This is a genomic window from Streptomyces sp. BoleA5, from assembly GCF_000373665.1.
GTDB lineage: Bacteria > Actinomycetota > Actinomycetes > Streptomycetales > Streptomycetaceae > Actinacidiphila.
Genome location: NZ_KB892109.1, coordinates 56,560 through 105,431 on the forward strand (window position 1 = coordinate 56,560; position 48,872 = coordinate 105,431).

Consider the following 48,872-nt stretch of genomic DNA (forward strand, 5'->3'; position numbering starts at 1 on the left):
CCCGGCAGCATGCGTACCGCCAGGTGCCCCGCGGCGGCCGCCCACCCGGTCAGGCCACGGGGGTTGAGCAGCACGAGGTCCAGCCGGCCGCTGTCGGGTCGCGCCGCGGGCAGCAGCGGCAGGCCGCCCTGGAGGACGCCGACGTTGCCGACGAGCACCATCCGGGCCCGGCGGTGCAGCTCCGGGCCGCCGTCCAGACGCATCGCCAGATGCATGCGGGGGTCGGTGAGATGCCCGGCACCGGACACGACATACGCGCTCCAGCCCAGGCGCGCCTTGAGGCGGTCGGAGGCGTCACGGACCATGGCGGCGTCGAAGCCGGCGCCGGCCATGACGGTGAAGCAGGTCGCGGGCAGCCCGTCGCCGTGCACCCGCCCCGCGTCGATGCGGGTGGTCCGCCCCGCGAGTGCCCGCTCAAGGGCCGCCGCCGGGTCCAGGGGCAGGCGGAGGTTGCGGGCCAGCAGGTTGCCGGTGCCGCACGGGACGATGGCCAGGGCGGTGTCCGTGCCCAGCAGGGGCTCGGCGCAGGCGCGGACGGTGCCGTCGCCGCCGCAGGCCACGACGAGCGGCGCGCGGTGTCGCGCCGCCAGCGTCCCGAGTTCGCCGCTGGGCCGCTCCGCCGTGGTGAGGGTCCACCGCTGGTCGGTGTAGCCGTGGCGGTCCAGGACGGCGCGGACGGCCTCGGCCAGTTCTTCGGGGCAGGCGTGCGGGTGCCGTACGACGACGGCCCGGCGCCCCCCGGCGGCGTCACGGGGACGGGGGCCGGGCGGCCCTTCGCGCGCTCCGCGGTGCGGCGGCAGGGCGCGGGCCAGCACGAACAGGGTGCAGGCGCCGTTGAGGAGACCGCCGACGACGTCACTGGGGTGGTGCATCCCCGCGTACAGCCGCGACACGGCCACCGCCGCCGGGAGGCACAGCAGCAGCGCGACCGCGGGCAGCCGCCAGGGGCGGCGCGGGCCGCGGGCCGCGAGCACGGCCAGGCCCCCGTACAGGGCGAGCGCGGCCCCCGAGTGCCCGGAGGGGAAGCTCGAGGTCGGCGGCGCCTGCTCCAGGTGCGGCACGTCCGGGCGGAGCCGTTCCACGCACAGGGTGACGAGGACGAAGACGGCCGACTGCGCCGCCACCGCACCGGCCAGGAAGTACGCCGCGGCGCGCCGAGGACCGCGCGGCGGCACGAGCAGCGCCACCACGCAGAGAAGCGTCACGGCGATCACACCCTGTGTGCCCGCGACCAGGGACAGCCCCTGCGAGACCGCGTCACCCGCGGCGGTGCGGTGCCCGGACAGGTACCGGGCGAGGCCGTCCTCCGCCGACACCGGCCACCGGCCCGCCCACGGGCCGGTCACCAGCGCGCCGAGCGCGACCAGCAGCGCCCACAGCAGGGGCAACGTCAGCAACCACCGCGCTCGTGAGGGGACTGCTGCGCCATCGATCCTCATGGCTGCCGTCTTACCCGTCCGGCGCGGGTGACGCGTGTCCGGCGGTAACGGTCGCCCGGCCGCTCGCAGCGCCTCAGCTGTCGCCGTCGGCGAACTGATGATCCGTCAGCGCCCGGAACCCCTCCCTCCGCACGTCGTCGCGGCCCGACCGCCGGAGCCCCCGTCTGCGCGTCATGGCCTCCAGGTCCAGCTGGAGCGGAGACGGCGGCACGGTCAGGACCGGGCACGACGCGTGCGCGAGGCAGTGGCCGGCGACCGGGGAGCGCCACGGGCCCGGCCCGCGCCTGGCGTTCAGTACCTGCTCCCCCAGCTCCCCTGCCCGGTCCGGGCTTTCACGGAGGCCGGGCGGCTCCTCGATACCGAAGGCGCGCTGCCGGCTATCGAGATCGACAGTCCGTCCGTCAGCCATCGGTGAGCCACCGTCATGTTCAGCACTCGTCCACCGGTGACGGTGCCGACCAGGGCCCAATAGCGTTCCAGGCGGGGGTCGAAGCCGGATGACCTGGACACCAGCCCGTACAGGAACGCGCGGAAGGCGGGGGTGTCCGACTCGCGCCGGGCCCGTGCGTGGGCGGACACGAAGGCGTTCACCGCGTCCCCGGCGCCGGGCGGCAGGCCCCGGGCGAGAGCGGCGGTCGTCAGGGCGGCGGCTTCGTCGATCTCCCCGTAGAAGGCCGGGGCGTCCCTCATCTCTTCGTCGTGGTCCTGGGTCCAGCGGGTGAAGCTGGGCGTGGAGATGAGCAGATGGAGCTCGGCGTAGGCCAGGACCGTGGCGGGATCGGGGTCCCGCGGCGGGTCGGGGGACAGCATGGCGATCATGATGTCGAGCCGGCGCCTGGGCATCGTCGCGGGCAGCTCGCGATGCCAGTGGTCGGTGAGGGTGCGATGCGCCTGCGGGAGACGCTGCACGCGGGAGAGGATCTCCAGACGCCGGAGCCGTTCGTCGCTCGGGCAGTCGTCGAGGGACTCGAGCGTGGCCTGGCGCCACCGCAGCTCGGTCAGTCGCTCCTGCACCGTCTCCAGCTCTGTTGTCACCAGTTCACCGAAGGAGCGCTCACCGGTGACCATCTGTGTGATGGTCGCGATCGGGGTGTCCAGCGCCCTCAGGCGCCTGATGAGACGGATCCGCTCCCACGCCTCGGGACCGAAGCGCCGATGACCGCCGGTGCTGCGGGCTGCCACGGGCAGCAGGCCGCTGTCGGAGTAGTAGCGGAGGGTCTTCACCGGGACCCCCGTCCCGGCCGCGAGTTCGCCGATGCTCCACGTGTCTTGCGTCACAGGCTCTTGAACCTCCAGCGCACGGGAGGTCCTAGCGTACTGATCACTGACCGCGCCGGTCGCACCGTTTCCCCGCCGCTCAGGCCTCGTTCGGGCCTGCCCGGCCTCGTGCGGTCTCGTGCGGCCCCGTCCGACCCCGTCCGATCCCGTCCGACCGAGAACGGTGGATACGCATGTCCCTGGCCATGACAGCACGGCGTCCGAACCGAAGAGACCGGCTCCGTGCGGTGTTCTTCACCTTGCTCTGCGCGGTGGCACTGCTCGCGGCCACCGCCGTACCGGCGACCGGCGCGCGGCCCGGTTCCCCGTCCTCCTCGGGGGAGGGCGGCGCCGTCGTACGTACCGACCGCGGCCTGATACGCGGCGTGCCACACGGCGCGTACACCACCTTCGACGGTGTTCCCTACGCTGCCCCGCCGACCGGGGCGCTGCGCTGGCGTGCCCCGGTGCCGGCCGCGGCATGGCGTGGTGTCCGGGACGCGACGGCGCCGGGACGACCCTGCGTGCAGATGCCGGCACCGGGCGCGGCCACGGCCCTCGGGTCGGAGGACTGCCTCTACCTCAACGTCACGATGCCGACGCCGGAGCCGGGCGGGCGGAAGCAGCCCGTGCTGGTGTGGCTGCACGGCGGTGCGTTCCTGGGCGGTGCCGGCAGCGACTACAGCGCCGAACGACTCGCGGTGCGGGGTGACACGGTCGTCGTCACGGTCAACTACCGCTTGGGCGTGTTCGGTTACTTCGGCCACCCCGGGCTGGGCTCCGCCCCGCCGTTCGGACTGGCGGACCAGCAGGCCGCGCTGCGCTGGGTGCGGGCGAACGCGGAGCGCTTCGGCGGCGATCCGGGCCGGGTCACGTTGTTCGGTGAGTCCGCGGGCGCGCTCGGCATCTGTGCGCACCTCACCTCGCCGACGGCCGCCGGACTCTTCCAGCGGGCCGTGCTCCAGAGCGGTTCCTGCCTCATGTCCTTCCCCCGCGGCGCTCTCGGACCCGGAACACCGGTGTACGAGCCGTTCGCCTCACAGCGCGAGGTCCAGACGGCCGGTGCTGAGGCCGCCCGGCAACTCGGCTGCACAGCCGGCGGCCCGGACGAGGTGCTGGCGTGCCTGCGCGGGCAGAGCACGGATCGCCTCGCCACCGCGCAACTGATGCAGTCCTTCAACCGGCCCGCCTACGGCAATGCGTTGCTGCCGACGGCGCCGGACCAGGCGTTGGCCTCGGGGCGCTTCCATCGCGTTCCGGTCGTCCAGGGCAGCAACCGCGACGAGATGCGGATGTTCGTCGGCCTGTCGCTCGCCGCGTTCCCGATCCGCACCGAGGACGACTACCGCGCCCGTCTGGTGGAAGCCTTCGGCCCCGCGGCCCCGGCCGTCGAGGCGCGCTATCCGGCGGCGGGGCACCCGACGCCCGCACTGGCCTGGGCCGCGGTGCTGACCGACCGGTCCCTCGCCTGCACCACGCTGGCGGCCGACCGGGCCATCGCCGCCCGCGCCCCCGGTCTCCCCCTCTACGGCTACGAGTTCAGCGATGCGGACGCTCCCGTCCTCGCCGGTCTGCCGGCGAACCTGGGCTTCCCGTACGGCGCGGCGCACGGCTTCGAGATGCCGTTCCTGTTCCCCTCCCTCCTCACCGAACAACCGCTGACCGAGGCCCAGCGCGCCCTGTCGGACCGGATGGTCGGCTACTGGACGGCCTTCGCGCGTACCGGCGACCCGAACACCGCCGACGCTCCGCGCTGGCCCGTCCTGCGCCCTTCGCCGGCTCTCGGGCGATCGGCGTGGTCGGTGCAGTCGCTGGCTCCCGGACCGGGCGGAATCCGCCCCGTTGACGCGTATGCCGCGCACCACTGCGCCTTCTGGGACCGCCTGCCCCGGTGAGCCTCCCGCCGCGCGGACCTCGCCGCGCGGATGCGGCCGGGGGCCACCACCGGTCGCGGCCGGCCCGCCCCCCGACCCCGTCCCGTACCCGTGGCGCACCTTCCCGGCCGGAGCTGACGACCGTCCCTGGTGCGCCACGCGTGCAGCTTGTCCGGGTGCATCATGAGCCACAGCCGATGCGGCCCACCTCTCCATCCACACGGTCACCTGGGCGATCCGCGTCGCCGTGTTCGTCGTCCCGGTGGTCGCCTTCGCCCTCACCAAGCGGATCTGCCCGGGTCTGCAGCGGCGCGACCGGGACATGCTCCTGCACGGCGCGGAGACGGGGCTGACGTCCAGGTGGCCGGACCTCCGTACGCTGCTCCACGCCGCGCTGTCCGGCAGCGGTTAGGGCAGCCACTCGCCCGTGTACTTCTCCCTGCGCACGCGGGCGGAGCCGAGGTGGTCCAGGCAGATCCGGCCGGCCACGCGGACCAGCCAGGCCGTGGCGGACTTGATGCCGGCGCGTGCCGACGGGGACATCGCGTACCAGCGGGCGTAGGTCTCCTGGACGACGTCCTCGGCGTCGTGCGTCGAGCCGACCATCCGGAAGGCCAGCGCCATCAGCATGGGCCGGTCCTTCAGCGTCGGATTCGAGCGGGCGCTCAGTCGCCCCGGGTCCTTGCCTCGCATGAGCCGTTCCTCTGGCCGAGGAGACACCTGTGCGGCGGCGCAGGGCCTCCATAAGTGTCTTCGGTTCCATCGTGCGGGCAGTGGCGGAACCCGGCGAGCCGTCGCTGCGGGACGGCTCAGACGGCGGTCCGGCCCGCCTCTCCCAGCCGCTCGCGGGTGGTACGTCCCCGCAGCGCACGTCGTTCGCTCTCCGTGGTGCCGCCCCAGACGCCTTCCATCGGGCCGGCCCCCAGCGCCCACTCCAGGCACCGGGATGTGACGGGGCACCGCCCGCACACGGCCTTGGCCTCGCTGATCTGCACCATCCCCAGCCCGCTGCCGCTGATGGGGAAGAACAGTTCCGGGTCTTCCTCACTGCAGGCGGCGGCGTCGCGCCAATTCATGGAAGCCTCCTCCAAAGTGGTCACAGCCGTTTCCCGGTGGCGCCGGCACTCGCCGGACGAATTCCCGCGAGTGCCATGCCCAAAGGCTATGGACGAAGGCGCCGCCCCGTCCAAGACGCATATTGGAAGGCATCGATAGATGCAGCCTATGGTCGTAATCCGGACGTCCTGCGGCGGCACCCGTATGCCGCAAGCGCCGCCGAACCTCGACGCGGAAGGTCGACCTGTGACCGAGCAGGAAACAGCCTCGGTGTCGACGTCGTGGCGGCGCATCGACGCCTGGCTGGCCGCGCACTCCGCCTCCACCCCCGTACTGCTCAACCCCCCGGCCGCCCGCGACGAAGTCGCCGCCGCTGAACAAGCGTTGGGGGTGAGGCTCCCCGGCGACCTGGTCGAGTCACTGTGCTGCCACAACGGAGTGACGGGCTGGGCCGCACTGCTGCCGGAAGGCCAGTCCCCGCTGGCCGTCGCGGCGATCGTGGACCACTGGCGTATGTGCATGCAGGTGGCGTCGGACGCGGACGGCCTGACGGTGCCCCCTTGGGAGGACGAGCCCTGGTGGCACCCGCTCTGGGTGCCCTGGGCCGTGGGAGCGGACGGAACCGCGCAGGTCCTCGATCTGCGTCCGGGCCCCGGTCACAGCCGCCTCGGCTGGGCGGGTCACGGCGGAAGCGGCGACTTCTCCGACGCGGTGCCGAGCCTGGCCCTGTACCTGCACGAAGTGGCCGAAGCCCTGCACCACGGCGGTGGCGTGCGGGGGATGCCCCCCTTCCTGACGTCCGACGGCGGCCTGTGGTGGGACGAAGCCGCCGACCACCCGGTCGCCCCGGACGGCGGCCCGCTCCGGGCGGCCCCCCTTGGGTCGGGCTGACGGCGGGCCTCACGGCCCGCCCGCCCCCGATCGTCTCGGCGTGGCCGCCGGTCAGGTGGAGTACAGGCTCTCGATGTTGTCGTGCAGCTGGCCGGCCAGCGGCGGCGCCGTATACGTGTCGGTCATGACCTCGATGTAGCAGCCGGTGCCGGCCTTCCCCGCGGCGTCCATCGCCCGGTCGAGCTCGGCGAGGGTGGAGACACGGGCGGTGAACCAGTCCTCGCAGCCCAGGGCCTTGGGCAGGTCGGAGTACCGCCAGTCGGCCAGGTCGTTGTAGGCGATGTCCGGGTGCTTACAGAGCAGGCGCTCGATCAGGTAGCCGTGGTTGTTCAGGACGAACACCACCGGCCGCAGCCCGTACCGCCCGAACTGGCTGATCTCCTGCGCGGTGAGCTGGTGGGAACCCTCCCCCGTGATCAGGACGACGCGCCGGCCGTCCTTCGCCGCGACGGCCGCGCCGACCGCGGCGGGGGTGGCCCAGCCGATGGAGCCCCACAGCGTCTGGTTGTGGAACGTCGCGCCGCTGGGCAGCTTGGCGAACGCCAGACCCATCGAGACCGTGCCGGTCTCGGCGACCAGGATGTCGTCGGGCCTGAGGAAGTCCTCCCAGCGGGGATAGAGGTTCTCGGCGGTGATCGAGTCGCCGGCGCTCCCGCCCGCCAGGGCCATACGGGTCACCTCGACCGGGATGTGCGGCCACTGCCTGCGCGGCAGCGTCCCGGTCAGCGCGGCGAGGAGGTCCTTCATCTCCACGCTCTGGTAGGTCATGCCGTCGACGCTCACGTGGTGGTGGCGGATGTCGATCGTGCGACCCGGGTCGAGGTGCGCGGTGAACGCACCGCTATTGAAGTCGTGCATCAGCGCACCGATCAGCACGACGACGTCGCTGCCCTCGACGAAGCGGCGGACGCCCTCGTTCATGAGCTTGCCGTCGTACATGCCGCAGTACGCGGGCTGTTCCTCGTTCAGGACGCCCTTGTCGGCCATCATCGTGGCGAAGGGCATCCCCGTTGCGTCCAGGAACCGCTGGACCTCGTCCGCGAGGCCCGAGCGGGCGATCAGCCGCGGAACATCAGCACGATCACGCCCAGGACCACGCCGAGGAAGACCGCGGCGACGCCGTGGCCGGCCCGGTGGGCCCGCACGCCCGGAAGGTGACGGTCCAGCGCGTACCGGCCGGGCCCGACGACGGCCAGCACGACCGCCAGCGCGGCGATGATGAGTTCGTACTCCACCCCTGACGGGGCGAAGAACCCGCCGCCCCACTTCAGGGCGACGGCGTTGACCATGACGCCGACCACCGCCGCCCCGGCGAGCGAGGTCAGCAGCCCGAGGGCCAGGCCCACGCCCCCGAGCACCTCGCTGAGCCCGGCCATCACGGCCATCGCCTTGCCCGCCGGGTAGCCCGCGGAGGTGAAGACGCGTCCGGCGCCGTCGAGGCCCACCCCGGAGAACCAGCCGAACAGCTTCTGCGCTCCGTGGCTCGCCATCGTCAGCCCGAGCGCCAGCCGCAGGAGCAGCAGCGCGGCGTCGTGGACGTAGGGCGGAACGCCGCGCTCGGCGACGGCGTGGGAGCTGGAGCGGGACAGGGTGCCGAGGGGGGAAGCGGACATGTCTGAGGCCCTTCGTGGGAATGCCGTGTGCGGCCTGCGAGCCGGACGTCGCGCCGGGCGGCTCACCCCGCACGGCCGATCACGCCAGCAGCGTGACGCGCCGCGGGGCCGTCCGGCGCGCGGCACGCCGGACGTTAGGTCCATGGGGGTCGGATGCCGTGCCACCGATGGCCCCGTCCCGGTTCTGGCAGGATCGCCGGGTGGCCTCTCTGTTCCTGATGGTCGGCCTGCCCGGGGCGGGCAAGACCACTGTGGCCCGGCGGCTCGCCGCCGAACACGCCGCCCTGCGACTGACGCCGGACGAGTGGATGATCCCGCTGTTCGGCGCGCCGGAGGCGGACGGCAGGCGCGACGTCCTGGAAGGGCTGCTGCTGCGGCTCGCGCTGGAGGCGCTGGCGCTCGGGACGAACGCGGTCCTGGACTTCGGGTGCTGGTCGCGTGACGAGAGGTCGGCCGTCCGCCACCTGGCCGAGTCCGCGGGCGGGTCCTGTCGGCTCGTGTACGTGCCGGTGGACCACCAGACCCAGTCGGCCCGCGTCGCCCGTCGCCAGGCCGCCACGCCGGAGCGGACGTTCCCGATGAGCGAGGCGGACCTGCTCCGCTGGCGGGCGCTGTTCGAGGAGCCCGACGCCGCCGAGCTCGCCGGAGGGGACGTGGGCGGCCCTCCCCGCGGGTGGCCGGGCTGGCGGGAGTGGGCCGAGGACCGGTGGCCGTCACTGGGGTGACGGATGCCCGTGCCGCGGCGGGAGATCTTTGACCCGGCAAGTATTGAGTGCGTACACTCCATCCCTGACTTCGACATTGCTAGCCAGGCACATGCCGAGACGCCCTGCCCACAGGAGGAGTTGACGTTGGCTTTCCCGTTCGACCCGGAACTGGCCCCGCGGATGACCAGGCTCGCCCTGGCGGACGCGTACGCGGAGGTCGAGCGCATGCGGACGGAAGCGGCGCGGATGGAGGCCGATCCCTACACCTCACCGGTCCCGGTCGGCTTCCGCGAGGTCACCGTCCCGGGCCCGCCGGACGCTCCGGACGTCCGCGTGCACATCCACCGCCCCGCGGACCACGACGGGAAGCTGCCCGCCCTGCTCTACCTGCACGGCGGCGGCTTCGTCATCGGCCTCGTGGACTTCTTCCGCAACGAGACGACCCGCATCGCCGCCGAGGTGGGCGCCGTCGTGGTGTCGGTCGACTACCGCCTCGCACCCGAACACCCCTACCCGGCGGCCCTGGAGGACTGCTACGCCGCCCTGCGCTGGCTGGCGGAGCACGCCGGCGAGCTCGGGGTCGACCCGGACCGGATCGGTGTCGCCGGGGAGAGCGCCGGCGGGAACCTGGCGGCGGCGGTGGCCCTGTACGCACGCGACCACGGCGGCCCCGCGCTGAGCATGCAGTACCTCGGCGTGCCCATCCTGGACGACCGCCTCGCCACCCCTTCCATGCGGGCCTTCGCCGACACCCCCGGTTTCAACCGTCGCAACGCGCAGCGCAGCTGGGACCACTACCTCGGCGGCACGGGCCTCCGCGGCGGCGGAGGCGTCAGCCCGTACGCCGCCCCGGCCAGGGCGGAGGACCTCGCCGGACTGCCGCCCACCTACCTCGCGGCCGCCGGGCTCGACCCGCTGCGCGACGAGGCCCTCGCCTACGCCCAGCGGCTGATCACCGCCGGTGTGCCGACCGAGATGCACCACTTCCCCGGCGCCTTCCACGGCGCGGCGCAACTGGCCCCGCGGGCCGAGGTGAGCCGGCGCATGATCGCCGAACAGCTCGACGCCCTCCGCCGCGGCCTGCGCGCCGGCGAAGCCGACAGCGCCGCCTGATCGTCCGAGGAGACGCGAGGCCTGCGCCGTTCGGGTGGCGGCCGCCCCGCGGCGGCGTACGGCGTGGGCGAGTCGGGCGGCGTGGAGCCCGGGGCGGTACGGCAGGCGGTTAGCCTGAGCCGGCCAGAAGCCCGGTCGGCGTCGGGAGCAGCACGTGGCGAGGCTGGGAACGGGGAAGTGGACGGGAGGACGCGGCCGTCTGCTGCCGGTCGTCCTGCTGTGCTCCGCCGTACTGGTCGACCTCCTCACCCCACGCACCGTCAGCGCCGCCGCCCTCTACGCGGCCGCGACCCTGGCGGCCGCTTCCCTGCTGTCGCTGCGCGGCACGATCCTCACCGGGGTGAGCGCGTTCCTCCTCGACTGGGCCATGTTCCGGTACTTCGGCTACCGGGAGAGCGCGGTCGTCTTCAGTGAGCTGTTCATGGTCGCGACAGTGACCGCGGTCGCGGCCTTCCTCAACCGGCTCCTGTACCACCGCAAGAAGCGGTTCGAGTCGGTTCGCGACATCGCCTCCGCCGTCCAGCGCGCCGTCCTGCCCACGCCGCCGGAACGGATCGGCCCGCTGCGCTTCGCCGCGCGCTACGAGGCCGCCCAGACGGACGCGCAGATCGGCGGGGACCTCTACGCCGTGGTCGACACCCCGTTCGGCGTCCGTTGCGTCGTCGGCGACGTACGCGGCAAGGGGATGGGGGCGGTCAGGGCCGTCTCCGTGGCCATCGGCACCTTCTGCGAGGCGGCACTGCAGGAGCCCAGCCTGACCGGTCTCGTGCGGCGACTGGAACGGGCCCTCACCCTCGAGGCCCGGCAGTCGGGGGGCCCGGCCGAACTCGAGGGGTTCGTCACGGGGGTGCTCGCGGAGTTCCCCCGGCGGGGAAACGAGGTCCGGCTCCTCAACCGCGGGCACCCGCCGCCGCTGCTCCTCGTGGGCGACACCGTGCGGTACGTCGAGCCCTCGCGCCCGGGCCTGCCGCTGGGCCTCGGCGCCCTCGGCGACGGACCGGAGTGCGTCGACACGGTGCCGTTCCCCGAAGGGGCCGATCTGCTGCTCTACACGGACGGCCTCACCGAGGCCCGCGACGCGTCGGGGGCCTTCTACGACCCCGTCGCCGGATGCACGGGCCGCCGCCACCCCGGCCCGGACGCCCTCCTGGACGCCGTGCTCGCCGACCACCACCGGCACAGCGGCGGCCGGCGAACCGACGACACGGCGCTCCTCGCCGTCACGCACGCATCCGAGGACGACAGGATTCCGGACGCCTGAGATGGCTGCCTCTGGCGAGCGGAGTCGAGGGGGCCATGGAACACGTCGCCGCCGAACGGCAGGACAGGGGAGTTCACCGGCACGACCCCAGGGCCTGCCTGGCCGTTCCGCCGGGCCTCCGGCAGTCGTTGCCCCCGGGCGCGCGGGCGTTCGCCCGCGACCCGGGCCACTACGACGTCCAGGCGCCGCGACGCGTCGGGGAACTCAAGCCCACCGCACTCCCCCGGCCCGGCCCGCGGCGTCGGCCGGGTTCGGACTCCGCCTCTGTGCTGCCGGGGCGAGCAGGAGCACGGGCGTGTCCGAGGTCGACGTGACCACGGACGACGGCGGCCCCTTCGACCTCGGCGATGTCAACAGCCTCCGCCTGGACGAGATCCTGCCGCACCCCGGCGGGCTGTACACACGAGCTCCGTTTCACCGCGGCGACGATCCGGGTGACCTCTGCGCCGATCTCGTGGCCGACTGGGATCCGGATCCCGGTGCGGACTGACGCGGACGGACGCGGGACCGTCTGGCTCGGCGTGGGAGCCCGGACAGAAGTCACCTGCCGACGCGGGATCACTCCGTGAGCGCGGAGCCCTCGCGGTCCGCCGCCCGTCCGGCGATCACACCTCCGCGTCCGCCGCCGGCGCCGACGTGGCGAGGCCCAGCGCCGCGCGTGCCTTGACCGCCGCGTCGACGTCGCCCGACAGGTCCTCGGCGGCCTCGTAGTGGTCGTAGTACGTGTCCGCGTCCTTGGCCTTCGCGGCCTTGGCCCAGAGCGGGCGGGCCGCGGCGATCTCCGCGTCGATCGCGGCCACGTGCTGCCTCACTTCGGCGGGCCACTCGTGCGCACGCAGGATGCGTGCCTCCTCGTCGAGGGCGGCCGTGACGTTCCCGGCCCACTGCTTGTAGGCGGCAAGATCGTCCTCGACGTACTCCGCCTCCGGGGCCTCCGCCTTGGCGTCGTCGAAGGTGTTGACCGCCTTCAGGTAGGCGACCTGGTGCTCGTCGAGCGTGGTCTCGTCCTGCCGCAACGAGCCCTTGAGGGGGCCCTCGTCCTTGCCGAACAGGCAGCTCACCTGGCGGTCGCCCCACACCCAGCTCTCGCTGCTCGGCGCGAGGTAGTACACCTCGACATCCTTCGGGAACGCCCAGGTGTCCATGGCGTACGCACTGGTCAGTCTCCAGCAGCGGCTCTCGGCCACCTCCGAGATCGAGTCCTCGCCGGGGTAGCCGCCCCCGGGAAGCTCGAAGACGCCGAACACCTCGGCGGTGTGCGTCCGCGCGCACGGCGCGACGGCCGTCCTCGCGATCCGGTCCACCAGATCGTCATGAGGTGTGTCGACGCAGTCGCCCTTGTGGAGGGCGAAGGAGCCGCCGCCGCGCGACCCCGCGGAGGAACCGTCCTCCGCGCCCTCGCCGGACTGGAACGCGCCGCCGGCCGCCATCACGGCCAGGTACAGCGTGCCCAGGGCGGAGAGCACCAGACCGGTGACGGCGAGGCCCTTGCCGCGGTCGCCCGTCCTCTTGATGCGGGACAGCGCGACGGCGCCCAGTACGACGCCGACCACGGGAAGCCCGCACAACAGCCCGGCCACCAGGGCCGCCACGGCGAATCCGTCCAGCGCCGGCCGCGGGGGTGCGGGCGGCGGCGCGGGGTACGGCGAGTCCACGGAGAAGTGCTCCTCAGAGGGTTTCGGGCGAACGGCTGCGCGAATATATCCGATCGTCGTGAACGGACGTCCTGTACCGCGGGGGCCGGGGATGCCAGCATGATCCGGTCGATCGGGAACCACACACGGGGGTTGATGTGTTCCACCACGTACGGCGGCACGCCCTGGCGGCCTGCGCCGCGTCCGTCCTCGCGCTGAGCGGCTGCACGGCAGGCTCCACGCCGCACTCCACACCGGACTCCCCCGCTCTCGAACGGCGGGGAACAGCGGCGGCTACGGCGTCCGCCCGCTCCGCCGCGCCCTGGCACGACCCGTCGGAGGACCTGGCCGACGCCGTGGTGTGGCTGTCGACGGGACGCCGCAGCGGCGCACTGGCACAGGCCCTGCCCGCGAAGCCCGCGGGCGGGACGGTCTACGTGGCGACGCAGTGCCAGGGCGAGGGCACGCTCACGGTGGACGCGGGCCGCTACGGCGCGACCACGGAACACTGCTCCGACCGGCCGGACGGCCGCCTCAACGGCGCCGCGACGCCGACCCGCGAGGCCGCCACCCGCCTGAAGGTGACGGCGAGCCCCGGCGTCACCTGGGCGGTGGCGGTCGGCTGGGACCGCCACGCCCCGCGGCCGCCGCAGTGACGGCCCCGCCGCAGGCTGCCGCGGGGCCGGGACGGCTTTCGAGGACGGTCACCGTGATCGGCGGGCGGTCCCGCAGCGCGAGGAACTCGTCGGCCAAGTCCACGACGCGTCAGGCGCAGGGCACGTATCCGTCCTTCCGGCCGTCGCCGGCGGACGCGGTGAGACGGACGGCGAGGAGGCGGCTCGCGGAGTTCACCTTCACCTCCAGCGACGTCACGGCCGACATGCGGTCGTCGCGGTAGGGGTAGGTGACGGTCCAGGTCTCACCCATGCCGTCGTCGGCGCGATCCACCGCGGGCCGCTTCGTGTCGGCGGTGGGATAGTGCGCGGCCACATAGCGTCCGGCGCTCCGTTCGGCGGCCGCCTCGTCGCGGACGGGCCCGGCGGACCCCGGGATCGGCCGGCCGGCGGCCGCCGCCTCGGTGCGGGGTCCCATCGACACGTCGAGTTCGAACCTGTCCGCATCGGGCCAGCGTATGGAGGCGACGCCGTTCGGTTCCAGGTCGGCCCACACCTCCTCGTTCACACCGTCCACTCCGCACGGCGTGTTGTCCGAGACGCGGCCGATCCTGACGTCGTCGCCCAGCGCCTTGCGGATCGCCTGCCCGATCACCGCCTGCTGTTCCGTCGACGCCTGCCTGCTCGGCTCGGCGTGGTCGACCACGCGCACGTCGACGACGGTCGACAGCACGCAGGCGACGGCGAAGAATCCCGCCCCGGTCACGGCCAGGAGCCCGCGGTGCCGCCTCGGCCAGGGCGACAGCCCCGAAGCGCCGAGGCGCAGGGACAGGAACCCGGCGCCCACGCCCACGACGGCGCCCGTGACGTTGGTGACGAAGTCACTGGTGTCGCAGTAGCGGCCGATGACCGGCAGGCACGCCTGGACGGTCTCGATACCGCCGGCCAGGAGGACGGACAGCAGTACAGGCTGCAGGGGACGCCGGGCCGCGCGCACTCCGAAGAATCCCATCGGCACGAAGAGCGCGACGTTCATCCATCCCTGGGTCGTCCCGAACGACTCCAACACGTCCTTGCTCACCGTGCACTTGACCGCTCCTGTGCCCACGGGTCTCAGCCAGAGGGTCAGGAACAGCGTGGCCGTCGTCGTGGCCGCCCAGGCCGCATAGGTCCACGGCCGGTCGGACCGGCCGCGCAGGGCGGACGCGACCACCCCCAGCACCGCGGCGGAGACGAGGGCGACGAGAAGGAGGTACAACACGTGCCCTCCGAAGACGAGAGCGATCAATGACGTGCCTTTCGAGCGTGCGGAGACCAGCCGACGGCGCGCGGTTCGCGACGCGTCGGCGATCACCCTGGCTCCCGCACGTCATGGGTCCTGGCTCAACTCATGACCAAGCTGTAACAGGCCGCCCCTGCCGGTCAGAAGATCACCACGACGTGCTCGCCCCCGGGCTCCGGCCCAAAGCTCGGGCCCCGCGGCCGGAGGCCGTCCTCTAAGGCGGCGGTGCGGTCGGCGTCGCCGCCGGAGAACCCAGCGCGTCCAGCAGATCGTCGAAGAGTTCCTCCACGAAGGTCTCCTCCGAGCGCAGCAACTCCTCGATCCGGGACTGCGACGCCGCGGCCGCGAAGCCCGCCGCCGCGGCCCAGGCGAGTGCCCCCGCGGCGTCGGAAGGGACCTGCGCGTCGAGTTCCGCGCGTGTACGGCCGACTGCCTCGTGGAACTCGGGTGTGTCCACCCAGTAGATCACCTCGTCCACGTCCTCGGGTTCCTCGGTGAGGAAGGGCGCGGCGACGTGCAGGTTGAGCCATGCCTGCCAACGTCGCCCATCGGTGCCCAGCCCCGTCACCAGAGCGAGGCTGCTCTCCGACACCTGCGCGACGCAGGCCGGTGCGCCGGTCCATTCGACGAGGGCGGGCAGATCGTCGTCCTCCCATATCTCGTTGCCGAACTGGAGGGTCTGCCAACCGCCTTCTCGCGGCCACCACGTATGAACGGCGTCCTTCTGCTCCTGGTCGACGCCGTCGAACACGGGTGCTTCCAGCAGCGGCCGGTTGCTGCGGGCAAAGACCAGGTGCCCCGAGAATCCCACGGGAACTCCTCCTTGACGAGGTTGCCCGCACTCTATGGGCGGCCACTGACACGGCAGGGCGGCCGCGTCCCCGAGCGGCAGGCGGGCGACGCCGGCCCGACGGCATGTTGCCGAACCGGACAAACCAGTCATGGATCTGTCGGGCGCGCTGAACGACGTGTTCTCGCTGGACGGCAGAGCCTGTTGTCCGACTACCACCGCCTCTGCGCGGCCCATCGATTCGCGCCGTCGGCATCACCGTCGCCATCGGTCTTCCGGCTTTCCTGCTGGCAAGTTCAACCATCTGTTCCCGACCTGTGCGGACTTCAGCGACAGCGGCGGCAACACACCACGCGACTGCGCCCCGGGACCGCCCTACCGCCTGTGCCGAGGCGGACGGACGCACGGCGAACCACCGCGGCGCTCGTCGTCACATGCGGGAAACATGCGCGGGGTGATCCGCCAGTAAGGTCCCCGCATGCTGTTTTTCCACTTCACGCGGCCGGGGCTGTGGCCGCTGATTTCGGCAGACGCGGAGATCAGGGCGACCTGGCCGGAGGGGCTGGACGACGTACCGGAGCTGGCGAGGGCAGTGCACCTGACCACCGACCCGAGCCCGGGGTCGCTGCCCGGGCCCTTCCGCGACCGCACGGTGCGGATCACGGTGGAGGTTCCGGCGCCCGAGGCGCGGCGGTGGCACGCCTGGGCGGGTACGAGGCTGCCGGCAGGGTCCGCGGAGACGCTTGCGGCGACCCGCTTCGACGGGCGGCCGGACGAGTGGTTCGTGCTGGAGCGGGCGATCCCGTCGGCCGAGTGGGTGTCGGTGATCGACCTGGGCGTGATGCAGCCGCTCTGGCCGCGTGCGTGACCGCGCGGGCGCCACCGGCACGGACGCTCGTCACCAGGTCGTCGGGCCGGCTCCGCGCCACTCGACGAGGTCGCTGTCGTACAGGTCGCCCAGGCGCATGCGGAGCCCGGCGCGGCGGACGAGCGCGAGGACGTCGCGGGGGCTGTAGGCGAGGCCGAGGATCCTGCCGTCGCACCGCACGCGGCGGCCGCCACTGCCCGACGGCGGGTAGACGATCACTCGGCATGGCACCCGCCCAGCCTGGCCCCGCCACGGCGGCGCCGCATCCTGGCGGAGTAGCCGAACGCGCGCCGCGCTCCCGCAGGGCTTACCAATGAAGGGACATCAGAGGGCCGGAGAGAGTGGCTGGGCATGCGCGTTGTCGTGGATCTCACCCGTTGCCAAGGCTATGCACAGTGCGTGTTCCTTGCGCCGGACGTGTTCCAACTGCACGGCGAGGAGGCACTGCTGTACGACCCGGCGGTTCCGGAAGAGCAGTACGAACGCGTGCGCCAGGCGGCCGCCGCGTGCCCCGTGCAGGCGATCCTGGTCGGCGAGGAGGTGAGCGCCGGTGTCCGCTGAACTGAAGGATGGCCGGATCGTCGTCGTCGGTGCGTCCCTGGCCGGTCTGCGGGCCGCGGAGGCGCTGCGCGAGAAGGGCTTCACCGGTTCGCTCACCGTCGTGGGCGACGAGCCCCACCCGCCGTACGACCGGCCGCCGCTGTCCAAGCACGTCCTGCTCGGCAACGCGTCGGCGTACTCCACCGGGCTGCCGATGCGCCGTGATCCGGAGGCGGAGTGGCGGCTGGGGGTGCCTGCCACCGGACTGGACCCGGTCGGCAAGCGCGTCCTGCTGGGCGACGGTTCGTCGCTGCCGTTCGACCGGCTGCTGATCGCGACCGGGACACGGGCGAGGCCCTGGCCCGTTCCCGAGGAGGCGGCCCTCGACGGAGTGTTCACGCTGCGCACCAGCGACGACGCGGCGCGCCTGGCCGAGCGGCTGTCGGCCGGGCCGCGCCGGGTGCTGGTGATCGGCGCGGGCTTCACCGGTTCGGAGATCGCGTCGGTCTGCCGCGAGCGCGGACTGGAGGTCACGGTCACCGAACGCGGCCCCGCCCCGCTGGTGGGCGCGCTCGGCGGGACGCTGTCGAAGCTCGCGGCCGCCATGCAGCGGGCACACGGTGTGGACCTGCGCTGCGGCGTGACCGTCACCTCGCTGCGCGGCAACGGCAGGTTCACCGGCGCGGACCTGTCGGACGGCACCCGCGTCGACGCGGACGTGTGCGTCGTCGCCATGGGCGCCGTACGCAACGTGGAGTGGCTGGCGGATTCGGGGCTGGCCGCGGATCCGCGCGGGATCGCCTGCGACGCCGGGTGCCGGGCGTTCGACATGTACGGGATCGTCACGGACGACGTCTTTGTGGCCGGTGACGTCTCGCGCTTCCCGCACCCGCTGTACGAGTACCAGTTGCTCTCCCTCGAACACTGGCGCAACGCGGTGGACCAGGCCGAGGTGGCCGCGCACAACATGATCAGCCCGGGGCCGCTGCGGCGACCGCACCTCTCGGTCCCGACGTTCTGGTCGAGCCAGTTCGGCCACAACATCAAGTCGGTGGGCGTGCCCACCTTCTCCGACGAGGTGGTCATCGCCCAGGGTTCGCTGGAGGCGCGCCGGCTGGTGATGGTCTACGGCTACCGCGGCCGGGTGACCGCGGCGGTCACGGTCAACATGGCCAAGTCGCTGGAGTACTACGAGCGCCTCATCGAGTCCGCGGCCCCCTTCCCGCCTCCGCCGGGGGCGGCGGACCGGCGTGCGGCGGCCGAGGTCCCCCTCCCGTCCGACGTGCCGGACCCGAGCAGGCTCTCGCACGGTCCCACCGTCGCGCTCACCGGGTACCTGCCGGACCGGCGGCTGGTCCTGGCGAAGCCCACCGGGTGACCTGCCCCCGCCCATCCACGAGGAGCCACCACGCATGACCGCCGAGACCCTGCTGGAACGGATCACCGACTACGCCAGCCGCCCCGACCCCTACCCCCTCTACGCGGAGCTCCGCGAGGCCGGGCCCATGGTGCGGCAGACCGACGGCAGCTACCTGGTCGGCACCTTCCACGAGATCGCGGGCCTGCTCCACGACCCGAGGCTCAGCGCCGACCCCCGCAACCGCACCACCCCGGCCCCCGCGGCGCCGGAGGAGACCCAGCACCTGCCGTTCCTGCGGCTCGACGACCCCGAGCACCACCGCCTGCGCACGCTGGCGATGCGCCCGTTCGGCCCTCCGCACAGCCCCGGGCGGGTCGACGCCATGCGGGGCGAGATCACCCGGATCACCGCGGAGCTGGTCGACGGGCTGCGGGGCCGCGACCACGTCGACATCGTCGACGACCTCGCCTATCCCCTGCCGGTCACGGTCATCTGCCGGCTGCTGGGGGTCCCGCGCGAGGACGAGCCCCGGTTCCGGGAGTGGACGGACCTGCTCGTCGCCTCCGCCGACATCAGCCCGGGCGAGGACACGGCCGCGCGGGCCGAGGCGGGCCGCACGGCCCGGATGGAGATGGGGGCGTACCTGCTCGGTCTGGCCGAGCAGCGCCGCGGCCGGCCCACCGGCGACCTGCTCTCGGACTTCGTCAACGAACCGGATCCGGAGCTGCGGCTCACCGAGGAGGAACTGGCGATGACCGCCATCCTGCTCCTCATCGCGGGGCACGAGACCACGGTCAACCTGATCACCAACGGCGTGCTGACACTGCTGCGCCACCCCGACACGCTGGAACGGCTCCGCCGTGGACCGGAGCTGCTGCCGGAGACGGTGGAGGAACTGCTGCGGTACGAGCCGCCGGTGCACCTGCGCGAGCGCATCCCGCTCGCCGACGTGGAGATCGCGGGGACCGTCGTCCCGAAGGGGACGTCCGTGATCCTCGCTCTCGCCTCGGGCAGCCGCGACCCGCTGCGGTTCCAGGACCCCGACCGGTTCGACCCCGCCCGCAAGGACAACGAGCACTTCGGCTTCGGCAGCGGCATCCATCTCTGCTACGGCGCGCCGCTGGCACGCATCGAGGCGCAGGCGGCGCTCGGCGCGCTCCTCCCCGGCCTCGGCACGGCGACCCTGCTGCAGGACCCGCCGCCCTACCGGAGCAACGCCATGCTGCGCGGGCCCCGCCACCTTCTCGTCGGGTTCTGAGGCCCGAAGCCGCGCTCCGGCCCCCCGGGCGCCTCACTCCGCGGTGGTGCGGTGGCGGGCGCGGAAGGCGGCGGCCTTGACGCGGTTGCCGCAGGTCCGCATCGCGCACCACTCGCGGCGGCGGCCCCGGGAGTGGTCGAGGTACACCTGGGTGCACTCGGGGCGGGCGCACTCGCGCAGCAGTGTCCCCTCGTCGCCGCCGATGATCTCGACGGCCTCGCGGGCGAGGGCGGCCAGGCCCTGTGCCGCGGAACCGGAGCGGCTGGTGCCGTCGGGGGCGAGCTGGGTCACGACGGGGGTCTGTGCCGCGTGGCGGTTGACCGTCGCGACCGCTCCCGCGGGCAGGGCCGCGCCGTCGAGCCGCGCCTCGACCAGGGCGTAGATCGACTCCCGCAGCTCCAAAGCCGCCGCGAGGTCCGACGCGTCGGCACCGGGCTCGCTGTCGAGCATCCGGGACTCGACGAACCAGGAGTCGAGGAGCCCGGGCGTGGCGAGCTTTTCCGTGGGCACCGCGTTGCGTCGTGCGCGCAGCGTGCCCAGGAAGTCGAGGGCGAGCGTCCCGCAGGGAAAGGCATGGTTCACATCACCATCCTAACCGGTGACCTGCGATACGTCACTGGCTTGACAGGTGATTTCCATCCGTGCCAGGGTCGTCACCGTTCAGAACGGTTACTTTTTGATTGTGGGGGACGCCGCAATGGCTGTCGTACGTTTTCATCTGACCTCCTCGCTCAGCCCGGCCGAGGCGCTGGCGGTGCTCACCGACTTCGGTCCCGCACGGGCCCGGAACTGGCCCACCATCGACGCCGAGCACCTCACGGTCCACGCCATCGGCGACACCTGGGCCGAGGTGACGGAGGGCACCGCGTCCGCGTGGGAGCGGGCACGCTACGACTGGGACGCCGAGAGGGGAAGGGTCGTCATCGCCACGCACGACTCGAAGGTCTTCGGTCCCGGCGGCGGATGGGTCTTCCAGCTGACCGCCGAGGGGGACGGCACCCGGGTGGACGTGGAACTCACCCGCACGCCCGGCACACTCAAGGGCAAGGTGCTCGCGACGCTGCTGCCCGTCGCCGCCGGGTCCCTGCGCAAGTCCTACCGGGTGCCCTTCAAGGCCGTCTGACCCGCCGGGGCCGGCGCCCGCGCGCCGGCCCCGGACGCATGGCCCCCGCGGGGCCCTGTGGCCCGAATCCGCCCCTCGAACTCACTGTCGAGATCCGGCTACCGTCCGTACACTGACGGGTTGCAGGCATGCGGGCAGTGCTGACGGGGGGAGCCGCCATGTCCGAGCAACCGCACGGGGCCGCGTACGGATACGGCTACGGATTCGCCGTTCCGCCCATGCCCTCCACCCCGCCGCCGGCGCCGCCGGACGGGCTGCGGGCCGCGGCGGTCGGGCTGCTCAACCTCAGCGGCCTCGGCCTCGGTTACGCCCTGACCCGGCGCTGGGCGCTCATGGCCGCGTGCTGGTTCGCGACCGGCATCCTGCTGCTGGTGGCGCTGCCCGCGGACCCGGACGGCGTGCCCATGGGCCTGGTCGTGGCGTACCTGGTCCTCCTCCTGGCCGCGGCCGTCCACGGCGCCGTGGTCGGCCTGCGCACCCGGCTGGTGTGGCCCACCGGCTCCCTCCTGGCCATCGCCCTCGGCCTGGTGCTGCTGGCGGTGCCCGCCGGCGGTGTCGTGCTGTACGACATGGCCCGCGACGAGGCCAACGAGCAGGCACTCCTCGACCGGCTCGACCAGGCCGACCGGCTGGTGCGGGCGGGCGGGAGCAGACCCTTCGGCGTGGCCGAATCCGACTACCGCAAGGCCCTGCGCGAGTACCGGGACATCAGATCCGGCCACCCGGACTCCCGGGCCGCCGCCCGGGTGCCCGACCGGCTGAAGACCTACTACACGACCGTCGGCGCCGCCTACGAGCAGCAGGACTACTGCACGGCGATACCGGCGCTGGCGTACCTGCGCACGGTGCCCGCCACCATGGGCAGGCAGGCACTCGGCACGCTCGCCGCATGGCCCGACGACCGCCTGGCCACCTCCCTCTACGAGTGCGGTGCGCAGCGGCTCGGCGGCGGGGACGCCGACTGGACGGGGAATTTCGGAGACCTCCTGGGCACCTTCCCCGACTCGGAGCAGGCCGCGAAGGTGGCACCCGCCGTCGACTCGGCCGTGGACAAGGCCGCCAAGGGCGTACGGGGCTCGGATCCCTGCACCGCCGTCGACCGGCTGCGCACCCTCGGCACCCAGGCCGGGGGCCTGAACGCCGGGACCGGGGACGCCGCCGAGGCCGTCGCCGCCTCCGCCGCCCGGGCCGGCAGGAGCGCCGACTCGGGGGTGTACGCCTGCGGGGTCGACCAGTACAAGGAGGGCGACTTCGGCGAGGCGCGGGAGACGATGAACAAGTACGTCGCCGACAACAAGAACGCCGGGAACCGGGCACTGGCCAAGAAGTTCGCCATCGCGGCGGAGGTCGCGGACGAGATCCCCTCGGCGGGCAAGCGGCTGCCCACACTGGCCTCCGGCGGCAGCATCCCGGTCACGATCAAGAACGACAGCCCCAACCCGATCACGGTGCTCTACACCGGGCCGGTGACCGGCAGCCTGACCCTCAAGGCCTGCCGCGGCTGCACCTCCTACTCCCTCCTGACGCCCTCGCCGGCAGGCTTCAAGCCCTGCCAGGACAGCGGCAGGAACTACCCCCAGCGCACCATCCGGCTGCCCGTCGGCACCACGTACTTCCTGCACAAGTCGACGTCGTCCGACGGGTCGACCCCGGCGTCGGACACGGCGAAGCTCCAGTCCGGCTACCTCTACACCGAGTGCGCCTACACGACGAGGTCCCTCGGCTTCTGACCGCCGCCGCGCGCCCGTCCGGCGCCGTCGTCAGTCCGAACCGCCGCCCCCTCCGCCGCAGCCGAAGCCGCCGCCGGAGTAGTCGGCGGAGTGGTCGGCGCCGTGGCCGCCGTGGCCCGCGCCGCCGTCGGAGCCGTAACCCGGCCCGTCCTCGGGGTAGTCGGCACGCCAGCGCAGGAACTCGTACCGGCCGAACGGGAACAGGCCCTCGTCCGCCGCCGCTCCCCTGCCGGTCAGGCCGGCCTCGGTCGTGAACGCCGGGACGAGCGCGGTCAGGGCGGGGTCGCCGTGGAGGGCGACCGCGAGCAGGATGTCCTCCTCCGCGAGTCCCGCGCGGTGCTCGGGCATCGGTGTGTTCCGCCGCAGGTCGGCGACGTACCGGCGGGCGGCCCGGGTCGGGCTGGCGCGCACCAGGCGCAGCAGCCCCGCCCCGGCCAGCTCCGCCCGCATCCGCGACAGCGCCCTGCGGACGACCGCGCGGCCGAGCAGTTCCCTGATCCCCGCCGGCCGGTACAGCCCGACGCGTACCGCCTTCTCCAGCGGATGGCGGTGCGGCGGCGGGTCCGCCTGTTCCGGGGAGGGCTCCCGGCGCAGGGTGCCCGGCCGGCCGGACTCCACGGCGCCGCGCAGGTGCAGCGCCACCACGGCCACCGTCAGGGCGGCCCTGGGGCCGCCGCGCAGCATCGCGATCTCGTGCGGTTCCAGGCGGACCGCCGTTGCCTCGTCCATGTCCTCTCCCCCCCCGTGCCCTGCCGGGTACGTGCCCACCGCCGGGGGTGGTCGAAGCCTTCCCGGCCGGGGTTCAGAGGAGGATTTGAGTGTGCCGTAGGGGGCGTACGCCCGATGGTGCAGGTGCGTCCGGCCCGCTCAGGGCCGGCCGGAGCCGGTCAGACGGGCGCCGAGCGTGGCGGCGAAGTCCTCGGCGCGGGACAACTGCACGCGCAGCTCCTCGATCTTGCGGGCGGCGTCCTGTTCGTAGGCGCGCACACGCTCCAGCAGCACCTGGCGGTCGTCGTCGTGGGGCGGGTCCGCGGCGTCGAGGCGGTCGATGGCGTCGAGCAGGTCGCGCATCTGGTCCAGGGTGAAGCCGAGCGGCTTCATCCGGCGGATCACCATGAGCCGGGCGACGTCGGTCTCGGTGTAGAGGCGGAACCCGCCTTGGGAGCGGGCGGACGGCGTGACCAGGCCGGTCTCCTCGTAGTGCCGGATGGTGCGCAGGGACAGCTCGGTCCGCGCGGCGACCTCGCCGATCTGCATGTGCCTGCCGTCCACGTCCGTGGCCCTGCCCCTTCTCCGCCGGCCGGTGCCGACCGTCCGCTTCCTCACCGATCCCTACTCTAACGTTAGGGTAGAGTTCCCGGTGCGGGCCCGGCGGGTCCGCACGCTGCCGTGTCGGGGCCGACGACGCCCCCGGCGGAGAACTCGAACCGTGCGGGAGACATGCGCCGCCGTCTGCCCGCCCTGACGGTCCGGTGAGGCGAGTGCGGTCACGCGTACCTGCCGCACATCCGTGGTCCCGGCCGCCCGCGGGTGCCGTCCCGGCCCCCGTGCCCTTCCCGTACTCCCCCACCACCCACGGGGGCGTGCCCGAGCACGACAGGTTCCCCTTTCCCGTGTCCTCTTCCGCCGCCGCCGCGCCCTCCCCGGCCGCCCGACTGCGTGCCCTGCGTCCCGACTGGCTCGCCGACCCGAAGGTGTGGCGCACCGAGGTGCTGGCCGGCCTGGTGGTCGCCCTCGCGCTGATCCCCGAGGCCATCTCGTTCTCGATCATCGCCGGTGTCGACCCGGCGATCGGGCTGTTCGCCTCCTTCACCATGGCGGTGACCATCTCCGTCGTCGGCGGACGCCGCGCCATGATCTCGGCCGCGACCGGGGCCGTGGCTCTGGTCATCGGGCCCCTCAACCGTGAGCACGGACTCGGCTACCTCGTCGCCGCCGTCATCCTTGCCGGGGTCTTCCAGATCATTCTTGGCGCGCTCGGGGTCGCCAAGCTCATGCGCTTCGTGCCGCGCTCGGTCATGGTCGGCTTCGTCAACGCCCTCGCCATTCTGATCTTCGTGGCCCAGGTCCCGGAGATGCACGACGTGCCGTGGGCGGTCTACCCGCTCATCGCGGGGGGCCTGGCGCTCATGGTGTTCTTCCCGAAGGTCACCAAGGTCATCCCGGCGCCGCTGGTGTCCATCGTGACCCTGACCGTCGTCACGCTCGCCGCCGGGATCGCGGTGCCGACCGTGGGCGACAAGGGCGCGCTGCCGTCCTCGCTGCCGGTGCCCGGCCTGCCGGACGTGCCGTTCACCATGGACACCCTCACCACCATCGCCCCCTACGCGCTGGCGATGGCGCTGGTCGGGCTGATGGAGTCGCTGATGACGGCCAAGCTCGTCGACGACATCACCGACACCCGCTCCTCCAAGACCCGCGAGTCCATCGGACAGGGCATCGCCAACATCGTCACGGGGTTCTTCGGCGGCATGGGTGGCTGCGCCATGATCGGCCAGACGATGATCAACGTGAAGGTCTCCGGAGCCCGCACCCGGCTGTCCACCTTCCTCGCCGGCGCGTTCCTGATGGTGCTGTGCGTCGTCTTCGGCCCGGTCGTCTCCGACATCCCGATGGCCGCGCTGGTCGCGGTGATGGTCATGGTCTCCTTCGCGACGTTCGACTGGCACTCCGTCGCACCGAGGACGCTGCGGCGGATGCCGGCCGGGGAGATCGCCGTCATGGCCGTCACCGTCGCGGTCGTGGTGGCCACCTCCAACCTGGCGATCGGCGTGGTCGTCGGCTCCCTGACCGCGATGGTCGTCTTCGCCAGGAGGGTCGCCCACCTCGCGGACGTCACGGCCGTCGTCGACCCCGACGGGACGACCGTCGTCTACTCCGTGACCGGAGAGCTCTTCTTCGCCTCCTCCAACGACCTGGTCGGCCGGTTCCGCTACGCCACCGACCCGGACCGGGTCGTCATCGACCTGTCCGCCGCGCACATCTGGGACGCCTCCTCCGTCGCCGCTCTGGACACCGTCGAGACGAAGTACGCCCAGCGCGGCAAGGCGGTCGAGATCGTCGGCCTCGACCAGCCCAGCGCCGCCCTCCACGGCAGGCTCACCGGCGAACTCACCGGCCACTGAAGGCGGCCGGCTGTTTCGGTGGATACGGGGAGGGACCGCCGGGGCCGATGATACGCGGGTAAGGAAATGTGCCGGGGGAATTGCCTTGGGGCCGTTCCCTACGGCAGGCTGTCGCTCCAGTCAGGCCCTGTCCTCGGCACCTCCGTACGTACTCGCTTACGGGGCAACGGAGTTGGCGGCAGGGGCACGATCGTGTCCGGGAGGTCACCGAACGGGCCACGCTGGAAGGAAACCGTGTGAGCCGGATCTCGGTCCGGGGGATCGCGGTGGCTTCGGCCACGGCGGTCACCTCCGTGGGCGCCGTCGTCGGTGTCGCCACAAGCAGCCAGGCGAGCGTGCAGCCCGTCGCCGCCACCGACTCCACCGTCCTCGCGGACATACCCGCCGGTCAGCAGGTCCAGCAGGCGTCCCTGACCCAGCAGGTGAAGGCGCAGTCCGACGCCGCCGACACCGGCACCAGGAAGGCCGCCGAGCAGGCCGCCCGCAAGCAGGCCGCCAAGGACGCCACCGCCCGCAAGGCCGCGGAAGCGAAGGCCGAAGCCGACCGCAAGGCCAAGGCGGCCGCCAAGGCCGCGCTGGTCGTGAAGGCCTCGTACACCGTCGCCGAGGTCCAGGCCATGGCGCAGGCGATCATCGGTGACGCGTCGCAGTACCAGTGCTTCTCCAACATCGTCACCCATGAGAGCGGCTGGAACTACACCGCGACGAACTCCTCCTCGGGTGCCTACGGCCTCGTCCAGGCCCTGCCCGGCTCCAAGATGGCCTCCGCCGGAGCCGACTGGCGCACCAACCCCGGCACCCAGGTCAAGTGGGGCCTGAAGTACATGGACAGCCGCTACGGCAGCCCCTGCGGCGCCTGGTCGTTCTGGCAGGCCAACCACTGGTACTAGCACCGGCCCTTCGGGCGGCCGGTCAGCGGGGCGGGAAGGCGGTCAGGGCGTCCGGCGTGCGCACACCGGTCATCGCCGCATGGCTTGCGCGAGGTCCGTGACCGACACGAGCTGCCGCCCGGTGAGACGGCGCACGTCCCAGATGAGTTCGGCGACACCGGCGGTTGCGGCGTTCGCGGTCGGTGACGCGTCGGGCCCGGGCAGCGCCACGCCGGTCATGGCCTCCAGGTCGTCGCAGGGCACGTCGAGGACCTGGCAGAAGTCGGCGAGGAGCTCGCCGGTCAGCGCCACGGTGCCGCTGCCCACGTGTCCGTAGGTCGCCGCCGACCAGTAGCGGCCCGTGACCTGGAGAAACGTCTGGGCCGTCGCCGTCAAGCCGAGGTTGCGGTTCCGTACCAGGCGCATGAGCAGGGCGCGAGCCGCCGCAGCGCGGGCGGGGTGGGTGGTTCGGACAGGTCGACGGCGCTCGAACCCGGCCGCTGCCGGTGCGCGGCCAGCCGGTGAAGCGCCACGGCGCAACCCTCGTCAGCCGTCATCGCCGCGGGGCTCGCGGCGAGGGCCGGTCCGGGACCGGCGGGAGGTCGGGTTCCACGCGCCCAGTGTGGGGCCGCCGCACCGCGCGGGGAAGAAGGGGGCGGCCCCTCACGATCCCGGCGCGTGCGCGCCGGGATCGTGAGGGGCCGCGGCGGTCAGCGCAGGGACTCGGGCAGGTCCTCGCGGTGGACGATGCCCAGGCGCTGGGTGGCCCGGGTCAGGGCGACGTACAGGTCGCTGGTCCCGAACGCCGAGGGTTCCACGACCAAGACGTGGTCGAACTCGAGCCCCTTGGCCTCGCGGGGGCCGAGCAGCACCACGGGCCGGGTGAGGTCGGGCTCGGCACCGGCCGTGACGCCGTCGAGCGCGGCGGCGATCTCCTCGTGCAGCGCACGCGGCGCGATCACCGCCAGCCGCCCCTCATCGGGGGTCAGTTCCTCGACGGCTCGGGCCACCGCGCCGGCCAGATCCGTACCGGCGTGCCGCGTCCACGGCTTCTCGCCGGTGGAACGCACCGAGCGGGGCGGCTCGAAGGCCGGGTCCTCGGCGCGCACGACCTGTGCGGCCAGGTCCATGACCTCCGCGGGCGTGCGGTAGTTGACGCCCAGCCGCACGTGCTCGAAGCGGTCGCCGACGTACGGAGCGAGGATCTTCTCCCAGGAGCCGACGCCCGCCTCCTCGGAGGTCTGCGCCGGATCGCCGACGAGGGTCAGCGAGCGGGTCGGCGAGCGGCGCATCAGCAGGCGCCACGCCATCGGCGACAGCTCCTGCGCCTCGTCGACGATGATGTGACCGAACGCCCAGGTCCGGTCGGCGGCGGCCCGCTCGGCCGCGCTGCGGTGGTCGGCCTCCTCCTGCCGGTCGGCCATCCGCTCGGCGTCGATGATGTCGTGGGCCGCCAGGACCTCGGACTCCCCGTCCTCGAACTCGAAGGACTCCGAACCGCGCGAGACCTCCAGGACGCCCTGCGCGTAGGCGATCTGCTCCTGGCGCTCGGCCTCGGCGGCGGCCCGTGCGGCGCTGTCGTCGACGCCGAGCAGTTCGGCCGCCTCGTCCAGCAGCGGCACGTCGGCCGGGGTCCACTCGCCGTCGCCGGGGGCGCGGCGGATCGCCTCGGCGTCCCCGTCCGGCAGGTACGCCGGCTCGGCCAGGTAGCCGGCGAGGAATTCCTGCGGGGTGAGCATGGGCCACAGCTCCGCGACGGCCGCCCGCACCTCATGACTGGCGGCGACGCCCTTGCCGAGCTGCGCGAGGTCGTCCGGGCCGAGGAAGTTGGGTCCGCCGTACGGGTCCGCGCCGATGCGGTCGGCGAGCTGCGCGGTGAGGGCGTCGATGACGTGGAACGCGAAGTAGGGCCGGGCCAGGTTGTGCGGCAGGCGCGTCTCGCGGGCGGCCTCACGGGCCTGGTAGGCGATCTCCCAGTCCAGGACGAGTTCGCCGTCGTCGTGGCGGATGACCACCGGCGCCCCGGGCTCGGGCAGCGCCTGGCGGTCGCGCACGGCGAGGGCGAGCGCCTCGGCCATGCCCGCGGCGCCCTTGACGGCCGCCGCGCGCGGGGTGTCGGTGCCGCGGGCGTGGACGCCGGGGAAGAGCTCGGCCTGCGTGGCGAGCATGACGCCGGTCTCACCGAGGGCGGGCAGCACCTCGCCGATGTAGCGCAGGAAGGCCGGGTTGGGACCCACGATCAGAACCGCCCGCTTGGCCAGCAGCTCACGGTGCTCGTACAGCAGGAAGGCCGCCCGGTGCAGCGCGACCGCGGTCTTGCCGGTGCCGGGGCCGCCCTCGACGACGAGGACGCCGCGGTGCGGGGCGCGGATGATGCGGTCCTGGTCGGCCTGGATGGTCCGCACGATGTCGGCCATGCGGCCGGTGCGGGCCGAGTTGAGGGTGGCCAGCAGCACGGCGTCGCCGGTGCGGTCCTCGAAGCCGCTGCGGTCGTCGTCCTCGAGGTCGAGGATCTCGTCGTGCAGTTCGGTGACCCGGCGGCCCTCGGTGCTGATGTGCCTGCGCCGGCGCAGACCCATGGGGGTGTGCCCGGTGGCGAGGTAGAACGGCCGGGCGACCGGTGCGCGCCAGTCGATCAGGAGCGGGGTGTGGTCGGTGTCGTCCTCACGGATCCCGATGCGGCCGATGTGGTGCGCGGCGCCGCCGGTGAGGTCGATACGGCCGAAGCACAGCGAGCCGTCGACCGCGTTGAGGGCGGCCAGCAGCCCGGACCGCTCGGCGACGAGGACGTCGCGCTCGAGACGGGCCTGCATCCCACTGCCCACCGGGGACAGCGCGTCGTCGACGTGCCGGGCGGCGACACCGCGCAGCGTGTCGACCCGCTCGTAGAGCCGGTCGATGAATTCCTGCTCCTTCTGCAATTCGACTCTTTCGCGAGTTGACACATTCGCTCCCTGTCGGATACGCTGTTACCAGTGGCCCCCGGTGAGGGGCCGTTTCTGTGCGCGCACAGAAACACTCAATATACGTGAGGAAATCCCCGTACCGCAATTGCGGTACGGGGATTTCGTGCGTTCGGGGCGGAGCCTGGGCCTCGGCGCTCTGACGTTGCCGGGACGCTCCCGCGGCGGGCTCCGACGCCGGCGCGCAAAAGAAAGGGAAAGGAGGTCGTCCACCCCAATCCGTTCCCAACGTATAGCGCACCGGGGGGCTTGCGGCAAGGCCCCGCGGGTGCCGCAGAATCGCCCGCCGTGACCGGAATTCGGGGCATGGGGAGGCGCGAAGTGCTTGTGCTGTTGTCGGTATACGGATCATTGGGGTCCGTCGAGCCGCTGGTGGCGGCCGTGGGGACGGCCTTGATCGCGGGAGCGGTCGGGCGCGGCACGACAGGAGGTGCCTGACACCATGGCCGACCACCACCTCGCCGCCCTGGCCTATCTGTCCTGGAACCCGTCCGCACCCGCGGACGTCCTGCTGCGGCTGCTCAAACACGACGACCCGGCGATCAGGCGGAACGTCGTCCAGCGCAGAGGGCTGCCCGTGGAGGTGGTCGACGCGATCCTCGCGGACCCCGACCGGTCGCTGCGGATGGATTTCGCGACGAGCGAGAACGCGGACCCCGCCCAGCGGGGCCGCCTCCTCGACGATCCCTCGCCGAGGGTGATCCTGGTCATGGCGGTGGGCCCGACGCCGTACAGAAAGCGCGTGGAGCCCCTGCCCGATTGGGCGTACGAACGTCTCCTCGCCCACCCGGACGGCCGGATCCGCCGCGAGACCGTCACCTCGCACGCCGTGCCCGCCCACCTGCTGGCCGGACTGGCGGACCATGCGGACGGCCCGCTGCGCAAGGCGGCCTGCCGCGCGTGGGACACACTCACCGACGACGCCAGGGAGGCACTGCTCCACGACGAGGACCTCGACGTGCGACGCGCCGCGGCCCTGCAGGTCTGCCGCCAGGACACCGAACGCACCGCCTGGCTCGTGGAGAGCCTCGCGAACTCCTGGCACCGGGAAACGGTACTGCGCCACGGCATGCTGGGCCGCGAGCTCGCCGAACGCCTCGTCGCCGAGGACGACCCGGGGGCCGTCGCCGCCAACCCCTGCCTCCCGCCGGACCTCGTCCGGCGGCTGGCCGACCACCCGGATCCACGCGTGCGTCTGGCCGTCTCCGCCAGGCCGGAACTGACGGAGCGGGAGCGCGCGGCCATCGACTACACCGTGGGCCCCGAGGACCGCCTGGGCGTGCTGGACTGGGTGTGGGACGCCCGGAACGACCCGGAGGTCCTGCGGCGGTGCGCGACCTCCGCGCACACATGGCTGCGCCGCAGCGCCGCCGTGTGCCCCGGCCTGGAGCCCGACCTCGTCGAACTGCTCTCCCGGGACGAGGACTTCGCCGTGCGGCTCCTGCTGTGCGAGTTCCACCCGGAGCCGCCGCCGGAACTACTGCTGGACCTGTACCTCCACGGCAGCCACCGGGCGGTGATGATGCTGGCCGCCCACCCTCGGTTCCCCGCCGCCGGCCTCGCGGCGCGCTTCGCGGACTCGACGGACCCCGAGGAACGCCGTCTCGCGCTGACCGACCCGGACCTGCCCGCGGAGACCCTGGCGGAGTTCACCCGCGACCCGGCACGGCGACGGGCGGCGGCCCGCCATCCGCGGGTTCCCGTACCGCTGCTCCGCGAACTGCTCGACGACCCCGAGACGGCCTGTGCGGCCGCCGGCAACCCGAGTCTGCCGGCGCGGGACATGCACCGGCTCCTCGACGGGGCGGGAGTTCCCGCCTAGCCGCACAACGCCCTTGGCGACCGGGCGGTACGCCCGGTCGCCAAGGGGGACTGCACTGCGGCTGCCTGGAAGGCGGAGCTAGTTCGAACCTCGCTTCACCTGGCGGAGCAGGACGAATCCCGCGATCGCCAGGACCGCTCCGAGGCCGGCCGGCCACAGGTTGGTCCCGGTGTCGGCCAGCCCGCCGTTGATCGCCTGCTGACCGGCCTGTCCCGCGGGGCTCGGGGCGAACGCGCCGGGGGCGGGCGTCTGCTGGACCGGCGCCGCCGACTGCTGCTCCTGCTGTCCGCCCTGCTCGCCGTGGTGCTCGTGGCCGCCGGCGGGCGGGGTGGCCGTGTCGTCCTGGTCCGCCGGAGGCGTGGAGTCGGCCTTGGGCGTCACCGTGACGGGGGTGTCGGGGGTGTCGCCGCCTCCGTTCTGGCCGTCGTCCGGGGTGTCCGCGGGGGGCTGCTCGTCACCGGGGTTGTCGTTGCCCCCGTTGCCGGGCTCCTCCCCGCCGGGGTTGTCGTTGCCCCCGTTGCCGGGGTTGTCATTCCCGCCGTCGCCGGGCTCCTCCGCTCCGTCCTCCCCGGGGCCGCAGGTGCGGCCCTGGTTGATGCAGTCGGCGACCTCCTGCATCAGGTCCTCGTCGAAGATGTTGATGAAGTCGCCGTGGTCGGTGACCGGCTTGTGCAGGTTCTCGGGGAAGGAGTCCACGGCGAACAACGGCACCGTCTTGCCGCCGTCCTGGACGCTCGGCGCCTTGACGTCGTACACGATGCGCTGGACCAGCTGCGGGATGGCCTTGAAGCCCTGCGGGCAGTTGCCGCCCGCGTCGGCGAACGCGACGTGGGTGCGGTGGTTGGCGCTGTCGACGTTCTGGCCGTCCCAGCAGCTCTGGAAGCGGAAGGTGCGGACCACGTCGCTGCCGTCGGGGCAGAGCGGGTACCTGTCCTTCAGCTGCCGGTCCTCAAGTCCTGTGCAGCTCCAGGAGGCGTTGGCGTTGGCCGGCCCGTTGACGAACGCCTTCGCGTCGCCCGTGATGATGCGCAGCAGCCGCGGCATGGGCGTGACCTTGCTGACGGGGTTGCCGACGAACGTGAGCGTGACCTGCTTGGGGGTCACGATCTTGCCGGCGTTGCCCTCGGTGCCGCCGCCGGGCGCCTGGGCGTCCCGCTCCACGGTGCCGTCCTGCACGCGCAGCACGGGCCAGTAGTACGACGACCTGTCGCCCTGGTCCTTGCAGCTCGTCTCGGCCTTGGCGAGATCGTCGATCGTGGCGAGTCCGTTGTTGGACTGGTTGCCGACGTAGTCGTGGAAGTGGTGGGCACCGTTGGTCACTCCGGGGGCGACGATGATGTTGTCGGAGTTGAACAGACCGCCCGCGTTGACACCGCATTCGGAGGAGAACGTGCCGGAAGAGGCGTCCGACGGCTGCGGGCCGCGCGGCGCGTTCGGGTTGACGCTCATGATGTCGGCGAAGTCCGCCACGACGGGGCCGTTGCCGCCCTGCCCGCCGCCTGGCTGTGCGCCGCCCTGGTCGCCCTGTCCGGCCTGGCCGTTCTGGCCGCCGTCACCCGTGGACGGCTGCGGGCTGCCCTGCTGGCCCTCCCCTCCCTCCTGACCCTGCTGGCCTTCCTGGCCCTGCTGACCCTCCTCGGCGCTGGTGGAGCGGACCGCCGTGCACCCCGCGAGGCCCTCGACACCCTGCGGGGGGTCCCCCACGCGGTCGATGGCCTGCAGGATGCGCGCGATGGTCGCGGCGCGCTTGTCCTTCAGCGGGCCCAGGATCGCGTTGTCCACGAAGCCGGGGTCCTGCTGCTGGGCTGCCGACGTCTCCTTGAGCCTCTGGTAGGCCTCGGCTGTCTGCTGGTCCAGCAGCGCGAGTTCCTTGTCGACGTCCCCCTTCGCCTGCTCGGGCACGGAGGTCAGCGCCGTGCCGACGTCGGGGCAGTCGACGGTGTACGCCTGGCCCACGGGGGCCGCCTGGGCCGATTCCCCCTCGGTCGCCGAGGCGAACACGTTCGCCGTGACCAGGACTCCACCTCCCAGCATCAGGGCGACGGCTACAAAGCTGCCGCTCCGTGTGCCGGTAGCACGTCTGCGCGAATTGCGTACCAAGGAAACCCTCCTGCGCGCCTGATGATTGGCGGCCTGAACACGACAAGCCATCGACACATACGGACGCCACCCCGGGAGTGTTCAACCGCCCCGGAAATTCACAGGAGTTACGGGTCAGGACCACGGCCGCCCAGGCCGGGGCCCGGTGGCCGCACGCCACCGGGCCCGGCCGGCGCGAACCCCTCACCAGGTGTGGGCCACGTCGACCACCACGCGGTCCGGCAGCTGGAACACGCGGAACGGCAGCCGGGCCCGGACCCCCAGGCCCACCTGCGTGTCGCCCTCGAAGCTCGAGGCGAACCTGGCGTCCCGGAAGGTCCGGTAGCCCGTCAGGTCGACGCCCGGCAGCGTCCGGCCCGCCCGTCCCGGGTAGGTCGCGGCGCCGGTCTCCGGGTCGTACGAGGGGGCGGCCACCCGGATCTCGATGATCGCCCCGCCGGAGACGGGTATGACCCGGCCCGAGCCGTCCTGGTGGACGGCGTCGACGTACTGCACGGTGTAGCCGATGGCGTCCGTGCCGGCGGTGGGCACGTCGAACACCACGCGGTCGTAGCAGTCGTGCCTGCCGGTCCTGATGTCCCTCAGCGCCCCGAGGTCGGCGTCCGTCGCGGACTTCGGGAGGCTGCCCCAGCCCGTCGGGCACGCCGCCGCGGGCGCCGTGGCCACCGTGGGCGCCGCGGTCACGGCGGGCGCCGCCACGGCCACCCCCGCCACCGCCATCACCAGGGCTGCCGGCACCAGCCCGAATCGCTTCTCACGCATCGTTCCCCCTTGCATCGCGGCTCCTGCTTCCTTGCCATGTACGACATGCCGGTCAAGGATTTGGTTGTGCGGGGCGCCCCGGAACGGGCTCTTCTGCCCGGACTTGCCGCGCCGGCCGCCGGGAGATCCGGATGCCGTCCGCCGACGGCGGTGGCAGGGTGATCCCATGCCCTTCCTGCGCTGCCGGATCGTCCGGCGGGTCGACGACGAGCCCCGGCCCGTTCACGGACACCCACGACCGGCAGTGGGTCTTCGTCGAGAAGTCGGCCGTCGTCTCCGAAGCGCATCTGTCCTCCGGCTCCCGCTACCCGGTCGACGCGGGCATCCTTTGCGACACCCTGAACGGCGACGCCGAGGACACCCCGGGCACGGTGAGGATCTCCCTCTCGCCCTGGGGGCCGGCATCCGTCGAAGGCCACACCGAGTTCGACGTGCGACCCGGCCAGTTGTCCGCGACCGCGGTGTCCGCCGCGCCGCCGTCGCCCTGACGGCCCCGCGTCAGCCGCCGGTACGGGGGAACCCCGTCTCCAGGACGTCTGTGACCGCGGCCAGGGTGGCGTCCGACGGGGAGCGCAGGCACACGTCGACGCGCACCTCGAAGGGCTTGCCGTACGCGGCCGAGCGGCCCTGGCCCCAGGCGAGGATCTCGGTGTCGCCCCGCAGTGTCCGGCAGCCCTTGCCGGCCGGCACAGGCTCGCCCATGGTGAGGGGCGCCGCGAGGCCCGCCTTGCCTGTCACGACCGGCCGGAACGCCATCAGCACCCCGTTCCGTTCGAGTTCCTTCACCGGTTCGCAGTCGGGCAGCACCTCGTCGGCCAGGGCCGGGCAGGAGCCGCGTGGCGGCCGGCTGAGGGGCTGCGAGGCGACGAAGGCCGTGGCCTTGGCGCCCTCGCCGACGGACAGGCTGTGCCAGCCCCGCGGCACGCGCAGGGTCAGGGCGGTCTCGTCCAGGAGGCGGACCGTGACGAGGGCCTGAGTGGATTGCGGCGAGGGCGTCGCGGCGGGCAGGACGTGCCGCCGCTCCGGGGCGGCGGCCGGGGACCGGGCGTCGCCCGCCGGCCGCAGCCCCGGCACGAGGGCCACGCAGGCGACGGCCGCGGCCACCGCCGTGACCGCGCCGGCGGCTGTGGCGCGGCGCCGCCTGCGGCGCCGCACGCGCCGCCGGATCTGCGTCATGCGGTCGGTGGGGGTGGCGGGCCGCGGCACCCCGTCGCGCAGGAGGCGGCGCAGCACCTGTTCCGTGTCGTGCCACTGCTCGTCAGGCGCGGCGCGCATGTTCGTCACTTCCCTCCACCCGCCGGGACGTCTGCGCGTCGGCCGGCGCCCTGCGTACGTGCACCTGGGGATTCTCCCCGCCGGTTGCGCGCCGGGGAGAATCCCTCACCCCTGTTCCAACCAGGTGGGGCGCCGTTCGGTTGCCCCCGGAACACCGGCCCTTCACCCGGCCCCCTCCCCCGAGCGGGACGATGGTTCCGCCTACGCCGCCCCGGGGGTCGGCGAACCCCGTTTGCCGGCCTGCGGTCCCCATCGCGCGGCGCGTAGTCTTGCCAGATGGTGCAGAGCAGTGCCGCGGACGTCGTCGGCTACCTCTCCGAGGTCCCGGAGGAACGCCGGCGGGCGCCGGCCAGGCTGCGCGAGCTGTGCCGGGCGGAGCTGACGGGGTTCGACGAGGTGATGGCGTACGGCATGCCCGCCTACGAGCGCGCGGGAGCGGCAGAGATCGCCTTCGCGAGCCAGAAGCGGTACATCTCCTTCTACGTCATGCGCGGCGACGTCCGCGCCGCCTTCGAGGACGGCCTCGCCGGACGGGACGTGGGCAGCAGCTGTCTTCGGTTCCGCACGCCCGAGAGCATGGACGTCGACCTGCTGCGCGATCTGCTGAGGGCCACCGCGGCCGTTCCCGGGGGGAGCACGACCGGTGAGTGACGACGACCGCCGCTGGGCGTGGGGGTGGCACGGGCCCCTCAACATCGCGGCGATGCATCTGAGCGGTGTGCTCCTCGTGGTGGGCTGCTCCGCGCTGCTCTCCGCGAGCGGTCCGGACCTCTCCTACGGTCAGACCTTCGTGCTGCTGCTGTGGCTCGTGACCGTCCACATCCTCGTGCAGATCCCGGTCGGCGCCGTGGCCTCGCGCTGGGCGGCCCGGGGCCGTGCCCGCGGGGCGGGCACCGTCGCCGTCGCCGCCGCGGGAGCGCTCACCTGGGTGCTCGGTCTGCTCGCCGGCTTCGGCTCCGGGATCGCGCCGCCGTTCCTGTGGTGGCAGACCTGGGCGAGTCTGTGCGTGTCCCTGGGCGCCTACGTCTGGCTCTGCACTCTGCGCCGTTCAACCGTCGGCCGCCTGGCCGGCCGCGTCAGGTCGTGGGCCGGGTTCGCCGACCTGTGGCTGATGCTGCGTCTGCACCGCGGCCGGTGAGCACCGCCCCGCCGGCCGGGGTGACGGGTGGCGGGGCGGTGCGCTCGGGCCCTGGTCATTCCTCGGTGGGCCCCAGGTCGGGGGTGTCGCGCAGGTCGACCGTCGCGCGGGCGGTCGCGTGGAGTTCGAGGACGACGAGTTCGTTCGTGCCGGGCCGCAGGACCGGGCCGGGCACGTAGAGGCGGCGCTGGGGGCCGCGCGACCAGTGGCGGCCGAGAGCGAAGCCGTTGACCCAGGCGTTGCCCTTGGTCCAGCCGGTCAGGTCCAGGTACGTGTCGGCGGGTCCCTCGGCCTCGAACTCCCCGCGGTGGAACGTGGGCCCCACGGGCTGCGGGCCGCCGGTGGTGAAGGTCAGGCCCGACAGGTCGTCCAGGGGCAGGGGTGTGCTGCTCCAGCCGGTCAGTTCGGTGCCGTTCGCGGTGACGGCTCCGGTGAGGCCCTTGCGGTCGTGGATGCCCTGCCCGTAGTTGACGCGGCCCTGGTTCTCGACGAGGACGGTCAGCCTCGCCCCGCCGTCGGGCACGGTGACGGCGAGGGCGGCCTCGTGCTGTTCGCGTTCGAGGACTCCGGCGGCGCCGCCGTCGAGGAAGACCTGCGCCCGGTCCGCGATCCCGGCGAAGTGCAGCAGGGTGGGGCCGGGTTCGCGCAGCTCGGTCTCGTACAGCACAAAGCCGAAGTCCTGGCCGAGTTCCTCCATGGTCAGCGGGCGCGGCCCGGTGACCGCCTCGCCGAGACGGCCGGCGGAGCCGAGCAGCGGGGTGTTCCCGGTGAGCCGGACGCCGAGCAGGTTGAGCTTCTTGGACGGCTCCGGCAGGGGCTCGTCGGGGACGGTGGTGTGCCGGGCGAGGACGTCGCGGAAGGCGAGGTACTTGGGGGTGATGTCGCCGGCCTCGTCCAGGGGCGCGTCGTAGTCGTAGGAGGTGATGGTGGGGCGGTAGGTGTGCTTGTCGTTGGCGCCGTTGGTGAAGCCGAAGTTGGTGCCGCCGTGGAACATGTACAGGTTGACGCTGGCACCGGCCGACAGCAGTTCGTCGAGGTCGGCGGCGGCCGACCCGGCGTCGCGGACGACGTGCACGCCGCCCCAGCGGTCGAACCAGCCGTTCCAGAACTCGGTGCACATCAGCGGCCCGTCGCCCTGCTGCTCGCGCAGCGCGGCCAGGCCCTGTGCGGGGCGGCTGCCGAAGTTGACGGTGCCGAGCACCCCGGGGATGCTGCCGCGGGCCAGGTCGGCGGGCTGGTCGCAGGTGAACAGGGGGACGTCCACGCCGCCCTGCCGCAGCCGCTGCTGAAGGTGTGTCAGGTAGGCGGGGTCCTCCCCGTAGGCGCCGTACTCGTTCTCGACCTGCACCGCCAGGACGGGTCCTCCGTTGGTGGCCAGGTAGGGGACGACCAGCGGCAGCAGCCGCTCCAGGTAGTCGTCGACCGCCTCCAGGTAGCGGGGGTCGGCGGTGCGCAGCCGGATGCCGGGGGTCGCGAGCAGCCAGGACGGCAGTCCGCCGCCCTCCCACTCGGCGCAGATGTAGGGGCCGGGACGCAGCAGTACGTGCAGGCCCTCCTCCTGGGCGAGTTCCAGGAAGGCGGGCAGGTCCAGGCCGTCGTCGCCGCGGAAGGTCCGCGGCCGCGGCTGGTGGAGGTTCCACGGCACGTAGGTGTCGACGGTGTTGAGTCCGAGCAGTCGTGCCTTGCGCAGCCGGTCGCGCCACTGACCGGGGTGGACGCGGAAGTAGTGCAGGCCACCGGAGATGATGCGGAACGGCTCGCCGCCGAGGCGGAATTCGTTCCCTTCGATCCGCAGTGCGGGCATGGGCCGTGCTCCTCCAGTGGAGTGGGTTTCTGGTGCGTGCGGTGCGGTCACGGGGTGTGCGCCGATGCGGGGCGGGGATCCCCGTGACGGGATGTTTGCGTTGCCATGGCGGGGTAAGGGGTGGGGGGAGGTGCCCTCGGTCGGGGGTGCCGTCAGCGGCTCCGCGGCGGAGGGGCCGCGGTGCTGCCGCGCACGACCAGACTGGTGGGCACCAGCGTGGTGCCCCGCTCCGCCTCGTCGTTGCGGATCTGCCGCAGCACACCGTCGACGCAGCGCCGGCCGACCTCGGCGAAGTCCTGGTGGATCGTCGTCAGCGGCGGCATGTACGAGGCGGCCTCGGGGATGTCGTCGAAGCCCACGACGCTGACGTCCTCCGGCACCCGCCGGCCGTGCTCGCTCAGCGCGCGCAGCAGCCCGAGGGCCATCTGGTCGTTGGCGACGAACACCGCCGTGCAGCCGGGGTCCGCGGCGATCCGCAGCCCCGCCGCGTAGCCGGACTCCGCGGACCAGTCGCCCCGCAGCAGCGGCGGCACCTCGCGCCCGGCCGCCTCCAGCGCCGCCCGCCAGGCACCCACCCGGCGCTCGGCGGCGAACGACTCCTTCGGCCCCGCGATGTGCCGCACCGTGCCGTGGCCGAGGCCCAGCAGGTGCTCCACCGCGGCCCGGGCACCACTGGCCTGGTCGGTGTCGACCACGCAGTAGCGGTCGCCGGCGTCGGAGTCCACCACGACCACGGGCGCGGTCGGCGGCAGCGCCACCGTCATCGCGTCCAGCAGATGGACCTCCATGATCATGACGACGCCGTCCACGGCCAGCTCACCGAGCCGGGTGAACGCCCCCTGGACCCCGTCCCGCGTGGGCGCGGTCACCGGCAGCAGCGTCGTGGCGTAGCCTTCGCGGGCCGCGGAGGAGGCCACGGCCTCCAGGGTGCGCATGTTGCCCGTGCTGGAGAGGTTGAACAGGATGACGCCGATCGTGCGGAACTCGCCCCGCTTGAGGGCGCGGGCCGCGCTGTTGGGCCGGTAGCCGAGCTCCTTCATCGCCACCAGCACCTGCTGCCGGGTCTCCTCCAGCACCCCGGGGAAGCCGTTGGAGACCCGGGAGACGGTCTGCGCCGAGACGCCCGCCAGCTTGGCGACGTCGGCCATCGACGCACCGCGCCGCCGCCGCTGCGCGCCCGCCGCCGAGCTCTGTCCGGTCCCGTCCACGTGCGTCGTACACCTCATACGTTTCACAGCCGTTGGTGGTCAGAATTCTAGGGGGACCAAGCCCCGCGGACCGGCGGTCCGCGGGCCCCCGGGCCGGCGCCGCCGCCCCCGCCGAGGGGAGCGGCACACGCCGGCCGAAGGACGCGACGAAAGCTCAGCCGCCGACGCTGAAGCCCTGGTCCTTGCCGTACTTGACCGAGGCGTCCTGCCACGTGCCGAGGGCGTCGGACAGCGGAGTGGAGGACACGTAGGCCTTGCCGACGGTGTCGTTGAAGACCGAGTTGGCGTACACCTGGTACGGCAGGTACGACCAGCCCTTGACGACGTTCCCGGCCGACTTCGCGAAGATCTCGTTGGCCTTCTGGCCACCGAAGTAGGGGAACTCGGTGTCCAGGAACGCCTGCGAGTTCAGGTCCGCGGTCGTGGCCGGGAAGGCGCCGCCCTTGATGCGGGCCTGCACACCGGCGTCCTTGTTCGCGTACTTCACGAAGGCGTAGGCCAGCGGCTTGTCCTTGGCCGCCTCCATCACCGCCAGCGAGCTGCCGCCGTTCTCCGCGCTGGCGGTCTGCCCCGCCTGCCACTGCGGCAGCGGCGCGGCGCGCCAGTCACCGGACGCGGAGGGCACGCCGGAGACGAAGTTGGCGGGCATCCAGGCACCCGTCGACAAAGTCGCGATGGTCCCGTCGGCCAGGCCCTTGTACCACTGGTCGCTCCAGGACGCGATCGGCGCGAGGAGCTTCTCGGAGATCAGCTTCTGCCAGACCTCGGTGAACTTCCTGGTGCCCGCGTCACCGAAGTCGACGTTCACCTTGGTGCCGTCCACCGTGTACGGGTGGCCGCCGGCCTGCCAGATCAGGCTGGTGACGAACCCGGCGTCACCGGTGTCGTTGGTGATGTACGCCTTCGGGTCGGCCTTGTGCAGCGCGCGGGCCGCGGTCAGGTACTCGTCCCAGGTCGTGGGGACCGCGATCTTGTGCTTGTCGAGGACCTTCTTGTTGAAGAACATCGCCATCGGCCCCGAGTCCATCGGCAGCGCGTACACCCCGCCGTTGACGGCGACGGAGTTCCACGGACCCGGCGAGTACGCCTTGGACAGGTCCTTGGCGCCGTACGCGCTCAGGTCCGTGACGGACTTGCCGAGCGCGAACTGACTCAGCGCGTAGTACTCGATCTGCGCCACATCCGGCGCCCCGGAACCGGCCTGCACCGCGTTCTGCAGCGCCGTGTACTGGTCGTTGCCCGTGCCCGCGTTGACCAGCTTCACCTTGACCTTGGGGTACTTCGCCTGGAAGTCGGTGACCACCTGCTTCAGCGTCGGCTCCCACGCCCACACCGTCACCGTGCCGCCCTTCTTCAGCGCCGCCTCGACGCTGCCCGTGTCCGCGGCCTTGGCGCCCGAGCCGGAGTCGTCGGAGGAGCCGCAGGCGGTCAGGGACAGCGCCGCCGCGCAGAGCACGGCGATCGCCTGCGCCGAACGGCGCAGTGGCTGGTTCGTCATCGCATCTCACTTCGTTGTGGTGATGGTCCGCGGCACCGCCCGTAGCCGCGGCACAGCTGTGCCGGGCGGCGGACCGCAGGGGGGATGGGTACGGCGCCGCGGCGGCGCCGGTGATCATTCCTTGACGCCGCCCGCGGCGAGCCCGGTCTGCCAGAAGCGCTGCAGGAGGAGGAAGGCCGCGACCAGCGGCACGATGGTCAGCAGCGAGCCGGTGACCACCAGGTTGAACACCGGCTGCCCGCCCGCGGTGGCGGCCTGGGCGTTCCAGGCGTTCAGGCCCAGGGTGAGGGGGTACCAGTCCGGGTCCTTGATCATGATCAGCGGCAGGAAGTAGTTGTTCCACGTCGCGACCACGGTGAAGAGCAGCACGGTGACGATGCCGGGCCCCAGCAGCGGCAGGCCGATCCTGAAGAAGGTGCGGATCTCCCCCGAGCCGTCGACCCGGGCGGCCTCCAGCAGCTCGTCGGGGATCGCCTCGGAGGCGAAGACCCACATCAGGTAGAGACCGAACGGCGAGATCAGCGAAGGCACGATCACCGCCCACGGGGTGTTCGTCAGGCCCATCTTGCTGAACATCAGGAACGTCGGCACCGCCAGCGCGGCACCCGGAACGGCGACCGCGCCGATCACCACCGCGAAGACCCCCCGCCTGCCCGGGAAGTCGAACTTCGCCAGGCCGTAGCCGCCCAGCACGGCCAGGAACGTCGCGCCGCCCGCGCCCAGCGCCACGTACAGCAGGGTGTTGAGCAGCCAGCGGACGAAGATGTGGTCGTTGTAGGTGAGGGTCTGCTGGATGTTGTCCCACAGCGCGAAGTCACCGCTGAACCACAGCCCGAAGGAGTCCAGCAGGCTCTTCTGGGTCTTGGTCGCGCTGATCAGCAGCCAGGCCAGCGGGACCAGGGTGTAGATCGCGACCAGGGCGGTCAGGACGGTGAGCAGGACACTGCGCCGGGGCCGGTCGGAGGAGTGCCGCCGGCCCGCGGGGCGCTCGGACGGTGCGGCGCCGCGACGCCCGCGCCACGCGCCGGCGGTGGCCGCCCGGCCGTCCGCGCCGGTGCCCGCCCCGGTGTCTGCCTGGGTGCTCGCCTGGGCCATCGTCAGGCCTCCTTGCGCATGCCGCGCAGCTGCACGACGTAGGCGATGATCATCGTGACGACCCCCATGACGATCGCGACGGTCGCCGCGTAGTTGTGCTGCTGCCCGGAAAAGGACAGCGAGTAGGTGTAGAGGTTCGGTGTGAAGTACGTCGTGATGGCGTTGGGCGCCAGTGGCTTGAGGATGCTGGGCTCGTTGAACAGCTGGAAGCTGCCGATGATCGAGAAGATCGTCGCGATGACCAGGGCCCCGCGGATCGCCGGGATCTTGATCGAGGTCACGATCCGCAGCCGGCTCGCGCCGTCGATCTCCGCCGCCTCGTACAGGGAGCGCGGCACGACGTGCAGCGCCGAGTAGAAGATCAGCATGTTGTAGCCGACGAACTCCCAGGTCACGATGTTGCCGATGCTCGCCAGCACCAGGCCGGGCGAGAGGGGGTTCGGCAGCGAGACGCCGAAGGCGTCGTTGATGTCGGCGACCAGGCCGAAGCGGTCCCCGTACATGAAGCCCCACATCAGCGTCGCCACGACGGCCGGGACCGCGTACGGCAGGAAGATCGTGATCCGGAAGAACTTCCGGCCGTGCAGCCGCCCGCTGTCCAGCGCCAGCGCGACCAGCAGCGCGACGCACAGCATGATCGGGACCTGCACGGCGAGGAACAGCGCGACGCGCCCCAGGCCGGACCAGAACTGGCCGTCCTGGAAGGCCTGGACGTAGTTGTCCAGCCCGACGAAGGAGGTCCCGCCGATCAGGCGGTCACGGAACAGGCTCAGGTAGACCGAGTAGCCGATCGGCGCCAGGAAGACCAGCGCGAAGACGACCATGAACGGCGCCACGAAGCCCCATCCCAGCCAGCGCCGGCCCCGGCGTCCTCGGGGGGGAGCAGCCCGGCCGGTACCCGGTGGCGGCGGTATGGCAGCCATGTTCCCATCCTTCACGTCGTCGTGCGGGATCCCGCCGCAGAGGGGGGATCGGGATGGTTGCGTAAACATCAGCGAACGGAGTCGGCGCACGTTTACGCAAACATTTGATGGACGCGATGGTGACACCAGCCATCACGACACGTCAAGGGCCCTCACGCGGTTCCTCCCCGAGCCGGCCCCGCACCACCGTTCCCGCACGTCAACAGCCCTTTGCCCACGACGAGTCGGCCGCCGCCGGCCTGCCCGGCGGACCGGCGGCGGCCGGCGCTCACTCCGTACGCAGCCCGTCCGCCCGCATCATCCGCCACAACGCCGGAAGGCTCAGCGACGTCACCACCAGCACCGCCGCCGCACCGATCCCCGCATACGGCAGGAACACCCACCAGTCCCGCACCGGCTTCACCACGATGCCCAGCATCACCCTGCCCAGCACCAGCCCGCCCGCGATCGCCACGACCGTACCCGCCAGCACCGGCACCGCCGTCTGCCACAGCACCGACCACGCCAGCGTCCTGCGCCGCGTACCGAAGGCCACCAGCACCGACAGCAGCCGCCGGCGCTCCCTCAACTGCTCGATCAGCGCCACCAGCATCCCCGCCGCGATCAGCACCACCGTCAGCGTCCCGCCGACCCGCAGACCGGTCTGCACACTCGAGTACTGCCGGTCACGCTCCACGTTCACCAGCCCGGACACCCGCAACGCCGGATCCAGCCGCGCCGCGGCATTGCGCAGATGCTCCGCCGCGTCCGTCACACCGTGGTCGATCGCCACGTACGCGGACGTCGACGCCTGCGGCAGCCGGTACCCGGCCAGCGCCCCCGGAGTCGCCAGGATGCCGTCATGGACGTCCCCCACCGGGTCCCGCACCGCCACCACCGCACGGGCCGACTCCGGCAACGTCCACACCTCGCCCTTCGCGGCATCCCCGTACATGCCGCCGAGATCGAACTCCCGGCCCGGCCGGGCGACCTCGTCCGTCAGCAGATTCGCCTCCCGGGCACGGCCCGACGACCCCCGCTGACGGGCCACGAACGTGTCACCGTCACGGCACGAGGGCAGCGCCGCCAGCGACCGCAACGTCGCACAACTCGCCACCGTGAGCGCGGTGACCGACCCCGGCCCGGCACCGGCGTCCACACGGCTCACATACGACTCGACCGTCGCGACCACCCGCCGCACACCCTCGACCCGCCCGAACTCCCCGGCCATCCGCTCCGCCAGCGCCGGCGCACCCGCGCTCCCCGAAGCCGTCGCGACACTGAAGTCCGGCCGCACGACATCGGCACGAGCGGACGAGGCGCCGGCCGCCGCCGGGGACGACGACGCGAAGTCCTCCTGCATACCGCCGAACACCATCTGCAGCGCGATCGCCCCGGCCACCGCCACGGTGATACCGCTGACCGCCCGCGACGCCGTCCCACTGTTCAACTGCAGGCGGCGCACCGCGAGCTGCCACGCGACCGGTCCCCCGCGCAACCGCCGCACCACCGCCTCCACCAGCCACGGCAACAGCCCGGTCAGCCCGACCAGGAGCAGCACCGCACCCAGCGCGATCGGATACACACCGCCCGACCCCAACTCCTCCTCCGCCGACCCCGTCCACGTCAGCACGGCGACGCCGACCACAGGAGCCACCAGCCGCCACCACAACCGGCGCGGACGCAACGCGGCATGCCGCACCACCCCCAACGGCTCGATCACCACCGACCGCAGCGCCGACTGCGTGACCAGTACCGCCCCCACCAGGATCGCCACCACGATCAGACCCGCCGGCAACGGGTCGGGGGCGACGTCCGCCGGGAAGGCGCTCACGTCCCACAAGCGCACCGATCCCGCCAGCCCGCGCGCTCCCAGGAACAACCCGGTACCGACCAGCAACCCCAGCACGGCGCCGAACAGCGCCTCACCCGCCGCGATACGGCGCGTCATGGCGACGTCCGCACCCACCAACCGCAGCGCGGCCAGCCTGCGGTCCCTGCAGTCCCCGCCGAAACGGACGGCGGTGGCAACGAAGACACCCACCGGCACCAGCAGGACGACACAGATCAGGACGACCAGGACCACCAGCCTCGGGTCGAAACGACCCGAGCCCGGATCATGGCCGTACCCGGCGGACCTGATCGCACCCCCGCTCCTGGAGAGCGTGTCGCTGCCGGCGTAGAAGCGCAGCTCACCGGGCTCGAGCAGACCCCGGTCCGCGATGGACCCGATGATGCGGTAATCGAGCCGCTCCTTGAGCAGGGCACCGGACGGCGAGTCCAGAATCCCGCGCAGGGCGGGCGAGACCACCATCTCCCCCGGCCCCGGGATCCGCGCGACACCCGGTGGCGGCGGAGCCCCGGGACCGTCCGGGCGCAGCAACTGCCCGCCCACGGCGTCACCGCGGAACTCGGTGGCGGCGTCGAGCCAGAGGAACGTCGTCTCCCCGCGCCGCACCGACACCTCGCTCTCGAAGTTCGGCGTCTCGCGTGCGTGACCGCGCGCTTCGCGTCCGTCGAGGATGTTCGGCACCGCTGCCGCGAGGAACAGCAGGGCCACACCGAGTCCGACGCCCACCGCGGTCAGCGCCGTGCGGATCCACCCCTCACGGCCTCCGGAGCCCGCCAGTCGCACGCCGAGCCCCAGGTCTCCGAGCGCCGAGCGGAGCCGCCCCGGCCCACCGCCGGCACGTTGACGGCTCATGCGCGACCTCCCGCGCAGGGTATGCCGTCGTGCGTCACGAATCGGCGGGAGCGTGACGCGGCCTCGGGTGGCGCCAGGGGAAGGGGCAGCGGGAGCGGGTCGAAGAGCATACGGTGAATATACATGCCGTCTATACACTGCATGTCTACCCGCAATGTGTCATCACAGTGTGCTCGCCGTTCCGGCTCAACTCCTCCATCCGCCATGGCATCCGCGCTGCTCAGATCGGCACTGCGGAAGGCTTGGGGACCAGTTGGGGACCACACCCGGAGGATGGGCCGGACAGTGGCAAGAGTGTCGATGTTGGTGACGGTGGGGCGAACCCCTGGGGCCGCCCGCATGCGGCGGGCCGCCCCTGCTATGCGTTCTCGACCTTCGCATTACTCCAGGCGGTGGTGCGCGACGCACTTGACCATCGAGGTCAGCCCCGGCCTGGGACGGCCGGGTCCGGCTCGAGAGGGCCCGGGCCTCGACGGGCCTGCCCGTGGGCCCCGCTGCCCGCCGGCCTCAGGACGCCCGCCGTTCTCCTGGCCGATACCGGCAGGTGGGACGCCCGTTCCCCGGTGGGGCCACGGTGCCGGGCCGAAGGCGGCGAACACCGCTCAATGATGTGGACTCGCCAAGATCCCCTGCCGTAATGTCCTCCTGCCCGCCGTTCGGCGCGCACGTCTCCATGCCGTGTCCCTGGGGGGATCCCATGTCGTTCAGCCCTGTCGGGCCGCCACCCGGCGCTCAGTACCCCGCCCCGTACCCCGCGCCCGCCGGGCCCCCGGCGACCACAGCCGTGCTCCGTTCGCCGCTCGGCCTCGCGACCGCGGTGGTGGTGCTCCTGTCGCTGGTCATGGCCGCCGATGCCGTAGACATCGTCGCGGAGGCCAGTCGCTACGCCCTGATGGACACGGCGGTCGGGGACGTACTCGCCACCGTCGACCAGTCCGCCCTGAACCGCTCCGACGTGTGGATCGGTGTCGCGGCGGCACTGCAGTTGCTCACGTTGGCGGGGGCGGGCGTCCTCTTCGTCATCTGGTTCCACCGGGTCCGCACCAACGGCGAGGTGTTCGCCCCCAACGGATTCGAGAAGGGCCGCGGGTGGGCGATCGGCGGCTGGTTCATCCCGATCGCCTTCTTCTGGATCCCGTCCAAGATCGCCAGGGAGACCTGGGTCGCCAGCTCCCAGACCACCCAGGACGGCCGCCTGCGGCCCGCCGACTCGGGTCCCGTCGCGTACTGGTGGGCGGCGTGGGTGGGCGGCCAACTGCTGGACCTGCTTGCGGCATTCGTCACCAACGAGAACTCCGTGTACGCCGACGACCTCCGCGACGCCGCCGGCTTCGCCATCGCCGTGGACGCCGTGGACATCCTGGCCGCGGTCCTCGCCATCGTGTTCGTCCGCAAGCTGACGGCCATGCAGCACCGCAAGGCCACGGAGGGCCCGTTCGCCCTGTCCTGACCCGACCCCGGCCGCGCGCCGGTCACCCGTCGGCGACGCGTCGGGCGCGTGCGGGTGGCGTGTCAGTGCGCGGTCAGCGCCCTGTCAGCGGGGGCAGGCAGTGTGCGGGCATGGACACCGTCACCGCGGAGAGATCCGCCCCGCCCGTTCCCGCCCGCCGGCCCCGCACCGCGGACTCCGCGCGTTCCGCGCCGGCCGCGTTCGTGCGCTTCGCCCTGTGCGGCGGCGGGGTCGGACTGGCGTCCTCCGCGGTGCTGCTGGTGCTCTCGGGGCCGGTGCCGTTCGCCCTGGCGAACGCCGGCGTGACAGTGGCCTCGACGGCGCTGGCCACCGAGCTGCACGCGCGTTTCACCTTCGGCGGGGGCCGCGCCGGGCGGCGGGCGCACCTGGAGTCGGCGCTGACGGTCGTGGTCTGCTACCTGTTCACCACGGCCGCGATGCTGCTCCTGCAGGCGGTGTGCGCCGCCCCCGGCGTACTGCTGCGGCAGTCGGTCTACTTGGCGGCCTCCGCGCTGGCCGGCTTGGGCCGCTTCTTGGTGCTCCGCGCGGTGGTCTTCGCCCGGTGCGGCGGCGCCTCGTCGGTGTGGCGCAGCGACGCGGCGTACATCTCGTCGGGGTCGAGCCGGCGCAGTTCCTCGGCGATGAGGTCGGCGGTGGGCCGGACCTTCAGCGCGAGGTGCCGGCTGGGCTGTCCGGGAATGGTGAGGGTGGCCAGCGGGCCCTCGGGGCGGTCGATGGTGATGTCGCCGTCCGGGGTGCGCAGCCGTACCGCGGTGACGACCGGGCCGTCGGTGACGACGCGGTCGACGGGGACGCGGAGGCGGTTGCCGAGCCAGCGGGCGAGGAGTTCGGCGCTGGGGTTGTCGGCCTCGCTCTCGACGGCGGCCGAGGTGACCGTGGCCCGGGCCTGGTCGAGCGCGGCGGCGAGCATGGAGCGCCACGGTGTGAGCCGGGTCCAGGAGAGGTCGGTGTCGCCGGGGGTGTAGCCGGCGGCGCGGGCCTCCAGCTCCTCCATGGGCCGCTCGACGGCGTACGCGTCGGTGATCCGGCGCTGCGCCAGCGCGCCGAGGGGGTCGGCGGCGGGGTTCGCGGGGGCGTCGACGGGCCACCAGACCACCACGGGGGCGTCGGGCAGCAGCAGCGGCAGGACCACGCTGTGGGCGTGGTCGGCGAGTTCGCCGTGCAGGCGGAGCAGGACGATCTCGCCGGTGCCGGACTCGCCGCCGACGCGCACCTCGGCGTCGAGGCGGGCGCTGCGCCGGTCCCGGGGGGAGCGGCCGGGCCGCTTGATGACGACCAGGATGCGCGAGGGGTGCTCGCGCGAGGCGTCGGATGCGGCCTTGAGGGCGTCGTAGTGGTTCCCCTCGTCGGTGACGATGACAAGGGTGAGCACCATGCCGACCGCCGGGCTGCCGATGGCCCTGCGGGCCTTGATCAGCGCCGAGTTGATCTTGCTTGAGGTGGTCTCGGTCAGATCGATGTTCATGGCCGGCGCCAGCTCCTGCCGTCTCGTGCGAGCATCTCGTCCGCCGCCTTCGGACCCCAGGTNCCNGCGGTGTACTGCTCGGGCNTGCCGTGCCGGTCCCAGTACTCCTCGATCGGGTCCAGGATCCGCCAGGACTCCTCGACCTCCTGGTGCCGGGGGAAGAGGTTGGCGTCGCCGAGCAGGACGTCCAGGATCAGCCGCTCGTAGGCCTCCGGGCTGGACTCGGTGAAGGACTCGCCATAGGCGAAGTCCATCGTCACG

45 protein-coding genes and 2 pseudogenes (1 of these 47 running past the window's edge) are annotated in these 48,872 nt (G+C 72.7%); 21 read left to right on the forward strand and 26 right to left on the reverse strand.

Features of this window, described 5'->3' with window-relative positions:
- Positions 1-1,397 carry the 5' portion of a diacylglycerol kinase family protein gene (locus B085_RS43470; protein WP_018560880.1) on the reverse strand. The gene continues 274 nt to the left of window position 1, outside the view, so only the first 1,397 of its 1,671 coding nucleotides appear in the window; the start codon lies at positions 1,395-1,397; its stop codon lies beyond the left edge, outside the window.
- Between the two features lie 333 nt (positions 1,398-1,730).
- On the reverse strand, positions 1,731-2,717 hold the full coding sequence (locus tag B085_RS43475; RefSeq protein WP_018560882.1) for a MerR family transcriptional regulator: 987 nt from the start codon (positions 2,715-2,717) through the stop codon (positions 1,731-1,733).
- Between the two features lie 227 nt (positions 2,718-2,944).
- Here B085_RS43475 and B085_RS43480 point away from each other — a divergent pair, with 227 nt between their 5' ends.
- Together B085_RS43480 and B085_RS50985 are read left to right on the forward strand one after the other, a co-directional pair.
- Positions 2,945-4,591 carry a carboxylesterase/lipase family protein gene (locus B085_RS43480; RefSeq protein WP_018560883.1) on the forward strand — a complete coding sequence of 549 codons (1,647 nt, stop codon included), beginning with the start codon at positions 2,945-2,947 and terminating at the stop codon, positions 4,589-4,591.
- Positions 4,592-4,775: 184 nt separating this feature from the next.
- Positions 4,776-4,937, forward strand: a pseudogene (locus tag B085_RS50985) (ubiquinol-cytochrome c reductase cytochrome b subunit); the annotation flags it as partial.
- A 41-nt stretch (positions 4,938-4,978) separates the two neighbouring features.
- On the opposite strand, the gene B085_RS0122680 reads toward B085_RS50985, so the two are convergent.
- Together B085_RS0122680 and B085_RS0122685 are read right to left on the reverse strand one after the other, a co-directional pair.
- Positions 4,979-5,263 (reverse strand): sigma factor, encoded by a 285-nt coding sequence (locus B085_RS0122680; RefSeq protein WP_018560885.1) that lies wholly within the window; start codon positions 5,261-5,263, stop codon positions 4,979-4,981.
- A gap of 116 nt (positions 5,264-5,379) precedes the next feature.
- A complete protein-coding gene (locus B085_RS0122685; protein ID WP_018560886.1) occupies positions 5,380-5,646 on the reverse strand; it encodes a WhiB family transcriptional regulator in 267 nt (88 codons plus the stop codon).
- Positions 5,647-5,872: 226 nt separating this feature from the next.
- Here B085_RS0122685 and B085_RS0122690 point away from each other — a divergent pair, with 226 nt between their 5' ends.
- Positions 5,873-6,517, forward strand: coding sequence for an SMI1/KNR4 family protein (locus tag B085_RS0122690; RefSeq protein ID WP_026251329.1), 645 nt, complete (start codon positions 5,873-5,875; stop codon positions 6,515-6,517).
- Between the two features lie 51 nt (positions 6,518-6,568).
- Here B085_RS0122690 and B085_RS0122695 read toward each other — a convergent pair whose 3' ends face one another.
- A complete protein-coding gene (locus B085_RS0122695; protein WP_267881096.1) occupies positions 6,569-7,579 on the reverse strand; it encodes a thiamine pyrophosphate-dependent enzyme in 1,011 nt (336 codons plus the stop codon).
- Positions 7,576-8,130: a DoxX family protein gene (locus tag B085_RS50990; RefSeq protein ID WP_018560889.1), complete on the reverse strand. Its 555-nt coding sequence runs from the start codon at positions 8,128-8,130 to the stop codon at positions 7,576-7,578. Before B085_RS50990 ends, B085_RS0122695 begins: the two co-directional genes overlap by 4 nt.
- 200 nt (positions 8,131-8,330) lie before the next feature.
- Here B085_RS50990 and B085_RS0122705 point away from each other — a divergent pair, with 200 nt between their 5' ends.
- From B085_RS0122705 to B085_RS0122720, 4 genes are all read left to right on the forward strand, one after another.
- On the forward strand, positions 8,331-8,855 hold the full coding sequence (locus B085_RS0122705) for an AAA family ATPase (RefSeq protein ID WP_018560890.1): 525 nt from the start codon (positions 8,331-8,333) through the stop codon (positions 8,853-8,855).
- A gap of 126 nt (positions 8,856-8,981) precedes the next feature.
- The gene (locus B085_RS0122710) at positions 8,982-9,950 is read left to right on the forward strand and encodes an alpha/beta hydrolase (RefSeq protein ID WP_018560891.1); all 969 of its coding nucleotides are present in this window, start codon (positions 8,982-8,984) and stop codon (positions 9,948-9,950) included.
- A 154-nt stretch (positions 9,951-10,104) separates the two neighbouring features.
- The gene (locus B085_RS43485) at positions 10,105-11,211 is read left to right on the forward strand and encodes a PP2C family protein-serine/threonine phosphatase (protein ID WP_018560892.1); all 1,107 of its coding nucleotides are present in this window, start codon (positions 10,105-10,107) and stop codon (positions 11,209-11,211) included.
- Positions 11,212-11,506: 295 nt separating this feature from the next.
- A complete protein-coding gene (locus B085_RS0122720) occupies positions 11,507-11,701 on the forward strand; it encodes a hypothetical protein (protein WP_018560893.1) in 195 nt (64 codons plus the stop codon).
- 115 nt (positions 11,702-11,816) lie between these two features.
- Here B085_RS0122720 and B085_RS0122725 read toward each other — a convergent pair whose 3' ends face one another.
- Complete coding sequence (locus B085_RS0122725) at positions 11,817-12,866, reverse strand: DUF4190 domain-containing protein (RefSeq protein WP_018560894.1); 1,050 nt, start codon at positions 12,864-12,866, stop codon at positions 11,817-11,819.
- 137 nt (positions 12,867-13,003) lie between these two features.
- On the opposite strand from B085_RS0122725, the gene B085_RS46260 reads away from it, so the two are divergent.
- A complete protein-coding gene (locus B085_RS46260; RefSeq protein ID WP_018560895.1) occupies positions 13,004-13,501 on the forward strand; it encodes a hypothetical protein in 498 nt (165 codons plus the stop codon).
- Between the two features lie 109 nt (positions 13,502-13,610).
- On the opposite strand, the gene B085_RS45825 is transcribed toward B085_RS46260, so the two are convergent.
- Together B085_RS45825 and B085_RS0122740 are read right to left on the reverse strand one after the other, a co-directional pair.
- Positions 13,611-14,720: a VanZ family protein gene (locus B085_RS45825; RefSeq protein ID WP_158689807.1), complete on the reverse strand. Its 1,110-nt coding sequence runs from the start codon at positions 14,718-14,720 to the stop codon at positions 13,611-13,613.
- 235 nt (positions 14,721-14,955) lie between these two features.
- A complete protein-coding gene (locus B085_RS0122740) occupies positions 14,956-15,552 on the reverse strand; it encodes a hypothetical protein (RefSeq protein ID WP_018560897.1) in 597 nt (198 codons plus the stop codon).
- 457 nt (positions 15,553-16,009) lie between these two features.
- On the opposite strand from B085_RS0122740, the gene B085_RS0122745 reads away from it, so the two are divergent.
- Positions 16,010-16,399 (forward strand): hypothetical protein, encoded by a 390-nt coding sequence (locus B085_RS0122745; RefSeq protein WP_018560898.1) that lies wholly within the window; start codon positions 16,010-16,012, stop codon positions 16,397-16,399.
- A 30-nt stretch (positions 16,400-16,429) separates the two neighbouring features.
- Here the strand turns inward: B085_RS0122745 and B085_RS0122750 are convergent, their stop codons facing one another.
- The gene (locus tag B085_RS0122750; RefSeq protein ID WP_106435009.1) at positions 16,430-16,630 is read right to left on the reverse strand and encodes a hypothetical protein; all 201 of its coding nucleotides are present in this window, start codon (positions 16,628-16,630) and stop codon (positions 16,430-16,432) included.
- Between the two features lie 120 nt (positions 16,631-16,750).
- Between B085_RS0122750 and B085_RS0122755 the strand changes: the two genes are divergently transcribed.
- Genes B085_RS0122755 through B085_RS0122765 form a run of 3 tightly spaced genes read left to right on the forward strand, consistent with a single transcriptional unit; the run spans position 16,751 to position 19,557 of the window.
- Positions 16,751-16,960, forward strand: coding sequence for a ferredoxin (locus B085_RS0122755; protein WP_026251330.1), 210 nt, complete (start codon positions 16,751-16,753; stop codon positions 16,958-16,960).
- Positions 16,950-18,317 carry an NAD(P)/FAD-dependent oxidoreductase gene (locus B085_RS0122760; RefSeq protein WP_018560901.1) on the forward strand — a complete coding sequence of 456 codons (1,368 nt, stop codon included), beginning with the start codon at positions 16,950-16,952 and terminating at the stop codon, positions 18,315-18,317. The genes B085_RS0122755 and B085_RS0122760 overlap by 11 nt, the downstream gene beginning before the upstream one ends.
- A 34-nt stretch (positions 18,318-18,351) precedes the next feature.
- A complete protein-coding gene (locus tag B085_RS0122765) occupies positions 18,352-19,557 on the forward strand; it encodes a cytochrome P450 (RefSeq protein WP_018560902.1) in 1,206 nt (401 codons plus the stop codon).
- A 33-nt stretch (positions 19,558-19,590) separates the two neighbouring features.
- On the opposite strand, the gene B085_RS0122770 is transcribed toward B085_RS0122765, so the two are convergent.
- On the reverse strand, positions 19,591-20,139 hold the full coding sequence (locus B085_RS0122770) for a CGNR zinc finger domain-containing protein (protein WP_018560903.1): 549 nt from the start codon (positions 20,137-20,139) through the stop codon (positions 19,591-19,593).
- 115 nt (positions 20,140-20,254) lie between these two features.
- On the opposite strand from B085_RS0122770, the gene B085_RS0122775 reads away from it, so the two are divergent.
- A complete protein-coding gene (locus B085_RS0122775; RefSeq protein WP_018560904.1) occupies positions 20,255-20,680 on the forward strand; it encodes a hypothetical protein in 426 nt (141 codons plus the stop codon).
- Positions 20,681-20,838: 158 nt separating this feature from the next.
- Entirely contained in the window at positions 20,839-22,410 is a 1,572-nt protein-coding gene (locus B085_RS0122780) for a hypothetical protein (protein WP_018560905.1), read from the forward strand.
- 30 nt (positions 22,411-22,440) lie between these two features.
- On the opposite strand, the gene B085_RS0122785 is transcribed toward B085_RS0122780, so the two are convergent.
- Both B085_RS0122785 and B085_RS0122790 read right to left on the reverse strand, forming a co-directional pair.
- Entirely contained in the window at positions 22,441-23,139 is a 699-nt protein-coding gene (locus B085_RS0122785; protein ID WP_018560906.1) for a TIGR04222 domain-containing membrane protein, read from the reverse strand.
- 138 nt (positions 23,140-23,277) lie between these two features.
- Positions 23,278-23,682, reverse strand: coding sequence for a MerR family transcriptional regulator (locus B085_RS0122790; protein ID WP_018560907.1), 405 nt, complete (start codon positions 23,680-23,682; stop codon positions 23,278-23,280).
- A gap of 341 nt (positions 23,683-24,023) precedes the next feature.
- On the opposite strand from B085_RS0122790, the gene B085_RS0122795 reads away from it, so the two are divergent.
- Both B085_RS0122795 and B085_RS0122800 read left to right on the forward strand, forming a co-directional pair.
- Positions 24,024-25,535 (forward strand): SulP family inorganic anion transporter, encoded by a 1,512-nt coding sequence (locus tag B085_RS0122795; RefSeq protein ID WP_018560908.1) that lies wholly within the window; start codon positions 24,024-24,026, stop codon positions 25,533-25,535.
- A gap of 236 nt (positions 25,536-25,771) precedes the next feature.
- Positions 25,772-26,425 carry a transglycosylase SLT domain-containing protein gene (locus tag B085_RS0122800; RefSeq protein WP_018560909.1) on the forward strand — a complete coding sequence of 218 codons (654 nt, stop codon included), beginning with the start codon at positions 25,772-25,774 and terminating at the stop codon, positions 26,423-26,425.
- A gap of 69 nt (positions 26,426-26,494) precedes the next feature.
- Here B085_RS0122800 and B085_RS43495 read toward each other — a convergent pair whose 3' ends face one another.
- Positions 26,495-26,830: a hypothetical protein gene (locus B085_RS43495; protein WP_158689808.1), complete on the reverse strand. Its 336-nt coding sequence runs from the start codon at positions 26,828-26,830 to the stop codon at positions 26,495-26,497.
- A 284-nt stretch (positions 26,831-27,114) separates the two neighbouring features.
- Positions 27,115-29,325, reverse strand: a complete 2,211-nt coding sequence (locus tag B085_RS0122810; RefSeq protein WP_018560911.1) for a HelD family protein — start codon at positions 29,323-29,325, stop codon at positions 27,115-27,117.
- Between the two features lie 484 nt (positions 29,326-29,809).
- On the opposite strand from B085_RS0122810, the gene B085_RS0122815 reads away from it, so the two are divergent.
- On the forward strand, positions 29,810-31,189 hold the full coding sequence (locus B085_RS0122815; RefSeq protein WP_018560912.1) for a hypothetical protein: 1,380 nt from the start codon (positions 29,810-29,812) through the stop codon (positions 31,187-31,189).
- A gap of 78 nt (positions 31,190-31,267) precedes the next feature.
- Here B085_RS0122815 and B085_RS0122820 read toward each other — a convergent pair whose 3' ends face one another.
- Positions 31,268-33,223, reverse strand: a complete 1,956-nt coding sequence (locus B085_RS0122820; RefSeq protein WP_018560913.1) for a DUF1996 domain-containing protein — start codon at positions 33,221-33,223, stop codon at positions 31,268-31,270.
- A 249-nt stretch (positions 33,224-33,472) separates the two neighbouring features.
- On the reverse strand, positions 33,473-34,051 hold the full coding sequence (locus tag B085_RS0122825; protein WP_018560914.1) for an AMIN-like domain-containing (lipo)protein: 579 nt from the start codon (positions 34,049-34,051) through the stop codon (positions 33,473-33,475).
- Positions 34,052-34,209: 158 nt separating this feature from the next.
- Between B085_RS0122825 and B085_RS0122830 the strand changes: the two genes are divergently transcribed.
- Positions 34,210-34,539: a hypothetical protein gene (locus B085_RS0122830; RefSeq protein ID WP_161275784.1), complete on the forward strand. Its 330-nt coding sequence runs from the start codon at positions 34,210-34,212 to the stop codon at positions 34,537-34,539.
- A 10-nt stretch (positions 34,540-34,549) separates the two neighbouring features.
- On the opposite strand, the gene B085_RS49475 is transcribed toward B085_RS0122830, so the two are convergent.
- Entirely contained in the window at positions 34,550-35,326 is a 777-nt protein-coding gene (locus B085_RS49475) for a hypothetical protein (protein WP_018560916.1), read from the reverse strand.
- 276 nt (positions 35,327-35,602) lie between these two features.
- Here B085_RS49475 and B085_RS0122840 point away from each other — a divergent pair, with 276 nt between their 5' ends.
- Complete coding sequence (locus B085_RS0122840; protein ID WP_018560917.1) at positions 35,603-35,977, forward strand: iron chaperone; 375 nt, start codon at positions 35,603-35,605, stop codon at positions 35,975-35,977.
- Positions 35,970-36,464, forward strand: coding sequence for a hypothetical protein (locus B085_RS0122845; RefSeq protein ID WP_018560918.1), 495 nt, complete (start codon positions 35,970-35,972; stop codon positions 36,462-36,464). Before B085_RS0122840 ends, B085_RS0122845 begins: the two co-directional genes overlap by 8 nt.
- A 55-nt stretch (positions 36,465-36,519) precedes the next feature.
- Here the strand turns inward: B085_RS0122845 and B085_RS0122850 are convergent, their stop codons facing one another.
- From B085_RS0122850 to B085_RS0122875, 6 genes are all read right to left on the reverse strand, one after another.
- Positions 36,520-38,268: a glycoside hydrolase family 35 protein gene (locus tag B085_RS0122850; RefSeq protein WP_018560919.1), complete on the reverse strand. Its 1,749-nt coding sequence runs from the start codon at positions 38,266-38,268 to the stop codon at positions 36,520-36,522.
- 152 nt (positions 38,269-38,420) lie between these two features.
- Entirely contained in the window at positions 38,421-39,476 is a 1,056-nt protein-coding gene (locus tag B085_RS0122855; RefSeq protein WP_018560920.1) for a LacI family DNA-binding transcriptional regulator, read from the reverse strand.
- Positions 39,477-39,630: 154 nt separating this feature from the next.
- A complete protein-coding gene (locus B085_RS0122860) occupies positions 39,631-40,974 on the reverse strand; it encodes an ABC transporter substrate-binding protein (RefSeq protein ID WP_018560921.1) in 1,344 nt (447 codons plus the stop codon).
- A gap of 114 nt (positions 40,975-41,088) precedes the next feature.
- A complete protein-coding gene (locus B085_RS0122865; RefSeq protein WP_018560922.1) occupies positions 41,089-42,069 on the reverse strand; it encodes a carbohydrate ABC transporter permease in 981 nt (326 codons plus the stop codon).
- 2 nt (positions 42,070-42,071) lie between these two features.
- A complete protein-coding gene (locus B085_RS0122870; RefSeq protein ID WP_026251333.1) occupies positions 42,072-42,992 on the reverse strand; it encodes a carbohydrate ABC transporter permease in 921 nt (306 codons plus the stop codon).
- A gap of 268 nt (positions 42,993-43,260) precedes the next feature.
- On the reverse strand, positions 43,261-45,675 hold the full coding sequence (locus B085_RS0122875) for an ABC transporter permease (RefSeq protein WP_018560924.1): 2,415 nt from the start codon (positions 45,673-45,675) through the stop codon (positions 43,261-43,263).
- 697 nt (positions 45,676-46,372) lie between these two features.
- On the opposite strand from B085_RS0122875, the gene B085_RS43505 reads away from it, so the two are divergent.
- Positions 46,373-47,125: a DUF4328 domain-containing protein gene (locus B085_RS43505; RefSeq protein WP_158689809.1), complete on the forward strand. Its 753-nt coding sequence runs from the start codon at positions 46,373-46,375 to the stop codon at positions 47,123-47,125.
- A gap of 493 nt (positions 47,126-47,618) precedes the next feature.
- Here B085_RS43505 and opcA read toward each other — a convergent pair whose 3' ends face one another.
- Together opcA and B085_RS0122895 are read right to left on the reverse strand one after the other, a co-directional pair.
- Positions 47,619-48,611 (reverse strand): glucose-6-phosphate dehydrogenase assembly protein OpcA, encoded by a 993-nt coding sequence (gene opcA, locus B085_RS0122890; protein WP_018560927.1) that lies wholly within the window; start codon positions 48,609-48,611, stop codon positions 47,619-47,621.
- Positions 48,608-48,872: pseudogene (locus tag B085_RS0122895) on the reverse strand (glucose-6-phosphate dehydrogenase); the annotation flags it as partial. The gene opcA and the pseudogene B085_RS0122895, both read right to left, overlap by 4 nt.

Coding starts and splice junctions, on each gene's coding strand:
- B085_RS0122680 (WP_018560885.1), bottom strand. CDS start 5,263: ATGCGAGGCAAGGACCCGGGGCGACTGAGCGCCCGCTCGAATCCGACG.
- B085_RS0122685 (WP_018560886.1), bottom strand. CDS start 5,646: ATGAATTGGCGCGACGCCGCCGCCTGCAGTGAGGAAGACCCGGAACTG.
- B085_RS50990 (WP_018560889.1), bottom strand. CDS start 8,130: ATGTCCGCTTCCCCCCTCGGCACCCTGTCCCGCTCCAGCTCCCACGCC.
- B085_RS0122745 (WP_018560898.1), top strand. CDS start 16,010: ATGCTGTTTTTCCACTTCACGCGGCCGGGGCTGTGGCCGCTGATTTCG.
- B085_RS0122755 (WP_026251330.1), top strand. CDS start 16,751: ATGCGCGTTGTCGTGGATCTCACCCGTTGCCAAGGCTATGCACAGTGC.
- B085_RS0122765 (WP_018560902.1), top strand. CDS start 18,352: ATGACCGCCGAGACCCTGCTGGAACGGATCACCGACTACGCCAGCCGC.
- B085_RS0122775 (WP_018560904.1), top strand. CDS start 20,255: ATGGCTGTCGTACGTTTTCATCTGACCTCCTCGCTCAGCCCGGCCGAG.
- B085_RS0122780 (WP_018560905.1), top strand. CDS start 20,839: ATGTCCGAGCAACCGCACGGGGCCGCGTACGGATACGGCTACGGATTC.
- B085_RS0122785 (WP_018560906.1), bottom strand. CDS start 23,139: ATGGACGAGGCAACGGCGGTCCGCCTGGAACCGCACGAGATCGCGATG.
- B085_RS43495 (WP_158689808.1), bottom strand. CDS start 26,830: ATGCGCCTGGTACGGAACCGCAACCTCGGCTTGACGGCGACGGCCCAG.
- B085_RS0122815 (WP_018560912.1), top strand. CDS start 29,810: ATGGCCGACCACCACCTCGCCGCCCTGGCCTATCTGTCCTGGAACCCG.
- B085_RS0122820 (WP_018560913.1), bottom strand. CDS start 33,223: ATGCTGGGAGGTGGAGTCCTGGTCACGGCGAACGTGTTCGCCTCGGCG.
- B085_RS0122825 (WP_018560914.1), bottom strand. CDS start 34,051: ATGCGTGAGAAGCGATTCGGGCTGGTGCCGGCAGCCCTGGTGATGGCG.
- B085_RS49475 (WP_018560916.1), bottom strand. CDS start 35,326: ATGCGCGCCGCGCCTGACGAGCAGTGGCACGACACGGAACAGGTGCTG.
- B085_RS0122840 (WP_018560917.1), top strand. CDS start 35,603: ATGGTGCAGAGCAGTGCCGCGGACGTCGTCGGCTACCTCTCCGAGGTC.
- B085_RS0122850 (WP_018560919.1), bottom strand. CDS start 38,268: ATGCCCGCACTGCGGATCGAAGGGAACGAATTCCGCCTCGGCGGCGAG.
- B085_RS0122860 (WP_018560921.1), bottom strand. CDS start 40,974: ATGACGAACCAGCCACTGCGCCGTTCGGCGCAGGCGATCGCCGTGCTC.
- B085_RS0122865 (WP_018560922.1), bottom strand. CDS start 42,069: ATGGCCCAGGCGAGCACCCAGGCAGACACCGGGGCGGGCACCGGCGCG.
- B085_RS0122870 (WP_026251333.1), bottom strand. CDS start 42,992: ATGGCTGCCATACCGCCGCCACCGGGTACCGGCCGGGCTGCTCCCCCC.
- B085_RS0122875 (WP_018560924.1), bottom strand. CDS start 45,675: ATGAGCCGTCAACGTGCCGGCGGTGGGCCGGGGCGGCTCCGCTCGGCG.
- B085_RS43505 (WP_158689809.1), top strand. CDS start 46,373: ATGTCGTTCAGCCCTGTCGGGCCGCCACCCGGCGCTCAGTACCCCGCC.
- opcA (WP_018560927.1), bottom strand. CDS start 48,611: ATGAACATCGATCTGACCGAGACCACCTCAAGCAAGATCAACTCGGCG.